General features: G+C 35.7%; 38 protein-coding genes and 2 pseudogenes (1 of these 40 only partly in view). 16 read left to right on the top strand and 24 right to left on the bottom strand.

Features of this window, described 5'->3' with window-relative positions; all coding sequences use genetic code 11:
* Window positions 1-324 precede the first annotated feature (324 nt).
* From HNP35_RS10645 to nirK, 12 genes and pseudogenes are all read right to left on the bottom strand, one after another.
* Window positions 325-2,742 (bottom strand): heavy metal translocating P-type ATPase, encoded by a 2,418-nt coding sequence (locus HNP35_RS10645; RefSeq protein WP_179006608.1) that lies wholly within the window; start codon window positions 2,740-2,742, stop codon window positions 325-327.
* 87 nt (window positions 2,743-2,829) lie between these two features.
* A pseudogene (locus HNP35_RS10640) lies at window positions 2,830-3,389 on the bottom strand (helix-turn-helix domain-containing protein).
* 51 nt (window positions 3,390-3,440) lie between these two features.
* Entirely contained in the window at window positions 3,441-3,695 is a 255-nt protein-coding gene (locus tag HNP35_RS10635) for a DUF6755 family protein (RefSeq protein ID WP_082577852.1), read from the bottom strand.
* A gap of 19 nt (window positions 3,696-3,714) precedes the next feature.
* Window positions 3,715-4,233, bottom strand: a complete 519-nt coding sequence (locus HNP35_RS10630; protein WP_160372953.1) for a Rieske (2Fe-2S) protein — start codon at window positions 4,231-4,233, stop codon at window positions 3,715-3,717.
* Window positions 4,234-4,238: 5 nt separating this feature from the next.
* On the bottom strand, window positions 4,239-4,808 hold the full coding sequence (locus HNP35_RS10625; RefSeq protein WP_056205550.1) for a 4Fe-4S dicluster domain-containing protein: 570 nt from the start codon (window positions 4,806-4,808) through the stop codon (window positions 4,239-4,241).
* 17 nt (window positions 4,809-4,825) lie between these two features.
* Window positions 4,826-7,042 carry a molybdopterin oxidoreductase family protein gene (locus HNP35_RS10620; protein WP_160372954.1) on the bottom strand — a complete coding sequence of 739 codons (2,217 nt, stop codon included), beginning with the start codon at window positions 7,040-7,042 and terminating at the stop codon, window positions 4,826-4,828.
* A 74-nt stretch (window positions 7,043-7,116) separates the two neighbouring features.
* Window positions 7,117-8,166: an MFS transporter gene (locus tag HNP35_RS10615; protein ID WP_110306882.1), complete on the bottom strand. Its 1,050-nt coding sequence runs from the start codon at window positions 8,164-8,166 to the stop codon at window positions 7,117-7,119.
* Window positions 8,167-8,425: 259 nt separating this feature from the next.
* A complete protein-coding gene (locus HNP35_RS10610; protein ID WP_110306883.1) occupies window positions 8,426-9,907 on the bottom strand; it encodes an MFS transporter in 1,482 nt (493 codons plus the stop codon).
* 242 nt (window positions 9,908-10,149) lie between these two features.
* On the bottom strand, window positions 10,150-11,427 hold the full coding sequence (locus HNP35_RS10605) for an alginate export family protein (protein WP_160372956.1): 1,278 nt from the start codon (window positions 11,425-11,427) through the stop codon (window positions 10,150-10,152).
* 23 nt (window positions 11,428-11,450) lie between these two features.
* Entirely contained in the window at window positions 11,451-12,038 is a 588-nt protein-coding gene (locus HNP35_RS10600) for an SCO family protein (protein WP_131423916.1), read from the bottom strand.
* Window positions 12,039-12,062: 24 nt separating this feature from the next.
* On the bottom strand, window positions 12,063-12,761 hold the full coding sequence (locus HNP35_RS10595) for a formylglycine-generating enzyme family protein (protein WP_230407880.1): 699 nt from the start codon (window positions 12,759-12,761) through the stop codon (window positions 12,063-12,065).
* Between the two features lie 94 nt (window positions 12,762-12,855).
* A complete protein-coding gene (nirK, locus tag HNP35_RS10590) occupies window positions 12,856-14,340 on the bottom strand; it encodes a copper-containing nitrite reductase (protein ID WP_179006606.1) in 1,485 nt (494 codons plus the stop codon).
* A 390-nt stretch (window positions 14,341-14,730) separates the two neighbouring features.
* Here nirK and ric (HNP35_RS10585) point away from each other — a divergent pair, with 390 nt between their 5' ends.
* The 9 genes and pseudogenes from ric (HNP35_RS10585) (at window position 14,731) to nadA (ending at window position 22,850) form a co-directional block, all read left to right on the top strand.
* Window positions 14,731-15,459, top strand: a complete 729-nt coding sequence (ric, locus tag HNP35_RS10585; protein ID WP_179006603.1) for an iron-sulfur cluster repair di-iron protein — start codon at window positions 14,731-14,733, stop codon at window positions 15,457-15,459.
* Between the two features lie 33 nt (window positions 15,460-15,492).
* A pseudogene (locus HNP35_RS10580) lies at window positions 15,493-17,814 on the top strand (ribonucleoside triphosphate reductase).
* Window positions 17,798-18,487, top strand: coding sequence for an anaerobic ribonucleoside-triphosphate reductase activating protein (locus tag HNP35_RS10570; protein WP_179006599.1), 690 nt, complete (start codon window positions 17,798-17,800; stop codon window positions 18,485-18,487). The pseudogene HNP35_RS10580 and the gene HNP35_RS10570 overlap by 17 nt, the downstream one beginning before the upstream one ends.
* Window positions 18,488-18,665: 178 nt before the next feature.
* Window positions 18,666-19,130, top strand: coding sequence for a hemerythrin domain-containing protein (locus HNP35_RS10565; protein WP_179006597.1), 465 nt, complete (start codon window positions 18,666-18,668; stop codon window positions 19,128-19,130).
* A gap of 11 nt (window positions 19,131-19,141) precedes the next feature.
* Entirely contained in the window at window positions 19,142-19,588 is a 447-nt protein-coding gene (locus tag HNP35_RS10560) for a hypothetical protein (RefSeq protein WP_179006595.1), read from the top strand.
* 48 nt (window positions 19,589-19,636) lie between these two features.
* Complete coding sequence (locus HNP35_RS10555) at window positions 19,637-20,848, top strand: hypothetical protein (RefSeq protein ID WP_184161193.1); 1,212 nt, start codon at window positions 19,637-19,639, stop codon at window positions 20,846-20,848.
* Window positions 20,845-21,294 (top strand): CopD family protein, encoded by a 450-nt coding sequence (locus HNP35_RS10550; protein ID WP_184161190.1) that lies wholly within the window; start codon window positions 20,845-20,847, stop codon window positions 21,292-21,294. Before HNP35_RS10555 ends, HNP35_RS10550 begins: the two co-directional genes overlap by 4 nt.
* Before the next feature lie 33 nt (window positions 21,295-21,327).
* Window positions 21,328-21,762 carry an RrF2 family transcriptional regulator gene (locus HNP35_RS10545; RefSeq protein WP_179006589.1) on the top strand — a complete coding sequence of 145 codons (435 nt, stop codon included), beginning with the start codon at window positions 21,328-21,330 and terminating at the stop codon, window positions 21,760-21,762.
* A gap of 158 nt (window positions 21,763-21,920) precedes the next feature.
* Window positions 21,921-22,850 (top strand): quinolinate synthase NadA, encoded by a 930-nt coding sequence (gene nadA / locus HNP35_RS10540; protein ID WP_184161187.1) that lies wholly within the window; start codon window positions 21,921-21,923, stop codon window positions 22,848-22,850.
* Between the two features lie 5 nt (window positions 22,851-22,855).
* Here nadA and HNP35_RS10535 read toward each other — a convergent pair whose 3' ends face one another.
* Both HNP35_RS10535 and hemN read right to left on the bottom strand, forming a co-directional pair.
* Complete coding sequence (locus tag HNP35_RS10535; protein WP_184161276.1) at window positions 22,856-23,536, bottom strand: Crp/Fnr family transcriptional regulator; 681 nt, start codon at window positions 23,534-23,536, stop codon at window positions 22,856-22,858.
* A gap of 246 nt (window positions 23,537-23,782) precedes the next feature.
* On the bottom strand, window positions 23,783-25,147 hold the full coding sequence (gene hemN / locus HNP35_RS10530; protein WP_184161184.1) for an oxygen-independent coproporphyrinogen III oxidase: 1,365 nt from the start codon (window positions 25,145-25,147) through the stop codon (window positions 23,783-23,785).
* A gap of 403 nt (window positions 25,148-25,550) precedes the next feature.
* Between hemN and HNP35_RS10525 the strand changes: the two genes are divergently transcribed.
* Window positions 25,551-26,147 carry a Crp/Fnr family transcriptional regulator gene (locus HNP35_RS10525; RefSeq protein ID WP_056205585.1) on the top strand — a complete coding sequence of 199 codons (597 nt, stop codon included), beginning with the start codon at window positions 25,551-25,553 and terminating at the stop codon, window positions 26,145-26,147.
* A 157-nt stretch (window positions 26,148-26,304) separates the two neighbouring features.
* Here HNP35_RS10525 and HNP35_RS10520 read toward each other — a convergent pair whose 3' ends face one another.
* From HNP35_RS10520 to HNP35_RS10490, 7 genes are read right to left on the bottom strand one after another with little or no spacing between them, the layout of a single operon-like run.
* Complete coding sequence (locus tag HNP35_RS10520; RefSeq protein WP_056205587.1) at window positions 26,305-26,688, bottom strand: group III truncated hemoglobin; 384 nt, start codon at window positions 26,686-26,688, stop codon at window positions 26,305-26,307.
* 23 nt (window positions 26,689-26,711) lie between these two features.
* On the bottom strand, window positions 26,712-27,479 hold the full coding sequence (locus HNP35_RS10515; protein WP_056205588.1) for an ABC transporter permease subunit: 768 nt from the start codon (window positions 27,477-27,479) through the stop codon (window positions 26,712-26,714).
* On the bottom strand, window positions 27,463-28,185 hold the full coding sequence (locus tag HNP35_RS10510; protein WP_056205589.1) for an ABC transporter ATP-binding protein: 723 nt from the start codon (window positions 28,183-28,185) through the stop codon (window positions 27,463-27,465). The genes HNP35_RS10515 and HNP35_RS10510 overlap by 17 nt, the downstream gene beginning before the upstream one ends.
* Entirely contained in the window at window positions 28,182-29,414 is a 1,233-nt protein-coding gene (locus HNP35_RS10505; protein ID WP_056205590.1) for a nitrous oxide reductase family maturation protein NosD, read from the bottom strand. Before HNP35_RS10505 ends, HNP35_RS10510 begins: the two co-directional genes overlap by 4 nt.
* Before the next feature lie 36 nt (window positions 29,415-29,450).
* Window positions 29,451-30,455, bottom strand: a complete 1,005-nt coding sequence (locus HNP35_RS10500; RefSeq protein WP_056205592.1) for a nitrous oxide reductase accessory protein NosL — start codon at window positions 30,453-30,455, stop codon at window positions 29,451-29,453.
* A 56-nt stretch (window positions 30,456-30,511) separates the two neighbouring features.
* The gene (gene nosZ, locus HNP35_RS10495) at window positions 30,512-32,485 is read right to left on the bottom strand and encodes a Sec-dependent nitrous-oxide reductase (RefSeq protein ID WP_131423942.1); all 1,974 of its coding nucleotides are present in this window, start codon (window positions 32,483-32,485) and stop codon (window positions 30,512-30,514) included.
* 35 nt (window positions 32,486-32,520) lie between these two features.
* The gene (locus HNP35_RS10490) at window positions 32,521-32,997 is read right to left on the bottom strand and encodes a c-type cytochrome (RefSeq protein ID WP_056205596.1); all 477 of its coding nucleotides are present in this window, start codon (window positions 32,995-32,997) and stop codon (window positions 32,521-32,523) included.
* A 577-nt stretch (window positions 32,998-33,574) separates the two neighbouring features.
* Here HNP35_RS10490 and HNP35_RS10485 point away from each other — a divergent pair.
* The 6 genes from HNP35_RS10485 to ric (HNP35_RS10460) all read left to right on the top strand — a co-directional run bounded on the left by HNP35_RS10485 (window position 33,575) and on the right by ric (HNP35_RS10460) (window position 42,177).
* Window positions 33,575-34,426: a FixH family protein gene (locus HNP35_RS10485; RefSeq protein ID WP_056205597.1), complete on the top strand. Its 852-nt coding sequence runs from the start codon at window positions 33,575-33,577 to the stop codon at window positions 34,424-34,426.
* Window positions 34,427-34,484: 58 nt separating this feature from the next.
* Window positions 34,485-36,482, top strand: a complete 1,998-nt coding sequence (locus tag HNP35_RS10480) for a TonB-dependent receptor (protein ID WP_246453443.1) — start codon at window positions 34,485-34,487, stop codon at window positions 36,480-36,482.
* A gap of 109 nt (window positions 36,483-36,591) precedes the next feature.
* A complete protein-coding gene (azu, locus tag HNP35_RS10475) occupies window positions 36,592-37,116 on the top strand; it encodes an azurin (protein WP_179006579.1) in 525 nt (174 codons plus the stop codon).
* Window positions 37,117-37,151: 35 nt separating this feature from the next.
* A complete protein-coding gene (locus HNP35_RS10470) occupies window positions 37,152-39,386 on the top strand; it encodes a nitric-oxide reductase large subunit (RefSeq protein ID WP_179006578.1) in 2,235 nt (744 codons plus the stop codon).
* A 533-nt stretch (window positions 39,387-39,919) separates the two neighbouring features.
* Window positions 39,920-41,431 (top strand): L-aspartate oxidase, encoded by a 1,512-nt coding sequence (gene nadB, locus HNP35_RS10465; protein ID WP_184161181.1) that lies wholly within the window; start codon window positions 39,920-39,922, stop codon window positions 41,429-41,431.
* A 29-nt stretch (window positions 41,432-41,460) separates the two neighbouring features.
* On the top strand, window positions 41,461-42,177 hold the full coding sequence (gene ric, locus HNP35_RS10460; RefSeq protein WP_056205606.1) for an iron-sulfur cluster repair di-iron protein: 717 nt from the start codon (window positions 41,461-41,463) through the stop codon (window positions 42,175-42,177).
* A 124-nt stretch (window positions 42,178-42,301) separates the two neighbouring features.
* Here the strand turns inward: ric (HNP35_RS10460) and HNP35_RS10455 are convergent, their stop codons facing one another.
* From HNP35_RS10455 to HNP35_RS10445, 3 genes are all read right to left on the bottom strand, one after another.
* Entirely contained in the window at window positions 42,302-42,469 is a 168-nt protein-coding gene (locus HNP35_RS10455) for a hypothetical protein (RefSeq protein WP_184161178.1), read from the bottom strand.
* Between the two features lie 366 nt (window positions 42,470-42,835).
* Window positions 42,836-43,171, bottom strand: coding sequence for a hypothetical protein (locus tag HNP35_RS10450; RefSeq protein WP_184161175.1), 336 nt, complete (start codon window positions 43,169-43,171; stop codon window positions 42,836-42,838).
* On the bottom strand, window positions 43,146-44,374 hold the 3' portion of the coding sequence (locus HNP35_RS10445) for an RHS repeat domain-containing protein (protein ID WP_246453441.1). Its footprint extends 145 nt past the window's final position; the window shows 1,229 of its 1,374 coding nt (coding positions 146-1,374); its start codon lies beyond the right edge, outside the window; the stop codon is at window positions 43,146-43,148. The genes HNP35_RS10450 and HNP35_RS10445 overlap by 26 nt, the downstream gene beginning before the upstream one ends.

The raw sequence follows: 44,374 nt of genomic DNA, 5'->3' as shown, positions 1-44,374 counted from the left end.
TTTGTAAAGCCAATGAAAGACAGACACTACATATAGTAAGTCAATTTCCTTAAATCATCCATAAAATTTATTGAAATTTGTCCCGTCGAGGTCACAACAAGCCAAATGGCGTCAATTGAAGACAATAGACGCCAATTTTTTTTATAATCTCACTTTATTTTTATTAGTTTAAAGATCCGGGCTACTCAGCAGCCAATTGATATTTGTTTAATTGAAGATTATTATTCTCCATTTTTTACTTTTTTAGAAAGTTATTTATAAATACAAATTTCGGTATGATGCCCCATGTATTGTTTTATTTATTGATTTGTGAGATTTACTGTTTTACTTTTTCCATTTTAAACGCAAGCTGTTACTTACCACACTTATACTGCTGAATGCCATTGCAGCGCCTGCAATCATAGGGTTAAGCAAAAAGCCGTTTATCGGATAGAGAATGCCCGCTGCAATGGGAATACCAATCAGATTATAGACAAATGCCCAAAACAGATTTTGTTTTATGGTAGCTACTGTCTGTTTGGATAATCTTATTGCCTGTGGAATTTTGGTAAGATCCGATGATATAATGGTCATCTTGGCTACATCCATTGCAATATCACTTCCTTTTCCCATTGCTATACTAACATCGGCAGTTGCAAGGGCGGTACTGTCATTGATTCCATCGCCCACCATTGCAACGATTTTTCCTTGTTGCTGGAGTTCTTTTATAAAAGCGGCTTTATGCTGGGGCAGCACCTCTGCCTTATAATGTCTGATACCTGTTTGCTCAGCAATGGCTTTCGCAGTGGCTTCATTATCTCCGGTAAGCATATAAAGGTCAATGCCCATAGCCTGCATTTCCTGGATAGCCTGTGCTGATTTTTCTTTTATATTGTCAGATATTGCAATTACAGCAAGAGCTTGTCTGCTGTTTAAAAACCAAATAACAGTTTTGGACTGGCTGCCCCATTGTTCGGCCTGGATTTGTAATTGGTCATCAATAATGATATTGTTTTCTGCCAATAACTTTTTATTGCCCACATAATAGGTGTCATTGTCATGGCCGGCTTTTGCACCTTTACCGGTTATACTTTCAAAACCGGACAATGCGGGTGTCGGTATGCCGTCAAAATGTTTCACTACGGCTTCTGCCAATGGGTGCTCCGATTGTTTTTCAATGCTCAATAAAACATTGCTGGCTGCATCATCATTGTTCAGCCATTTGAAACCCGTAACCTCTGGCCGCCCCTCAGTAATGGTTCCGGTTTTGTCTAAAACAATAGCGTCAACTTTCTTTGCCAGTTCAAGGCTTTCAGCATCTTTAATCAGGATGCCATTCTCAGCACCTTTACCAACACCTACCATAATAGCGGTTGGTGTTGCTAAACCCAAGGCACAGGGACAGGCGATAACCAATACCGTAACGGCTGCGAGCAATCCATGTACCACTCCGTTATCGCCATCCAAAACAAACCACAACATAAATGTCAGGATGGCAATTCCTATCACAACAGGAACAAATATACCGGCAATCTTATCTACCAATTTCTGTACAGGTGCTTTGCTTCCCTGCGCATCCTGTACGGTTTTGATAATTTGGGCAAGCATCGTTTCTTTTCCTACTTTAACGGCCTTAAATTGAAAGCTCCCTTTTTGGTTAATCGTTCCTGCAAATACTTTTTCACTTCCTTTTTTTAGTACTGGTATCGGCTCGCCGCTAAGCATACTCTCATCAACATAGGAACTCCCTGAGGTTACTATACCATCCACTGCAATTTTTTCGCCCGGCTTTACAAGAATAACGTCACCTGTAGCTACCTCTTCAATAGCAGTCTGTTTTTGGGTTCCGTCCGGTAGTATCACGATGACGGTTTTGGACTGTAGGCCCATCAGCTTTTTAATTGCTGAAGAGGTATTCCCTTTGGCTTTTTCTTCCAGTAATTTTCCCAGCAGAATGAATGCAATAATAACAGACGCCGCTTCAAAATAAACATGGGCGTGTAATCCGCGCCTGTGCCAAAATTCAGGCAGCAACATATTGAATACACTGAACAGATATGCAATGCCTGTACTGAGTGCCACCAGTGTATCCATATTGGCTGAACGGTGTATAGCTTGTTTCCATGCATTGATGAAAAAATCTTTGCCTAACCATAAGACAACAGGTGTAGAAAACAGCCACATTATAGGGTCTGCGTAGGGCATATTCATAAAGAACATCCCAATAACAACCACAGGAAAAGACAAGATAGTTGCCCAAATGGTTTTGATTTTTAGATTCTGGAATTTTTGAGCATGGATTACTTCTAAAGTTTCCTGTTGTTTGGTTTCATCCTCAATCAATAAATCGTAACCGATAGATTGTACCGCTTTTTGCAGTTTGGCCGCATCGGTCATATTGGGCAGGTATTCAACGGTAAGATTACCCGTTGCAAAATTTACAGCAGCGCTTACCACTCCTGGCTCGTATGTAACAATGCTCTCAGCACTGCCCGCGCAAGAGGCGCACGTCATGCCCAATACTGGAAACGTGTTTTTTACGGTCGAAACGCCATACCCCAAGTCCTTGATTGCTTTGATCGCTTCCGCTACCGCTTGTGTGTTGTCAACCGTGATAACAGCCCTGCGGTTGTTCAGCTCTACCTGGTGTGTTTCTATGCTTTTCAATCTTGCCAGTCCCTTTTCAACGATGAGTGCACAATGTTCGCTTTCTACATCTTCCAAGGGAAGATAAATGACTTGCTTCTTTTTATCTGTTGCCATTTTTTTTTGCTTTAATTAACAATACAAAATTGGGATAATATGGGTGGGAAGCGTTGTGGAATTATGAAATGGATTTGTAAGATTTACTTAGACCTTATCCGATGGTTTTCTTTTATCCTCCCGTCTTTGCTTGAAATAGCTCGGAGTAAGCCCGGTTACCTTTTTGAACTGGTTGCTTAGATAAGCAACACTGGAGTAATTAAGGTGAAATGCAATTTCACTGAGGGACAATTCGTCATAAACCAATAGTTCTTTTATCTTTTCTATTTTTTGGGCGATGAAGTACTTTTCAATGGTGGTGTCTTGCGCTTCGGAAAACAGGTTGGACAAATAATTGTAATCATGTTGAAGTTTGTCGCTTAATACATCGGAAAGATTGGTTTTTACACCATTTTTTTGATGATGTACTAAATCAATAATTATATTTTTATTCTTTCTACAGTTCTGTTTCTCTTATCGTCAATGATTTCAAATCCTAATGTAAGCAGCGTTTTTTCCAATTTAAATAATTCTTGAGTCGTAGGTTCGCTGCTAAGTGTAATCTCCCCCAGCTTTATGCTCTTTAGGTTTAAGCCTAACTTTCCCAATTCATTCTGCACCACCATAATACAGCGGTCACAAACCATATTTTTTATAATAAGCAACATCACTTTGCTTCACATCTAAAGAAAATATTAATTTGAAACTCTAAAATAAATTTATAACCGTTTATTCTTCAAATTTCCAATTGGTAAGTAATAAAGTAAACCGATTCCTATCAGAAATAATATCAATGAAGCTATAAATGCAGGAATAAGGATTTCTTTATTATTATCCAAAGCATTGTTCAAGGCGGCATATAATAACCAAATTTGAATAGTCACATTTAGTATTAATATAAAAATAATAGTAGAAAGTATCGCGTTTAATTTATTTGGATTGGCTTGATTCTGACTAGTTCTAAAAGTACTCATGGTTTTTTATTTTAGGGATTTATCCTGGTTTCTCTTCCAGATTCTCTGATGCTCTTACATAAATGGCATTCTCTTTAAAAAGCACTTCCAATTTAGGCAAAGCTCTGGGCGGGGGGCCAGCGATAACATCTCCGGTTTGAGCGTCAAAAGAACCTTCGTGACAAGGACAATGAATAACTCCCGTGCCAGGCTTATAAAAAACAGAGCAGGAAAGATGGGTGCATTTTTGTTCATACGCTTTGAATTCTCCCGTCTCCAGATGAATCAATATATAAGGGATTGTACTTCCTTCGATAACAAAAGCACGTGTACCCCCTACAGGCACCTCTTCTTTTTTACATACAAAGTGCTCTCCATCCAGCTCATCTTTTGGAAATAGGTGCGCTTTGGCTGCCACCAGACCACTCCCAACCATTAACCCGCCTGATACTAGTGTAAGGAATTTAGCAAAATCGCGACGGCTCACATTGGTTGCCTGTTGTTTTTCGATTGGAAAATCTTTTTTCCAGTTTTTATTTAAATTATCTTCTTTAGACATGAATTCTAATAAATTATTAATTGATTACTGCCTTTTGGCATCATAATATTAACTTTTGTATTCACTACCTCTTCTCCAAAAAGGAAAGTATTTACTGGCGAACTATTTGGACGCATTTCCTGTATTTCCTCTCTGGTGCCGTAAAACAAAGCCCCACTTGGACAAACCGTAGCACACATAGGTTTTTTGCCCACGCTTGTTCTGTCGTAGCACATCGTACATTTCATCATCAAATCGTAGGACTCTTCTTTTTTAGGCACGCCAAATGGACAGGCCATCACACAATTCGAACAACCAATACATCTTTCCGTATTGGCAGTATGAACAATTCCGAATTCGTCTTTTGAAATAGCATCAGCAGGACATACATTTGCACAAACAGGATCGTCACAATGCATACACACCTGTACAGTAGTTTGCACAGTTGATGCCCTATCGACATAATTTACGTGAATTAAAGATTCCTGACCATTGGTTTCGCATTCAGCACAAGCCATTTCGCAGGCTTTACAGCCAATGCAACGTTGCATATCTACAAAAAACTCTTCATTTTTATTAAAATTGGTATAATTCATTTTTTGTTTTTTAGTTGTTAAACACTAGCGTAAGCCATAGATTCGCTCGAAGGTGGTGCTATTTCACGCAAAGGTTCCAGATGACAGGCACAAACTTTGAATTCCGGAATTTTAGAAATAGGATCTAATGTTCCGGGAGTTAATTGGTTTGCTGATTTTTTTCCAGACCAGTGGTACGGTATAAAAACCGTGTCTTCGCGAATCGTTTCTACAATGTTTGCAGGAAAAATGCCTTCACCACGCCGGGTAGTAACTTTTATTAATTCCCTTTGTTTGATGCCGTATTGTTGGGCTAAATTTGGATGAATTTCCAATAAAGGCTCCGGATACTGATCAACCAATTTTCCAATTCTTCGTGTTTGTGTACCACTCAAATATTGAGAAACCACACGTCCTGTCGTCAAAATTATTGGATAATCGGCATCTGGCACCTCACCTGGAACTTTGTACGGTGCCGGATTAAAATGAGCCCTTTCATCTGAGGTTTTAAATTTTTTATCTTCCCATAAACGCGGTGTTCCCGGATGTCCTATTTCAGGACAAGGCCAAAAAACACCCATTTCGTCTTCAATTCTTTGGTAGGTAATTCCATAATAATCAGCAGTTCCTCCTTTTGAGGCTACCCGCAATTCGTTAAAAACGGCTTCGCTGCTATCATACGTAAATTTATCCTCCACCCCTAAGCGTTTGGCTAATTCCAAAATAATCGAAGTATCGGTTCTGGCATCTCCCGGAGGAGTAACTGCCTGACGGATTCGGATAACACGCCCTTCGGCTGAAGTGGTTGTACCTTCTTCTTCCTCCTGTAATGATCCTGCCAAAACAATATCGGCATGACGGGCCGTTTCGTTTAAGAAAAAGTCAATACAAACATAAAATTCTAACTTTTCTAAAGCCTCCCGAACATAATTGCTGTTAGGCAGGGAAACTAGCGGATTAAAACAAATCGATAATAGCCCTTTAATCTCCCCACGATGAATGGCTTCGATTATTTCATAAGCCGACAACCCTTTTCCGGGCATATCTTTCTCATTAATACCCCAAACTTCTGAAATATATTTACGATGTTCCGGATTTTCAATATCCCTATTTCCTGGCAGCTGATCGCATTTATGACCGTGCTCTCTACCGCCTTGCCCATTTCCCTGTCCGGTAATAGTGGCATAACCGCAATATGGCTTACCAATTCTTCCTGTTGCGAGTACCAAATTAATGCATCCCAACACATTATCTACGCCTTTAGAATGATGCTCAATACCACGGGCATGAAGTAAAAAGCTTGTTTTGGCTCTGCCCCATAATTCGGCTGCCTGTTGAATTTTTTCTTTTTTAATCCCTGTAACTTGCTCTGCCCATTCCAGGGTATAATCTTTTACGGAATCTATAGTCTGCTGAAAACCTGAGGTATGGTTGGCAATAAAATCGTGATCCAGCATGTCATGATCCACCAAATATTTCAGCATTGCACCATACAAAGCCGAATCTGTTCCCGGGCGGACATCCAAATGAAGATCGGCTGTTCTGGCTAATGGAATCATTCTTGGGTCAATAACTATCAATTTTGCACCACGGTCTCTGGCTTTCCAAATCCAGTGGGTTAATGTTGGGAAAGTTTCACTAACATTAGCACCAGCCACAATAATTACTTCCGCATATTCCAGATCCGAATAGTTATTAGAGCCCCGGTCCAGACCAAATGCTTTTTTATTTCCTGCTCCTGCACTTACCATACACAAGCGTCCATTATAATCTAAATTTTTTGTTTTTAGAGCGACACGGGCGAACTTACCCATCAAATAACTTTTTTCATTGGTTAGCGAAACACCCGAAAGGACTGAGAAGGCATCGTTTCCATATTGCGCCTGAATCCTTTTAATTTCAGAAACTGTTTTACCCATCGCATCATCCCAGGACGTTGGTACAAATCCTTGCCCTTCTACTCTTTTTAGCGGGGACAAGAGACGGTCCGGATGATTGTTCTGTAAATAGCGCTGGACCCCTTTAGGGCACAATCGCCCTTCGTTGAACGGAAATTCCATCCAGGGTTCAAAACCTACTACTTTGTTGTCTTTAACCGACAATTGAATACCACACTGCATTCCACAAAAACAACAATGTGTTTTTACCAATTCATCTGGCTCATCCCTGCCCTCATAACCATCTTTCGGTGTGTAGTTTTTATGAGGTCCAAATTGCGTGATAATGTTTTGTTCCGAAACAGGTAATTTTGCCATGTTTTATATTTTTTAACCGATGCGATAAAAAAATCACCAGTGTTGTTTTTAATTTTCAATTCAACTAAAAAAAATTAGCCAAATAAATTTCCGCCTTCCAGTCGTGCTTTTAAGTGGGCTTGTGCCAAACGGGATCTTTTACCTTCAGGGCTTAAATCTAAATGCGATGTTCCATCCGGTCTGTCAAAATTGAAACCTAATTCCTTAGTTACTGTTTTAAGATCTTTTATATGCAAATTGGTAGCGAATTCCTCTCCGGTGTGCTCACAAACTGCCATTCCCATTTTCATCCCCTGCTTTTTATATATATGTGCCCCAATTTGTGCCGGACGCTGAATGATATGAAAAAACTTTCCAAACGGAATCCAGATTAAAAACATAATTACCGTTACTGCATGCAGAACAGCTAGGAAATCAAATGCAAAACCTTTCATAAACTGATAGGAATAGGTTAGCCCCAATCCTGTAGCGGAAATAGCAATTAATAAAATTAGGGGTAATAAATCGCCTTCAAAAGTTTGAGTAGCAATTAAACCAGGATTGGTCAAACGTCTTCTTAAGTAGTATAACGAACCGAAAATAACCAAGTAAGAAGACCAGTTCAGGGCATGAAAAGTCAGGAAGGCCATAATGGAACCCAATTTAAATTCCATGACCTTGAAACCGAAAAAGTGCGCTTCATAGACCGATATTGAATCGGGGGCCATAGTAAAATGAATCCATCCAAAAGTCAGTGGAATCGTAATTAAAAAAGCGGATGTACAGCCAATAGCTATTAAAAAATGCGCCATCCATCGGTATTTTCCCCTGGGATAAATAAATTTTTGAAATGCAATATTTTCGATGGTTTCTTTTGAAGCAAACCAAAAGTGTGAAAACACTTTTCCCGTAAATAAGTAACTAACTCCTCTTTTGAAATAAATCCACGTTGGCGGCCTTTGCAGCCAAACAGAATAACGGTATACAATACCAAAAAAAGCAAATACTGTCCCAAATAAATACGTAATTAATGCCGCATCAAAATTTTGCAGTTTTCTGGATCCATAAAATACTAATATGATCATTAGCACGGACATGGAAGCGGCAATTAGTAAAGCCTTTATATTGTAGTTTCTATTTTTCATTTTAAATTATCATTACTTCAAGTCACTTTTAAACCCTAATTATTAAAGAATAACTGTTAATTTACAAATTACAATCCGAACCAAATACATGAAATAGCTTTCATTTTCTGACTATTTATAAAAACAGCTTTTAAAAATGTTGTACTACTAAAGAAGGTTAATTTACAAAAAAAAAGCAAGAGGCTAATCGATTGCAAGATCAATTGATTAATTTCGTTCTAATTTATAATAAAAATTAATAATATTTTATATTCATTGGCTATTCTGAAACATCTTTTCTATCCATATCCTGAGCAAATTCAGGTAGTTTTTCTTTAGTCACTTTTACAATTACACGGTGCATCCAAATCAAACAAATAATGGATAAGACAAAGATAAAGAGCCATGAACTGGTCCAAAAACCAGTAAAAGCAAGCAGGTATCCAAAAACTATCGGACCAATAAATCCTCCCAAACCACCAATCATTCCAACCATTCCTCCTATAACCCCTACCTGATTTGGAAAATATTCAGGAATGTGTTTGTAAACTGCTGCCGAACCAATTCCCCAACAAGTCCCAATTAAAATAACCAAGACAAGATAAACCCACATATTCGCTTCAAAATGAATTTGCGTGATTCCGTCTGCAATTAATTCTTTTTTCTGAACTTTTTGATTTTCTGCTACAACAACTTCCTGCCATGTTTTTTTAGATGGAAAAAACGGATTGTGCTCTGCATTAACATCTTTTGAAGTAACTAAATATTCTTTTTCTCCAATAACTATTTTAGATGGTGAAACTTGTGTAACCGTTCCTGCTTTTGCTGCCATCAAGCCGCTACCGGAAGTAGTAATATTCATTTTTGGAAACAAAAGTAAAAAACTCAACACTACCGAAGTACTCAATACCCAATACATCACTTTTCTTGCTCCAAATTTATCGGATAAAAATCCTCCAAAAGCACGAATAATACCAGCTGGTAAACTAAAACAAGTAGTAAACAGCCCTCCTAAAATTAAAGTTGTATGATAAACATTCATAAAATTAGGCAACAACCATTGGGAAAATGACACAAACGAACCAAACAGCAAAAAGTAATAGGTTCCAAAGCGCCAAACACGCACCTCTTTAAGCGGTTGTAAAAGTTCTTTAACTGTTTTTGCTTTTGCTTCTATTTTTTTAGTTTTCGAAAAAAGAATAAAAACAATACCCATCGTCAACAATACTACACCGTAAATAACAGGCAAATATTTCCACCCATTTACTGGATCTGACTCTGAAAAGTATTTTAGCATACTGGGTGCTATAAAGGGAGTAATAGAAGCTCCTGCAGTACCCATTCCGAAAATTCCTAAGGCACGTCCTTGCCATTCTTTAGGATACCATAGTGAAGTATAGGCCACACCAACAGCAAAACTTGTTCCTACCATTCCGAACATAAAACTCAATAGTGCGAACATCCAAAAATTGGCAGCAAAAGGAAGCAAAAACAATGGAATAGATGCCAAAATCAGCAAAGCAGAATACACCACTCGACCTCCATATTTATCTGTTAAAATACCCATTGGTAACCGCATGAGCGAGCCTGTAAGTATTGGAATTCCCAATAACCATCCGATTTGAACTACATTCCAATCAAATATTTCCTGGTCAACTAAAAAAGTGACTAAAACACCATTTAAAGTCCAACAAGCAAAACAGACTGCAAAAGCAAGTGTGTTTAAAAATAATATTCTGTGTGATTGTGATAAATTGCTCATACTTACTTTAATTAATTCTTAAACAAAGATAAAATAGTCCGTAATCCTAAAACATGATATAAATCATTTATTGTTTTCAAGTCAAAATAACCAGAAAATAAAGATGAAATTAATAAAAATAAGCTATAAAACCCAGTATTTCACAAAATGAAAAAAACAAATACTAATCCAATCAGCCCATTGGGGTTATGCAAAACTTTCTAGAATATAGCATTTTAGACAGCTTTCAAGTGAATTAAAAATTATTTTTTATGCGAAAAAATCTGAGGATTTACATTAATCATTACCCACGCCCAATTGTTAACGTGATCAACGTGGCCATCTTTCAATCTTTGCATGGTATCGGTAGCAAACATTTGGGAATAACCTCCCGTTACATTCACAAATTTATGCGCTGAATAGCCAAATGTAAAATCGATTTCCGTACCAAGATAGTTCTTCATTTCATTTCCATTAGCATCCAAAACGGTATTCGCAGTATTAAAAGCATGGGGAAATAACGCAAATTGCCATTTGTTGACATTGTATGCAAATTTCAAAAAAGCATCCTTTAAACCAACCGAATTTTTATGATTTCCCACATAGAAATAATCCATATATCCATTAAAGGCATGATTGGTTCCAAAAACAGGATGAAAGGATTTTATTGCTGAACTAGTATTTTCCTGGCTCTTTCCGGAAAGATATTCGTATCCAAAACCAGCTTTAAACTTATCGGTCAGGTCATAATTAAAATTAAGAGCTACGTCAAAAGCATTTACTGTATTAGTTGCATTTTTTCCTGTTTGCCCATAAAACCATAAGTCTACATCCCAGGATTTCCCTTTGGTTTTCCAATACGTTCCAAAAGTCTGCATGTAATCTACTTTCAATTCGGGTGTTGGTGTTGGAACTGGATCTGTTAATTTATTTTCATAACCTGTATTTAAAAACAAGAAACTCATATTTATTTTCAATAACTCAGTATGGTACCAAGCATATTGCATCGATTTGTAATTTAGCACGGTATAAGGTGTTGTAAGTTCGGTTTCAGCATTTGCATTATATGCAATCGCTACATCCAGATGATTTTTGTTACTTTTAAAAGTTGCTATCGCAGCATCGTGACTTTGCGCTTGTTGTGCCCAATCGACTTCACCAAAAATGCGTTGATTGTCATACGAAATCACCTGACGGCCTAAACGCGCACTCCATTTTTCACTAAAGTTATATTGCACCCAGGCTTCATATAACTGAATCCCGTTTACATCTGATTTGGTATTTGTGGGCACATCTCCCCAAACACGAACATTTTGCATAGTAAGTCTGGTAATAAATTGATCTTGCCTGAAGTTCAGATTCAAACGAGTTCTGGATGAAACAAATTGAGCTGCCGTTTCTCCATAAGGAATTGGGGCTTTATAACCATTTCTAAACTCATAACGAGGTCTGATCTGTAAATTTGCATCCAGTTCCTGAGCAAAAGCAATACAGCTGAACACTGGTAAAAGTGTTATAACAATAATTTTCAAGATTTTCATTTTGTAAGTTTTAAGAAAGAAGTTTACTCTATCTTTTCAGCTTCTTCAGTAATTTTTTTAATCGTTGCTTCAGAATTTACACCCAAACCTTCTTGCTGAAATGTTAATTCCCCTTCGGCATTAAAAACACTTATTATGTTAGAATGCGAAAAATCTAAAGGAGCAATTTTCTTGTAGTTGACTGCCAAAACCGCTGCAAACTCTCGGGTATTTTCTTCTGTGGATCTCAAAAATTCCCATTGTTCCCCATCCATTTTATTAGCAATAGCAAATTCTTTTAATCGTGCCGGAGTATCAACTTCCGGATCTATGCTTACCAATAGGAACTTTACATCGGGTTTGATGTTCTCAGACAAACGAGATTCTATATTTCGCATATCGGCCACTATTCTGGGACAAGCTGCCTTGCAGGAAGTATAAATCATTACCATAACGAGCACTTTGCCTTTTAAATCCTTCATTTCAAGATTTTGCCCATTTTGATTGGTCCATTTTGAAGGCAGATTGTATATGGATAAATCTGAAATCGGTTTATCTTCGGATTTTTTATTAGTATTACATCCCTGTAAAACTAAAAGGACTAATGTTAATCCCAGGAACAGTTTTTTCATTTTTTTATATAAATAGTTTAGAACCTATTTTAAATCTTTGGCACAGCGAAAACCTAAGTTTTTGGTGGTATAATTTGCTTTCAGGCTGCTTCTGAAAGCATAGCGCATAAAAGCCGCATAATCCATTAAATCGGTGGCATTTACGGATCCGCTGCCGCAAAAAAGATTTTTATCTGTAGCTTTATCTTTTCTGGACTCGCCAGAAAGAAAGATACTATTGAAATCGCCTGTCCATTCCCACACCAAACCGTGCATGTCATAAACGCCCCAGTAATTCCTGAAGGTTTGACCTACAGGGTTTAAATAGGTTTTTGGCTTCTCATACCACGACAAAATGTATTTATTGAATTCTTTTTTAGAACGTGCATCAATACGTTTTTCATCGGCCATGGCTACATATTCCCATTCGTCCATTGTTGGCAGTCTTTTGCCTTGACATTCGCAATATTTTTTGGCAGCAAACCAGGAAACATTGGTAACCGGGGCATTGTTTAAATTCTTTAAACCATAATCGAAATCACTTGTCCATTGTGCCAGATAACTTTTATCTGCAAAAATACCTTTGATTTTAGAACGACTATACTCTGGGTATTTTTTGATAAAAGCAAGAAATTGTATATTGGTAACTGGATACACATCAATAGTAAAAGAAGGTATGTTGACCGGTTTTTCAGAAGTAGCACCATAAAGGGGCACAAAACTACCGCCCTTTATGGATGCCATTTTTTCTTGTTGAGCAAAAAGAGAACTTACACAGAATATAAATAGGATTGATATTGTTTTAAATACTGCCATCTGTTACTTTTTTTGATTTATTCTAATGTTCCTGGGCTACTTTTGGAGCAGGTTTGGCTCTAACAGCTTTTACTTTTGCCGGAGTTATTACTGTTTTATTATTGCCCCAACTGTTGTATATGTATGTCAGAACATCAGCAGCTTGCTCGTCAGTTAGGTTCTGACTGGTCATCACGTTATTGAATTTCTTGCCATTAACGGTGATCTCTCCACTTAATCCGTGCAATACCGCGCCAATAGCTCTATCTGGATTCGCATTCAGGTAATCTGATTTTGCCAATGGAGGAAAAGCATTCGGAATACCTTGTCCTTCAGATTGGTGACAGGCATAACAGGTACGGTCAAATAAATCTTTACCGGCTTTAATTTGTTCAGGAACAGTTTTTGCAACAGTAGTTTTAGGAACTGCTTTGCCTTTTGGCATACCTTGAATTGTCCCACCTTCTGGTAAATAAATTCCATCTTGTATGGTTCCAGAATACAATTTTTTATTTTCCTCGCCTTCAACTTTCAGCATTCCAAGTGCTCCTTTATTAAAGGCCCTAAAAATCGAGTGGTCTACCAGTATAAAAGTTCCCGGAACATCTACTTTAAACTCCACAATGGCCGAACCACCTGCAGGTATTAAGGTAGTTTGTACGTTTTCGTTGATCATATCCCCTCCTTCAATATGCACTTTGTCGAAAATTTCTCCAATAACATGGAAAGATGAGACCAAATTAGGACCTCCATTTCCCATATAAATACGGACAGTTTCACCAACTTTGGCCGTTAAAGACTTATCTCCGGCGAGAGCTCCAACTTTCCCATTGAAGACCACATAATCAGCTTGTTCCTTAATGGCTTTATCCATATCAAAAGGTTGAGAACCTTGTTCCCCATAACTGCCCTTGGTGTAAAAATCACCTTGCATGATGTAATATTCTTTATCTACTGGTGGCAAGCCTCCTTCTGGTTCAACCAAAATCAACCCATACATTCCGTTAGCAATATGCATTCCAACTGGTGCTGTAGCACAATGATACACGTATAAACCGGGATTTAAGGTTTTGAAACTAAACACTTTTTCGTGACCTGGCGCAACCAACGATGAAGTAGCTCCTCCGCCGGGTCCGGTAACAGCATGTAAATCAATATTATGAGGCATTTTGTTATCCGGATGGTTTTTTAGGTGAAATTCTACTTCATCACCCACTCTTGTTCTGATAAAACTTCCGGGAACAGAGCCGCCAAAAGTCCAATAGATATATTTTACCCCATCTACCATTTCTCCTTCAATTTCTTTGATTTCCATGTTGACCACCAATTTTGTAGCTTCGCGGTCTCCTACTGCTTTCGGAACAAACGGAGGTGCCGTGAGTTCGGCTGTTTGCTGCCCTTTGACCTCAATATTTTCATAGTTTTTTGCTTCGTCGCTTCCTCTTTTGCAAGAAAAAAGTCCGATTAAAACAACTAAGATTATAAAAAACTCCCTTATTTGTGTGTTTAATTTAGCTTTGGTTTCCATATTATCTTGGTTTTGAAATTGTTTAAATTTATGATGTAAAAATAAAAGATAAAAACATCCTTTATTATGATATTTGTCATATTCACTGCTTTCTTTCATAAATCTTCAAAAGAAGGTGAATTTAAAACTGGATACTTGTCCTTAAAAAACAAAAGCGATTAAAATACTTTTAAAAAAAAAATTAAAAAATGCAGTCTTATGATTTAAATCATATACTGCATTTTATAATTATACGAATTTTACAATATCAAATAATACACTAAATAATAATAATAATAAGAGAATTGGATAACAAAAAAATGATGAAGTGTGTTTAATTAAAAGACAAAATACTCTTTTATTAAAATCATCATCGTTTAATCATTACAAATTTTAATTTAAATAAAAATTATGGAAACTTTAGAACAAATTACAATCGGAGAATACGTGGCAAAAGATTTTAGAACAGCAGCCTTATTCTCAAAATACGGAATAGATTTTTGCTGTAACGGAAACAGAAGCATTGAAGAAGCCTGCCAGAAAAAAGCAGTGACTGCAGATATTTTATTGCAGGAAATTGAAACAGTTCTATCATCAAAAAGCGATTCAGGAATTGATTACAATGCCTGGCCGATTGATTTATTGGCTGATTATATTGAAAAAACGCATCACAGATATGTATCAGAAAAAACACCAGTACTACTGCAGTTTTTAGATAAGCTCAGCAGAGTGCATGGTGCAAAACATCCTGAACTATTATTAATAAATGAGCTTTTTAAAGGCTGTGCAGGAGAATTAGCACAACATATGAAAAAAGAAGAGCTGATTTTGTTCCCATTTATAAAAAAATTGGTTCATGCTACCTTATCTGATGAATTAATTGAGCTGCCTCATTTTGAAACCATTCAAAATCCAATTGCTATGATGATGCACGAGCACGATGCCGAAGGTGTCCGTTTTAGAAAAATAGCAGAACTAAGTAACAATTATACGCCGCCAGCCGATGGCTGTAATACGTATAAAGTTACGTTTGCAATGCTAGAAGAATTTGAGCAGGATTTGCATAAACACATTCATTTGGAGAATAATATTTTATTTCCAAAAGCTGCCAAACTTGAAAAAGACTTTACAGCTCAATAATAAGTACCTTTCAATCACTAAGAACCAACAACTATGGAAAATTATGTCATCAAAAGAAGTGGAAATTATCAGCCATTCGAAAGCTATAAGATCAAAGATGCAATTGAAAAAACTTTTCAGAGCGTCTCTATAGTTGTTGACGAAAGTGTTTTTGAAAGTGTGGCTATACAACTCGAAAACAAAGAAGTATGGTTCGTTGAAGAAATTCAGGATGTAATCGAAAAAAAATTATTCGAAAAAAAACATTTTGATGCCATGCGCTCCTTTATGCTATACAGACACACCAGAAAGCTGCAACGTGAACATCTTGAAGGATTGAATGATGATACAACGTATGTTGACAGCACCCAAACGATTGAAGAATACATTCAACAAACAGATTGGCGAATCAACGCCAACGCAAACACCTCTTATTCGAACGCAGGATTGGTTAGCAACGTAGCAGGAAAAGTTATCGCTAATTATTGGCTGGATAAAGTGTACTCTAAAGAAGAAGGCTATGCACACCGCAATGGTGATATTCACATTCACGATTTGGATTGCCTAACGGGCTATTGTGCGGGTTGGAGTTTACGTGTGTTGCTCAATGAAGGTTTCAATGGAGTAAGAGGCCGGGTGGAAAGCAAACCACCTTCTCATTTTAGGGAAGCTTTGGGACAAATGGCCAATTTTCTGGGTATTTTGCAAAGCGAATGGGCGGGTGCACAAGCCTTTAGTTCTTTTGACACCTATTTGGCTCCTTATGTATTCAAAGACGATCTCCTTTATGATGACGTTTTAAAAGCGGTACGAAGTTTTGTATACAACCTGAATGTTCCCGCACGCTGGGGACAATCTCCGTTTACCAATATCACTTTAGACTGGGTTGTTCCTGAGGATTTAAAAGCACAAATTCCGACTAAAAATGATTGTCATATTTTTGAAAAGAACAATAGTACAGACCTATTGACAAGGGCTAAAAGCAGAGGAGTTTCTGAAGTTACTAATTTACGATACGAGCATTTTCAAAAAGAAATGAATCTAATCAATAAAGCGTATTATACCGTAATGACAGAAGGTGATGCCAATGGGCAGCCCTTTACCTTCCCTATTCCAACGGTTAATATTACCGAGGAATTTGAATGGGATGGAGAGAACACAAACCTGCTTTTTGAAAACACAGCGAAAATTGGTTCTTCTTATTTTCAAAATTTCATTGGAAGCCAATATGTTTTGGACGAAAATGGCAATCAAATAGAAAATGAAAATGCCTACAAGCCCAATGCCGTTCGCAGTATGTGCTGCCGTTTACAACTCGATTTGCGAGAACTATTAAAACGTGGAAACGGACTTTTTGGAAGCGCTGAAATGACAGGAAGTATTGGCGTGGTAACTATTAATATGGCTCGCTTAGGTTATTTATTCAAAGGAAACAAAGCAGCTTTATTTCAACAATTGGACAAGCTTTTATTGATTTCCAAATCAACTTTAGAGAAAAAAAGAACTTTTATTCAGGGAATGTACGATCGTGGATTGTATCCCTACACCAAACGGTATTTACAACATTTCAGAAATCACTTTTCAACTATTGGTGTAAACGGAATGAACGAAATGATTCAGAATTTTACCCATAATGAAGACGACATAACATCTGAAACTGGTATTGAACTCGCTTCTGAAATTCTGGAACACATCCGGGACAGAATGAAGCAATATCAGGAAGAAACTGGAAATCTTTATAATTTAGAAGCCACTCCGGCAGAAGGAACCACATACCGATTTGCCAAAGAGGATAAAAAACGTTTTGATGATATTATTCAGGCGGGAGCAGAAAAAAATATTTACTACACAAATAGTTCCCAAATCCCTGTCGATTTTACCCAGGATCCATTTGAAGCTTTGATGCTTCAGGACCAATTGCAATGCAAATACACAGGAGGAACCGTCTTGCATTTGTATATGAGCGAAAGAATAAGCTCACCTGAAGCTTGCAAAAATTTTGTAAAAAAAGTGATTACTAATTTTAAATTGCCTTACATCACAGTAACACCTGTATTTAGTGTTTGCCCTGTTCATGGCTATCTAAACGGAGAGCATGAATATTGCCCAAAATGCGATGAAATTATCATTGAAGAAAAAACAAAGCTTATAGAGATTTGAAAAAACCACACCGCAAATTTTACACAATTCATAACTAAAAAAACAGCAAATATGAAACTAACAACCAACGCGATTTTAGAACAAAATCAAGAAGTTCGCACCAAATGCCTGGTGTACACAAGAGTAATGGGCTACCACAGACCCGTAGAAAGTTTTAATATCGGAAAAAAAGGTGAACACAAACAGCGAACCCATTTCAATGAAGCAAAATGTTAGTGCCCCTATTTACAGTATTACACCGTTTACTTTATTAGATTATCCGCACCAATCAGCTTGCATTTTTTGGTTTGCAGGCTGTAATATGCGGTGTTTGTATTGCTATAATCCAGAAATTGTATACGGAAAAGGACGTATTACTTTTGATAAAGCACTTCAATTCCTCAAAAGCAGGGTTAATCTATTGGACGCCGTAGTTTTTAGCGGAGGCGAATGTCTGTTACATAAAAAGGCTGTTTCGTTTATTAAAGAAGTCAAAAAAATGGGTTTTTTGATCAAAATTGACACCAATGGCTCACAACCGGACATATTGGAAGAACTGATTCAAAAAGAACTCATTAATTATGTAGCACTTGATTTTAAAGCAATGCCTGCGAAATTTGCAAAGATAACCCAATCAAAACTTTTCATTCCCTTTGCAAAATCATTACTTTTATTGCTTCATCATACAGTACCTTTTGAAGTTCGTACAACAGTGCACTCTGATTTATTAAACAAAAGAGATATTCAGGAAATGGTGTTTTTTCTGGAAAATTTGGGATATTCAGGAAATTATTACATTCAGCATTTTATTAATGGATCCTCAACAATAGAAAAACTGGGGCATTCTTTTAAAGAATTGGAAAACCAAAATATTGGTACAGAGAAAATTAAAATTCATTTTAGAGGATAGTAAGTAAGTCGAAAGTTTAAAAGTCGTAAAGTCAAAAGAAGTAATATTACAAATAACACTTTTTAAATCAACCTGTTGTGTATTTTCGTTTAATTTAAAAACACGACATTATACTATGTTGGTTACTTAATCGAATATTTTTAAATGTTTTTTTAATCAATCAATCAATTTTAATCAAATGAAATCAACTACTCCCATCAAAAGAGCTCCGGAATTAAGACCTTTAAGCCACGACCACCATCATGGTCTGCTGCTTTGCTGGAAAATTAAAACTGGAATGGCGAAAAATATTGACCTGCAGCGCATCAAAAAATACGTCGATTGGTTTTATGAAATTTATTTAAAGACGCATTTTGAGCTGGAGGAAAAATACGTTTTCACGATCTTAGAAGCAGATAACGCGCTCATTGAGCAGGCTTTGAAAGAACACAGAACGTTAAACGAATTATTCGAAAGTACTTCGGATCTGGAAATAAATTTAAAAAGAATCGAAAAAGAGTTAGACTCTCATATCCGCTTTGAAGAGCGTGTTTTATTTGCTGAAATTCAAAAAGCAGCCACAGAGGAACAATTAAAAAAAATAGAAGAAATACATTCAAAGGAAGCTTTTATAGAAAATGAAGATGCTGATTTTTGGAGCTAAAATTTAACAAAATGAAAAAAATAAAACTAATATTATTTTTATTGGCCATTGTATTTATCGGATCATGCCAAAAAAACAAAGAAGATCAAACATCTAAAGAAGCAAATGAAATAAATTCAGTTTCGGAAAAAAATACCGAAACAGCCGCGGAAGTGAGCCTGAACAAAGGACAATTATGGGAAGCCAACCCAGAAACTACTGAAGGGATTACTACTTTACAAAAAATAATTCTGGAATCAGGCGAAGAAGAAAGCGCATTGATTTTGAAAGAGAAACTGAAATCTGAGTTTGCCATGATTTTTAAAAAATGTACAATGAAAGGTGAAGCCCACAATCAGTTACACAACTATTTGATTCCGTTAAAATTAAAAATCGATAATCTTGAGGATTCCAATAAAGCTGAAATTAAAAAAGAGATCCTGGCTCATTTAGAGCAATATAAGCTTTTTTTCATTTAAAGTATGAACACACTTTTAAGCATCAAGAATTAAATCCTTTATAAAATCATGAAGAAGAGTTGGTTACTCTGTACTTTTTCTAATTTTTTCATCGCTTCATTGATGGGACTGTTGCTTCGATGGATGTATGTTTCACCGATCACCGGAGTCAATTTTCAGTTTTTAATGCACGGCCATTCACACGTGGCGATGTTAGGCTGGGTCTATATGATGTTGTACTGTTTGATTTTTCATTTTTTTGTTCCAAAAGAAAAACAGCAAAAACCCATCTACAACCAATTATTTTGGACAACAGAACTGGCCGTAGTCGGAATGATGATTGATTTTCCTGCTCAAGGATATGCTTTTGTTTCTATTCTTTTTTCGACTTTGCATATTTTTTGCAGCTACTATTTTTGTTATTTAATTATAAAGGATGCCAATCCAACAACTCTGGCTGAAAGAAAGCTGCTTCGTGCGGCTTTGTTTTTCATGATTTTTTCTACTTTGGGTGTCTGGTGCCTGGGTCCTGCAGTTTCATTGTTAGGTAAAGCAAGCGCTCTTTATCAAATTGCGATTCAGTTTTTTCTTCATTTTCAATTTAATGGCTGGTTCCTGTTTGCCATTTTGGCTTTGTTTTTCAAACAGGCAAAACTTATTATTGAAGCTAAAAAATTCAGGATATTTTATAATTTATTTGTTGCTTCTACTTTTTTAACATTGGCTTTGCCGGTAAGTTGGTATTTGCCTAACCCGATTTTTTATTGGTTAAATGCTCTTGGAGTAATGCTTCAGCTATATGCTGCGGTACTTTTTATACAATTTATCCGCCCGCAGTTTCAGTCCTTTTTTGCTGTTTTACCAACGATCACAAAAATAGTTTATGGTTTTGCTTTGTTTTCATTGGCTTTAAAAGTCTTTATTCAACTGGTGGTTTTGTTTCCGGAATTGGCACATGTATCCCATCAGATTCGTAATTTTGTCATTGGATACATTCACTTGACCATGTTGGGAATTATTACAGGTTTCCTGTTTGGATTTGCATTACAAAATGATTTTTTAAATTCGAGAAACCGTATTCAAACATGGGGAATCGCAATTTTTTTATTCGGATTTTTTACAACTGAAATTCTTTTGTTTCTTCAGGGCATTTGGTTTTTCTTGGGTAAAGGTAGTTTACCGAATTATTATCAAAATCTATTCTTATCCAGTATTTTTATGCCAGCAGGCCTTATAATGCTATCTGTTAAAATTGTGAAACTAAAACCTAAAACTATATGAGCCACCATTTATTGTTAATCATCCATCTTTTGAGTGCCACCATTTGGGTTGGTGGTCATTTGTTGCTTGTCTTTGGTTTTTTGCCACAAGCATTAAAAGAAAAAAATCAGAATATAATTCTCGATTATGAAAGAAAGTATGAACCTGTTGGCATGACTGCTCTGGTTTTGCTGGTCATTACCGGAATTTTAATGGCCTATAAATATGGTGTTAGCATCGAATATGGGTTTCAGTTCGAGACACCTATAGAAAAAGTTGTTTCAACAAAATTAGCTCTGTTATTATTGACGGTTCTTTTTGCTTTGAGTGCGCAATTTAGAGTGTTGCCAAAGCTAGAAAAAGGTGCTGAGAAGTTGCCTGAAATGACCTTTCATATTCTATCAGTTACCATAATTGGGGTTTTGATGGTTGTTTTTGGATCTTTTGTGCGTTATGGCGGGCTTTGATTTATATGATTTATACATTACAAAAAAAAGATTATGTTCTCTAAAACATGTGAATATGGCATTCGTGCAGCTATTTTTATTGCTTTTCAATCCTATCAGGACAATCGCATCGGCTTGAAAGAAATTGCCAAAAAAATCGATTCTCCGGAGGCTTTTACAGCCAAAATTCTTCAAATCCTATCGAGAGACAATATTATTAAATCTATAAAAGGAGTGGGCGGAGGTTTTGAAATTTCCAAAGAGAATATGAAAGAAATTACATTAGCGCAAATAGTCAATTCTTTGGATGGCGATCGCATTTTGACCGGTTGCGCATTAGGATTAAGTAATTGTTCTGAAGACCATCCTTGTCCGATGCACGATAAATTTATATCTATTCGAAACGATTTGGTTTTCACGCTTGAAAATACCAATCTTGAAGAATTGGCTTTGGGTATTAAATCGGGAGAGACCTTCCTTAGGTATTAATTTTAGTGTCATAATAAAAGCTTTGTTTGATTGGATTTTCCGAAAAACGAACAAAACTTAATTTTCAAAAAACTTACCGATTTTAAAAACCCAACATAAGTATCAGCATCAAATCTTTTGTTTTAAAACAAAAGAGAATAATTAAAAATAATTTAATAATGAAAAACCTTAAAGAGCGAATACTGAAACTAAAAAAAGAGAAGAATGCAGTTATTCTGGCACATTACTATCAGGAATCCGATATTCAGGATGTTTCAGATTATGTGGGCGACAGCCTGGGATTGTCACAAGAAGCAATGCAGGTGCATGCTGATATAATTGTTTTTGCAGGAGTACATTTTATGGCTGAGACTGCAAAAATTTTAAATCCAGGTAAAAAAGTTATTCTTCCTGATTTGAATGCAGGCTGCTCGTTGGCTGACTCTTGTCCCGCCAATTTATTTCAACAATTTACCCAAGCCCATCCAGACCACATTGTTATTACATATGTGAATTGTTCTGCAGAGGTTAAAGCTTTAACTGACATTGTGGTAACTTCTTCTAATGCCGTTAAAATCGTCAATTCTATACCGAAAGACAAACCCATTATTTTTGCTCCCGATAAAAATTTGGGAAAATATGTAATGGAACAAAAAGGCAGGGAAATGTTGCTTTGGGACGGTGCATGTGTGGTTCATGAAGCATTTTCATTTGATAAATTAATTGAATTGTACAAACAAAATCCAGATGCGCAAATTATTGCCCATCCTGAATCTGAAACCCATATTTTAAAAACAGCCAGCTATATTGGTTCGACAGCAGGAATGATTGAATATGTTAAAACCAATCCGGGCACCAAATTTATTGTGGCTACAGAAGTGGGAATTCTTCATAAAATGAAACTGGAAGTTCCTGATAAAATATTGATACCGGCACCTTCAAACGAAGACAACACTTGTGCCTGCAGCCAATGTGGCTACATGAAAGTAAATACGTTACAAAAATTACATGACTGTTTGCTTAATGAAACGCCTGAAATTAAAGTTCCTGCTGATATAATGAAAAAAGCGTTTGTCCCTATTGAAAGAATGCTGGAATTATCCAAATGATGATGTTAGCTGGCTTCTCTTTTTAATCCCTTAATATCCTTTAAAAAAATCAGCTTTCCTTTTAATTCGATCAACCCTGATTTTTTAAACTCAGAAAGCAATCGGATGCAACTCTCGGTGGCTGTACCGATCATTCCGGCCAGTTCCTCTCTTGATAATTGCACTTTTAAGGATTGATCAGCATTTACACCAAAGGTGTCACTAAGATATAATAACTTTTCAGCCAGTCTTTCCTTAACAGTTTTCTGGACCATATCCACAGTATGATCATCAGCATGTTTCAAATCATCACAAACAGACTGCATTAAGTTCATTGAAAACTGATTGTTATTATTAAAAAATTGAATGATTTCAGATTTTGGAATGAAACAAACTTCCATATCAGCAATTGCTGTAGCCGACAAGTTTGCAGGTTCATTGCTGATCATTGAACGTTGCCCCAGAAGTTCACCTGACTTTACAAGTTTAACAATTTGGTCCCTTCCATTGGCACTTAATTTAGAAAGTTTTCCAATACCATCTTTTATACAGAAAACCCCATTAATTACTTCTCCTTCCTCTATTATAGCCTCCCCTTTTTTAATTACCTGAGTGCTTTTACTATTTGCCAATTGTATGATTTGCTCTTTGTTTAGTGCTTTCAATGCACTAAGCTGTCTTACAATACATTTATCGCATTTATTCATAGTAATTTTTTGCTGCAAAAGTAGAATAATTAGAGTTACTACACTACATTACTTGAAAAATTTGAATAATTTTCTTTTCCAGCAAAATTATTCTTGAAAGATTGATACAGTGGCTACTGGCATATCGATGTGATCTTAAATCCAGAAAGTAGTTAAAAGAATCAACCCTGCCAGGATATCATGTTTAATAATTAGCATACCTAGAAAATTTCAGAGTCAATTTGTGCAAGGAATTCTATTAATCGTTTAGACTGTCATTGAAAAAAGATTAGTTTCGGGAGATTTTCTTTTCAAATGCAAATCGAAAGCCATACAAATATTACGGACGAAAGGTCTCCCTGCATCTGTGATCTTGATTCTATTTTCTTCAATAGTTACCAGATTATCATTTACCATTTCCTTTAAATCGGACAAAACACTTGGTAATTCGTCAAAATAAAAAGCTTTATCATTCCACGAAGTTTCAAATTGACAGGTTAAATTGAGAATATGTTTTCGAATAATTAAATCCTCATTATCAAGAATATGTCCTTTGACAACAGGCAGTTTGTCGCACTCCAAAAGTTGATAATATTCTTCCAATCTCTTTGTATTTTGAGCAAAACTGTACCAACTATCACTGATAGCTGAAACTCCCAATCCAATCATTAACTGGGTTTTTGACGAGCTATATCCCATAAAATTGCGATGCAATTCCCCAGTATGACCAGCCTTATATAAACTATCCGAAGCTAAAGCAAAGTGATCCATCCCAATTTCGTGATATCCGTTTTGAGAAAGCAGGTTTTTTCCTGTCTCATATAATTTTCTTTTTTCTACATCTTTTGGAAGATCTGCCTCATTGAATCCACGTTGTCCATTTCCTTTGATCCAGGGCGTATGCGCATAGCTGTAAAAAGCCAATCGATCTGGTTTTAAAGAATTTGTTTTTTCGATGGTGTCCACAATGTTTTCAATTGTTTGAAAAGGCAATCCAAAAATAATATCGTGTCCTATTGAGGTATAACCAATTTCTTTTGCCCAAAAGGTGACTTTTGCCACATTGTGAAATGGCTGAATCCTGTGAATGGCTTTCTGGACTTTTTCCGCATAGTCCTGAACACCAAAACTTACTCTGCGAAACCCTAGATTATATAATTTTTTAAGCTGCTCATAAGTCGTATTGTTGGGATGTCCTTCAAAACTGAACTCATGATTTTCAGCTTTATCAGCTAACCTAAAAATACCGTTTATAAGATTTTCTAAATTTTCTGATGAGAAAAAAGTCGGAGTTCCACCTCCCAGATGAATTTCTTTTATGATTGGTCTTTCAGAAGACAGTCCACAGTAAATACTCCATTCTTTTAAAACAGCCATGATGTATTTTTCTTCTACTGAATGATTTTTAGTAATTCGTTTGTTGCATCCGCAAAAAGTGCACAAACTTTCACAAAAAGGCAAATGAATATATAGGCTAATCCCATTTTGTGAATTGCTCTCCAAGAATGATTTTTGAAAAGAAATCTTCCATGCCTCTATTGAAAAAAGTATTTCATTCCAGTACGGAACAGTTGGATAACTGGTATATCTGGGACCTGGAACATTATATTTTTGAATTAAAGACTTTGACATAATTTTAATTTTAGAAATTAGGAAGAAAATGAAATAGAACTTTTTTTAATTGAAATGAATCTTTTTAGCTATTACCATTCTAATGCATTACAAATATCCGAAGTATACTGCTTTTGTAATATGATAAATATCATAACACTTCAGATTACACAATGACTTCCAAAAGATTAGCTACCAGTTTAAATTAAAAATATCTTTTTATAAATCTTTAATTTAACACCTATTCTAGCTTCAACAAAACTTTCAAAACCTAATATTTATCATGTTTTTTTTATACCTGATTTCTTTTCTTTGCTTAAAACATATACCTCCGCTTTCATGAAAATCAATAATAACCGCAGGCGCTGTCTTCAAGCGATGAAATATTTCGCATCATTTATAAATACATATAACTTTAGAAAAAATGGATATTGATACAGATTTGCTATTCACTTGGGGCGCTGTTGCAAAAAAAACACCCAAAAACTGTATCATATTTTACGAAAATGATCCTCCCCTATACTTCTATCAGATTCTTGAAGGGACTGTAAAAATGACCTATACCAATGAAGACGGAAAAGACCTGACAGTAGGAATTTTTGAAAATGGAAGCAGTTTTGGCGAACCGCCCCTCTTTATTGATCAGCCTTATCCAGCCTCAGCAGTAGCACAGACCGATTGTGTGCTCTTAAAACTTTCAAAAGCCAACTTCTTTTTACTTCTTGAAGAAAATCCAAAAATCCAATCGAAAATATTAAAAGTCTTTGCCTGGAGAATTTACAATAAAATAGTATTTTCAAAAAATATAATTAATCATAAACCTGAGTACCGGGTACAGTATTTTCTCGATAATTTAAAAAAACAGCAGAATATTCCCCCAAATCAAAGACTGAAAATTCAGTATACCCGTCAGGAAATTGCAGATTTTACTGGTTTGCGCGTTGAGACGGTCATTCGGACAATTTCTATTATGAACAAGAAAAAAAAAATAGAAATTATAGATCATAAAATATTTTATTGAAATTTCTTAAATACTTTAATATATGATTCAGATCATATATCTTTTTTAAATATTTTTCTTTCTTTGTGGAGGTTAAATGAAAATTATTAATTCAGCTCTAATAGCATTTAATTTAAAAACGGGCGCTCTTCGAGCGCCCGTTTTTTACTTTATCACTTTATTTTACTACTTTATTCATCATCATTTTCGAAATACTCTGAGCCCTAATCTTTACTTCTGATGCTTTTGGTCCTTCAAATAAATCATCAACAGTTTTTTTCCACAACTTATTCCAATGTTTAAAATGAGTTTCAGTTAAGGGGCTTTTCTGATTTAAAATCCGATGCTTCATCATCGGGTTTCCTTCAAAATTTCCGGAATGAAAAAGGATATTATCCCAAAAATCATACATAATTGGAAGATGTTTTTCCCAATTAACATTCGCCACTTTGGTAAATAAATATCCGATAGTAGCATCTGTCTGAACCTTACCATAAAAAGCATCAACCAATATTTTGATATCCTGTCTGTTTTTAATATCTGTTTTTATCTTCTCCTTCATAATTGAGTATTAAATATTAATTGTTAAAGATCTTTTTTATTAAATTTTCTGACTGAAATAAAAAAAGGTATCGCAATCCATAAAATCAATAGAAAAAAAGAGATAATCAATCCAATAGTTGTCCCAAAAAAATCTTTAAAAATTGCGCCTGTGTAACCCATCATAGCTGACTGATCAAGATGTAAGAGAATCTGAATACGTGCAAGATCTATTGGGCTCAGGGCCGTTACCCCCACCATTGCCTCTTCAATAGGATACTCGGCAAACTGAAACAACAGAAATAAAACCAAAGCGTCAAATAGTATTGCAAAATACATCCAAAACATAATCGCTACACCAATTCCTTTTGCTTTATCACGAGTCAAAATACAGCTCAAAAAAGCTAAAGACACAAAAACAGCCGAGATTAAACATCCTGACAAAAGCATCATAACACCTGAAGCATCAGGCGCATTAATTACAAGGGGGATTCCCGCACCCAGCAAAAAAGCCAAAATCATTGCAATGGAAAGCCCGGCAAATAAACTGATCCATATTTTTTTTCGCCTTAATGGCTGGCTGAGTAACAGTTCAATAAATTCAGAACTGTTATAAATATATATCGTCGAAAAAAGTATCGAAACTAATGGAACTGTAAATAAAATTACATTCAAAATTGTCAACAGCCCTTTAGCAGAATTGTCTTCAAGGCCAAAAGATCCCCAGGAGAGCAAGGCCAAAACAAAAGTGTAACTCAGAACGATTTTATTTTTAAGAATATCCAACAATACAATTTTAATGATCCTGTTCATGACTCTTTTGCTTTAAAATTTTAGATATGGCTTTTGAAATTTTGATTTCACCCGTTGATTCAAGCAGTTCGTTTATATTTCTATGAAAATGCACTTTACCATCCTGCATAAAAATAATCTGGGTAATCATATCGTCAAGTTCGCTTAACAAATGAGAGGTAATCAAAATTAATTTTCCTTTTTCCTTTTCTTTAATAATTTTCTCCTTCAGGATTTCTGATGCCAGGGGATCCAATCCTGCAGTTGGCTCATCAAGTATAAGGACGTCAGGGTTAAAAAGAAAGGCTAATGTTGCACTTACTTTTTGGGTTGTTCCGCCGGAAAGCGTGCGCATTTGTTTATCATCCATCTTATCAAGTTTAAAAGCTTTAACTAAATCTTCATCCAGAATGTCTTTCGAATTCCTGATTTGCTTGATCATGGCAATAATTTGTCCAATAGTCATATGATCTGGATAGCGGCCTATCTGAGGCATATAGCCAATATTATTTCTATATTCAAACTTTCTAAGAATAGATTCTTTATTGAATAAAATATCACCGCTGTCCGGTAAAACCATTCCCAGGATGGATTTTATCAAGGTCGTTTTTCCGCAACCATTTGGACCAATAAGTGCAATGCACTCACCTGCGTTAAATTTCAGGTTTACATTTTGCAATACCTGAAGCTTGCCAAATTTTTTGTTTATATTTTGTAAAGTAATCATAACACAAGAGATTTCATTTCGGGGGTTTGGTCAACAAAATTATCCGGGGTAATACTTGGCAGAATCTTTTCTGACTTATCAAGAAGCGTAATCATAAAGCTCCTGAATAATAACATTGCAGAGGGATTGTTTTCTGTAAGCACTGCAAAAAGGCTCAAAGGGTGAAAAGGTACATCTCCAATTCCGTCCTTATTAAGGTCATAACCTTCATATTTATCCCAATAATTATTATTGAAATGGTTAAGAACTAAACTGCCATTGGTGCTTATATCAAATGTATTGGCGATAAAATTATTAAAGGAAATTTCGTTTTCCATACAGCTTGCCTGAATTTTCATTCCCCACCCGTTATCTCTAAAAATATTTTTTGAGAGGGCTACCCGGCTGGTTCCTTCCATATAAATTCCCGAAGTATTTCTGATGAATTTGTTTCCTATGATGTAACTATCAGAAATTTCTTTTAGCAATAAACCATACGCGGCATCTCCCCAGTTTTCTGCAAAATAATTATGGAACATTTTTACATTTTTGGTAAACATGACTGCCACTCCTGCCCCATTATTTTTAAACACATTGGAGATGTACGAATCATCATTAGAAAACATAAAATGAAGTCCGTATCGAATATTACTCTTTGAGATGTTCCTCCAAATAATAGAATTAGACACAAATTCAAAGTAAATCCCGTCCCGATGTCCTGAGACTTGGTTTCCGACAATTTGCAGGTTTTCACTTTTCCAGCAATGAATGCCATTCCCAATACGCTGCTCTTGTTTTTGATGGGCTTTTATTGTGTTATTTTTTATAATACAGCCAATTCCTTTTTGAACATAAATACCAAAAAAATTATTCTCCAGAATATTTTCTTTTATGGTAACCCCTGTTTTGTTATATATTTTAATACCGCAGGGATCATTCAGGGAGGCATACCCTGAATTTATGACTTTAAAACCTGCAATGGTTACACTATCAGCTTTGATAGAAACCACTTCATATTTTTTTTGGCCATCGAGGATAGGAAAGCCAATTCCCTGCAGTATTATTTTTTTATCTATCACTATGTTTCCTTCTCTATAAACACCTTTGTAAACCAACACCGTATCGCCGGGATTGGCCAGTTGTATAGCTTTTTTTATGGTTTTTATGGCTCTATTTTTTCCTACTTCAATCTTTTGAGAATGAAGACAGGTAAAAAAAAATGAGAAGCAAAGACAGAGAAGTATTTTCATGTTTAATTGATTGTAATTAGCATTTTCGTCCCAAAATTATTTTTCTAAAATTGACGCCCATTGTATCTCTGTTCCCTTTGATTCTGCTCCAAATGCTTGTGATTGGCTTTCAGTCGAGAATGCCGCAATGTTACCATGCATCGGACTTTTTATTGTGCCGCCTGAAATAAAAAAAGCTTTTTCTGCCTGAATTAGTTCATTTTCCTTTGTATAATCATGTACATAATAACTCTTAACCTTCATATCTGAATGTTCTTTACAATAGTTGACCATACAGGCAATATCATCAAACTTATATGCCCGGCCTTTTTGGGTAATAATTTCTGAGCCATATTTACCGTCACTTATTCCCATTTTACAATAATCACAATTGTCTGTATTTATTTTGATGGAAATTGGTCTATCTCCTGAACATGAAAAAAGAAAAGAAGCAATAATTAAAACGCTAAAAAATTTATTAAATCCTAAAGCTGATTTCCTCTCTTTAATTATAGCCAGAAAAAGCAAGACACCAACTGTAATGAGCATCCATCCACCTATATCAGGTATAGAATAAGCGCCAAAATTCAGCAACTGTTTATAGCCCAGTAATGGAGGCTGGTATGCCATACCTGGAACCCGTATGGCAGCATTCGGGTCTAAATTATGGCCATAGTCGTAATTCCACCGGTAAAAATCAATAGCAGCTAAAACTCCGAAAAGCACAAAAGAACAAAACAATATATACAAGGAATTTCGCTTAGCATAAAAAGAGCAGCTTAAAGCAATGATGCCAAACAATCCTAAAATGTAAGGCAGGATTTTAAACTCGATAAAATCTTCGGTATGAAGTGTTTTCATACCTATATAATGATTCAATCCGTTGATAATATCTACATCTCCTGCAATTTTTGTGGCATGAAGTTTTAAAACCAAACCTTCAGGATATTGTGGAGCTGTCAGTTCAATTTTCCACATGGGAACAAAAATGGACCCTATTAACAGAAAGCCACACACAAAAAGTACTGCTCTTGAAAAAATTGAAAGTATTTTATTTTTCATGATGATTCAAATAAAAAGGGAACAAAGAAAACTTTGTCCCCTTCACTGGTTATTAGTTATTCCTTTGGTAAATTCGTACCCAAACTATACGTAATTGGCACATTACTTCCTGCAGGTGAAACTCTAACATAACCCTGCATTTCCTGATGAAGTGCACTGCAGAAATCCGTGCAATAAAATGGAAAAATTCCTTTTTTCTGAGGAACCCATTTTAGTGTAATCGTTTCTCCGGGCATGATCAGCAACTCAGCAGTATTTGCCCCTTTAATAGCAAATCCGTGAGGAACGTCCCAATCCTGTTCCAAATTGGTAACGTGGAAATAAACTTCATCCCCTACTCGTATACCTTCAATATTATCGGGAGCAAAATGCGAACGTATACAAGTCATATAAACATGTACTTTTTTTCCCTCTCGGACCACTTTGGTTTCTTTTTCACCTCTGGCAACGTAAGGATGCAGATTATCTGCCATTTTGTAATATTTCAATTGACCGTTATTGCGTATTTTATCAGCTGGAATACCTTGCGCATAATGAGGTTCTCCAATGGTTGGATAATCCAATAAAAGCTTCATTTTATCCCCGCTAATGTCAAATAATTGTGCACTTTGCGCTAATTCCGGGCCAGTTGGTAAAAAGCGGTCTTTAGTGATTTTATTATAAACCACCATATATTTTCCAAATGGTTTCTCTGTATTGCCTCCCGGAATCATTAAATGCCCTGGAGAATAATAGGTGGCTTTTCTATCTAAAACTTTTAAATCTTTTATGCTCCATTTTACTACTTCAGAAGAAACAAACATTGTAGTATAGGCATTCCCTTTTCCGTCAAATTCGGTATGTAGTGGTCCTAAACCCGGTTTTTGAACTTCGCCATGAAGAGCGGCCTCATACTTAATCACAGGAATTCCTGCATAACTACCATCAAATTGTTTTTTGGCAATAGCATTTTTCAGTTTCGTAAAACTAAATACAGGAATAAGGGCTGCTAGTTTTCCACTTCCAACAATATATTCACCAGTTGGATCAATATCACACCCGTGTGGAGATTTAGGACAGGGAATCATATAACAGATATCTTTCAGTTCAGCAGCATCCAGAATCAATACTTCTTTCTTGATTTCAGATTTAGCCGTTTGGGTTTTCTCATCCCAGGTATTATGAACATAATTTGCCGGTACACGTTTTCCTTTTCCAGCTTTAATATACTCTTCAGCTTTTTTCCAATTGACGGCCATGATAAAATCCTTATCATTTTTAGAAGCGTTTACCTCAAGCAGGGTATTGGCCTGCTCAGTGTTGTAACAGGAGAAAAAGAACCAACCGTGAGATTCTTTTTTCCCCGGATGACTAAGATCAAAATTAACACCCGGAGTTACGATCTGAAAAGCAAGATCCAACTCTCCTTCTTTACCCACTTTTACAAAACTAAGGTGTCCTTTAAAGTTTTTCTTATATGTATTAATGGGTACATCTCCATCGTCATTATCTGCGGGAACGCTAAAACGGCTTGCCCCCACAATATACTCTGTGTTTTGCGTGATAAAAGGAGAAGAATGGTTTCCTCCACAATTTGGAAGCTCGATTATCTCAGCTGTTTTAAAAGTTTTCAGGTCAATACGTGCAATCCTTGGCGTATTATTGGCATTGGCAAAAAGCCAGCGCCCGTCAACTTCTCCATTGGTTTGAGATAAATCTAAATGATGCTGATCATCCCATGGCACATAACCATGCGAAGTATTCAACATGGCTTTTGTTTCTTCACTGTAACCATAGCCACTTTGTGGATCTTCTGAGAACACCGGCATAACCCTTAACAATCTACCGCTAGGAAGTCCATAAACACTTACCTGACCGCTGAAACCACCAGATACAAAATTGTAGAACTCATCATACTTACCTGGAGCAACGTAAACTTTTTGCGCAGCATCTCCATCGACAGTATCGCTGGAATCCTTGGGCTTGCAGGAAACAAAGAAGGCACAGCCTAACGCAACGGCAAAAACTGATTTTAATAATTTATTTTTCATAACATTCTCATTTGAATTTGAATTTTTTATTCTGGTTATTTCACGCCGTCGTTCTGGCGCATGTATTCAAGAATACTTCTGGCCTCATCATCGGTCAGACCTTGATTAGGCATACGAATCATACAGAGTTCTAATTGAGCCTGCAATTCAGGATCTTTATCAATCATAGGATCAGGATTGGTAATAAAATTCATAATCCATTGAGGAGTTCTGCGTCCTGTAACGCCTTTCCATCCAGGCCCTACCAATTTTTCATCTGTAGTTTTGTGACAGGATGTACATTTTACTTCGGCCACTTTTAATCCTTTTTCAGCCAGTGGCTGATCTAAGGAAGTACCAACTTCAACTGTAGAAAATTTTCCCAAGCCTCGTTTAGGATCGTATGATTCGGCGTCGGCTGTTTTTTCTGTAGCTGTAGGAGTTGAAAAATCCTGATCTGTATTCGATTTTTCTTTCCCACACGATACGAGCAAGAAAGAACCAAACATCGTTAATAAAAATAATCTGTTCATTACTAAGGTTTTTAATTTGTTAAACTTTAGAGCAAAATTCCAAAACTTGTATTACATAAAGTATGATCACAATCATAACATGAAAAAAAAGATCATGATACCTTCGTACTTTCAAAATACAGGTAATGAAATTTTGTATTTACATATTCCTTTTTGCAGTATTGTTCAGACCGCTATTTCCAATCTTGGATTACGCACTGAATTACAATTATATTTCTGCAGAATTATGCGAAAACAGGGATACTCCTAAACTAGAGTGTAATGGCAAATGCCATTTGAAGAAAGAGCTGGCAAAAGCCTTAAAAAATGAAACACCTTCCTCGAGTGAGAAAAAAGTTGAAATCACTGAAACTATTTTGCTATACTTTGAAAACATTCCCGTTTTTAATTTTCAAAACAACCAAAAAGTCATCTTAGAAATAAACTCACGATATAAAAATCTTTACGTTTATCTGAACACTTACTTTGTATTCCATCCCCCCATTTTCAAGTATTAATTTTTCGCTTATCTAATTTCTTCTCCTTCGGATTTGCATTCGACAGAAGCCTTACATCCATAATTTAAATTAATATTCAAATGAAAATTTTAAAACACATAGCCATTTTAGTGCTGTCCATTTCTCTGTTCTCATGCTCCTCAGATGATAATACCTCCACTCAGATTCCAATTGATGAAATCACCGGGCTGCAAAAAATTCAGGAAATATCCAATGACAATCATACTATAGAGCTTTATTCTCAAAGCGGTATTTTACTCCAGGGTTACAATCATATCACACTTAGAATTAAGGACAAAAAGACGAACAGCTATATTCAGGATGCCAAAATAAACTGGACACCTCTTATGCATATGGTTACAATGAAGCATTCTTGCCCAAAATCCGAAGTAATGAAAACTTCTGGCAAACAAACATTATATGAAGGTGACATTATCTTTCAAATGGCTCAAAATGATACTGAATACTGGGATCTTACAATTACATATACTGTAAATACCTTTTCTTACACAGCTGCTGATACTATTAAAGTTCTGGTATCTGCAAAAAAAACTGTAAGTACTTTTACAGGTACTGATGGCATTCGTTATTTGGTTGCCTATGTTGCTCCCCAAAATCCTAAAGTAGCCACGAACGCTATTAGCGTTGGTGTTTATAAAATGCAGGATATGATGACGTTTCCTGTCGTGAATAATTTCAAAATAAAAATGGATCCAAGAATGCCCAGCATGGGTAATCACGGTTCGCCTAATAATACCGATTTAACACAATCTACAACCGATGGCTTTTACAACGGAAAACTTTCTTTGACAATGACTGGCTATTGGAAAATTAATCTTCAACTTTTAAATGCTTCAGATAATGTACTTAAAGGAGAGCCTGTAACGACAGAAAATCCTGCAAGCAGTCTTTTCTTAGAAATCGAATTCTAAATATTGAATACTAACAAGAAAGAGATGGTTTTGACTGGCTCTTTCTTACAATTATCTTATGATGAAAAATATAACCGTAGTCCTTTTAGCTATCTTTTCGACAGCTTGCTGGGCACAGGAAAAAAAGAATGATAGTCTTGCAGCTGAAAATCTCCATGAAATTATAGTTATAGGAAGAAAAACACCTTTACATCTTAAACAGCCCAAATCGTTAACGTCTGTAGAAGATTATCTGATGGGTTCTTCAAAAATGAATATGATTAAAAGAGGTGCATATGCATGGGAACCTACGATTAACAATATGTCAACCGAGCGTACTGTAATTACCATTGATGGTATGCGGATTTTTGGTGCCTGTACCGATAAAATGGATCCCGTGACTTCTTATGTCGAGATTTCAAATTTATCTGAGGCAACAGTTGCCTCAGGTCAGCAGGCCAGCTGTCATGGCGCTACGATTGGAGGTTCGATAGATCTAAAACGAAATCAATATAAACACAGAAAAAACGGCTGGAATGGCAGTTTATCTTCTGGTTATGAAAGCAATAACCAGCAAAAGATTATTGGTGCCGCTTTAGGTTATACTGACAGTACCTTTTTTGCGTATGTTGATTTTATGCATCGTGATGCCGAAAACTACAAAGCGGGAAACGAAAAAGAAATTAATTTTTCTCAATTTACCAAGTACAATATTTCGGCAAATGCTGGCTATTTTATCGATAAGAAGAATGTACTCGAAACTTCGATTATTTATGATAAAGCTGTGAATGTTGGCTATCCGGCGCTTCCAATGGATGTTTTATTGGCAGAAGCTAAAATCATTTCATTGAGTTACAAGTACATTCCAGATTCTGCTGTTATTTCTGGTTGGGAAACAAAAGGATATTTTAATACCATGACCCATAAAATGGATGATACTAAAAGACCAGCAATTTCTATTCATATGGATATGCCGGGCTGGTCTGACACCTATGGTTTTTATTCTAAAATAAAAGGAAAACACGAAAATCATGAATTTCTAGCCGATTTGAATTCTTTTTATAATAAGGCTGTAGCCGAGATGACAATGTATCCTGTTGATCCAACTGAAAATCTGATGTTTATGTACACCTGGCCTGATGTTCGAACGCTATATAACGGATTATCATTAGAAGATATTATTACAATCTCACCCGAAACCATTCTTAGAATCAGCATTAATCTAGGTTTTCATTCTAATACAGTAGCCAATGATTTTGGACTACAAAGCCTTCGTATTTTTTATCCTGAAATGGATGCCACAAAAAACCGATCCTTAAAAAGCCTCTCCGGAAATTATACCAAAAATACTGGTAAGTTTGAATTTGGATTTGGTTTGGCTTATGCCGAAAGAGCACCTTCTGTTTCTGAAGGCTATGGCTTTTATCTGTATAACAGCAATGATTTTTACGATTATATAGGAAATCCAAATTTAAAAAATGAAAAAGCAGTAGAAGGAAACTTTTTTTTTGGTTATAAAAATGGCAGGCTAACGTCTAAAATTACGGCTTCGTATTTCTATATCTCAGATTATATCATCGGAAAAATTGACCCAGGCACGCTGCCTATGACGATTGGAGCATCGGGTATAAAAATCTACGACGATATTAATTATGCTATAATTTTTAATACTGATTTTAATCTTGAATACTCCTTTTTGCAAAACTGGAATTTAAAAACACAGATCGCCTACAGTCTGGGGAAAGATGATCAGGAAAACAACCTTCCATTTATAAGTCCGCTCCGATATAATGCCGGAATAGAGTTTAAAAAAGAAAAAATCAATGCGGGAATATTTGCCTCTGGAAATCTTGCACAAAATGACTTCGCAAAAGTATACGGGCAAACCAAAACACCCGATTACCTGATATTTAATATCAATGCAGGTTATAGCTTTAATTGGAATCAAAGCAAAATAAAAGCGCAAACAGGTATTGAAAATATTTTTGATAAATATTACGCTACTTTTTCAGACTGGAACAAAATACCACGAATGGGACGCAATGCTTTTATAAATCTTACTTATAGTTTTCACTAAGATTTGAAGCAAAATTAATCCGCCTTTATGATTAGAATCATAAACCAAAAAAAACGTTAGCCATACTTTTACAGTATTAAATTTCAATAACATTTAAAAACCAAAAACAATGAAAAAGTCTTTCAAGATTACCCTCGTAGCAGCCTTTGCAATTTTCAGTTTATTCTCATGCGGAAAAAAAGATTCAAAAGACATAGAAACAGTTGCAACACCCACAACTGAAGAAACTTACGAAGAAAATCCGATCGAAACCCCAGTCGCTACAAATGATCTTCAGATTGAGAGCAATGATCAAATGCAATATTCTGTAACTGAATTAAGAGCTCCCGCAGGAAAAATTACCCTTACACTAAAACATGTCGGCAAGATGGAAAAAATCGCAATGGGACATAATTTAGTAATTCTAAAACCTGGAACTGATATTTCTGATTTTGCACTTAAAGCTGTAGAGGCTAAAGACACAGATTACATACCAGCATCTGAAAAAGCAAAAGTAATTGCCCATACAAAAATAATTGGCGGCGGCGAAAGTGATGTTATCGAGTTTACAATAGACGAACCAGGAACTTACGATTTTATCTGTTCTTTCCCTGGACATGTATCGATGATGAAAGGAAAATTAATTGTAGAATAAAGCATTTTTTTAATAAAAAAACTAAAATCATTATAATGAGCAAGGAAAAAAAACTGTGGATAGGTTTTGCACTTGTGATGAGTATCTCTTTTTCTGTCTTAGGATATTACGGATACGAGATCTATCAGGAAGCACCTCCTATTCCAACCGAAATAGTCGGGCCAAACAACAACGTAATCTTTACCGCTGAGGAAATTAAGGATGGGCAGAATGTATGGCAAAGTATGGGTGGACAGGAAGTTGGTACTATTTGGGGACATGGTGCTTATGTAGCGCCAGACTGGACTGCAGACTGGCTGCATAGAGAAGCCGTGTTTATTTTGGATAAATTATCCGAGAAGGAATATGCAAAAACTTTTGCAGAACTGACAGAAGAGCAGCAGGCCACAATGAAAATCAGGCTACAAAATGATGTTCGCAAAAACACCTACGACAGTAGTACTGGCATCATAACCATTTCTCAAAACAGGATTGAAGCCATAGCCTATTTGAGTAAGTATTATGAAGGGTTGTTTATGGATGATCCCAAATTTGAGACACTACGCCATAATTATGCGATTCCAAAAATGTCTATAAAAGATCCGGAAAGAATGCATAAAATGAACGCTTTTTTCTTTTGGGCAACCTGGGCAACTGTAACAGAAAGACCAAATCAGAAAATTTCATACACACACAACTGGCCATCTGATGAATTAGTTGGAAATGTGGCTACCAAAGATCTTCTTGTATGGTCAGGAGTTAGTATCATACTGCTGTTATTTTGCATCGGTGTTCTAATTTTTTATCATGTGCGATCAGGCGAAGATGAGCATTTCGAAATACCAGTTCAGGATCCACTATTAAAACAAGGAATGACACCTTCGATGTTTCGAATAAAAAAATATCTTTGGGTCGTAAGTCTTTTAATTGTATTGCAAGTTGTAATGGGGGTCATTACTGCACACTACGGCGTAGAAGGAAACGGATTCTTTGGTATTCCTCTGGATCAGATTCTGCCTTACGCAGTAACAAGAACCTGGCATACTCAACTGGCTATATTCTGGATAGCAACCGCTTGGCTTGCAACTGGATTATACATTGCACCGGCTGTTGCAGGGAAAGACCCAAAATTTCAAACATTTGGTGTTGATTTTTTATTCTATGCTTTAATTCTAATTGTATTAGGCTCAATGGCCGGACAATGGTTTGGGGTAATGCAGAAACTTAATTTGGTAGAAAACTTCTGGTTTGGTCATCAAGGTTACGAATATGTAGATTTAGGTCGATTCTGGCAAATATTCCTTCTTGTAGGATTGTTTCTTTGGCTGGCATTAATGGTTCGTCCTTTACTTCCCGTACTGAAGAAAAAAACAGGCGAAAGAAATCTTATCATAATGTTCCTAATCTCATGTACCGCTATTGCTACTTTCTATGCAGCTGGCCTAATGTGGGGAAGACAGACCAATCTGGCAATTGCTGAATATTGGAGATGGTGGGTTGTGCATCTATGGGTAGAAGGCTTTTTTGAAGTGTTTGCTACTGTAGTAATTGCTTTCTTATTTGTTCGTTTAGGTCTGTTAAAAACAAAAACAGCAACGCTGAATGTTATTTTCTCTACTATCATTTTTATGTCTGGAGGAATTTTAGGAACATTTCATCATCTTTATTTCTCAGGAACGCCAACTGCTGTGATGGCTCTTGGGGCAACCTTTAGCGCTTTGGAGATTGTGCCTCTGGTTTTAATTGGGTATGAAGCCTACCATAACTACAAACTTTCAAAATCAACACAATGGATCAAGGATTATAAATGGCCTATCTATTTTATGATTGCTGTTGCTTTCTGGAATTTCTTAGGAGCCGGAGTATTTGGTTTTATCATTAATCCGCCTATTGCTTTATATTACGTTCAGGGCTTAAACACAACGCCTTTGCATGGACATACTGCCTTATTTGGAGTCTATGGAATGCTCGGAATTGGTTTGATGCTATTTGTGCTCCGCAGTTTGTACAGACATGAGATATGGAATGAAAAAGCAATGAAATTCATATTCTGGTCTACCAATATTGGATTGCTGGCTATGGCTTTATTGAGTCTTCTTCCTGTTGGAATTTGGCAAGCTATAGAAAGTATCGAGCACGGAATGTGGTATGCACGTTCGGCCGAACTAATGCAGCAGCCAGCGATGGTAACCTTGAAATGGCTTAGGGCTATCGGCGATACTATTTTCGGATTTGGAGTATTGGCATTGTGCTGGTTTGTCTTTGACCTTACCCTTAGAAAAAAAAGTTAGTAAACTAAAATAGAAACATCTGGGAGAATATACTCCCAGATGTTCTTTCAATCAAAGCCTTGAGCAACTTGTTTTGTACTTAAAATAAAAAATGATCTTTGGCGAACATTTAAGGAGTGATGTTCAAAAAAAACTCGGTATTATTAGTGCTTTAGATGTTTGAAAATTCAAAAAATACCGAACCTCTAAAAATGTTGCACATCAAGAATATGAATTCATATTTTAAAGGTAGCTTGATATTGGTTGACATAAGTCATTATTTAATTTATTAAAACGGGCCCCTACTACCGTTTTCATTGTGGCTACAGAAGTCGGAATCGTGTGCGAGTCTTTAAAAGCAGTATTTTATAAAAAGCTGATTCCGACTCCTTCCACACAAGACTAATTGGTAAACAAATCTTTATTAAGATAAATACACCTAAAACAGCTTATCTACATCACAAAACAAATGTTGCGGATTAAAATAAATGTAATAAGAGAAGCGTGAAACGCACAAACCCATAAAAATCTTAAACTTTCTTAAACCTAAAAATATGCCTAAGACTGACATTCTAATAGTAGGTTCTGGTATTTCAGGACTATTTTTTGCCATTAAAACGGCAAGAAAACGCCCCGATTTATCTATTTGTATCATGACAAAAGAAAAGGCTAACAACACCAATACGCAACTTGCGCAAGGAGGAATAGCTGTAGTCACCAATCAATTGAAAGATAGTTTTGAACAGCATATAAAAGATACGCTGAAATCTGGCGCTGGACTTTGTGATGAAGAAATTGTTAAAATGGTTATTCAACAAGCTCCCGAAAGATTAGAAGAACTAATAGAACTTGGTGCCATATTTGATAAAAATAAGGAAGGCCAATGGGATTTAGGACTAGAAGGTGGCCATTCACAACATCGAATTCTACATCATAAAGACAGTTCAGGATTAGAAATTGAAAAAAAGCTCCTTTCAATTATCACTCAAACAGCAAATATTGAACTTTTAGAAAATCATCAGGTCATAGAATTAAATACTGAAACAAAGCGCAATGAAGTGAATTGCACCGGTGCTTTTTTTTATGATAAGAACAATAACGCAATAAAATATATACGTACCAGAGCTATTGTGCTTAGCACAGGTGGCTGCGGACAACTCTTTGAAAACACAACCAATCCTGCAATTGCTACTGATGACGGAATTGCAATGGCGGCTCGTGCAGGAGTCGAAATCAAAGATATGCAATACATGCAATTTCACCCTACAGCATTAGCTTCCGGGAATAAAAATCCGCTATTCTTAATTTCAGAAGCTGTAAGAGGTTTTGGAGCCTATATTATAAACGACGAACACAAAAGATTTCTTTTTAAATACGATTTAAGAGGTGAACTAGCTACCCGAGATATTGTTTCCCGTGCTATTAGTATCGAAATGCTCGAAACTCAAAAAAAACATGTATATCTGGATTGTAGACATTTAGATCAAGATGATTTTTTTAAACATTTTCCTTCTATTTCCGCCCATTGCAATGCAATAGGTTTATATCCGGAAAAAGATCTGGTTCCAATTGTTCCTGCGGCTCATTACCAATGTGGTGGTATTAAAGTAGACCGCAACGGTGTTACGACAATCAAAAATTTATATGCCATTGGTGAATGTGCCCGGACAGGATTACATGGGAAAAATAGATTGGCATCTAATTCACTTCTTGAAGCTTTGGTTTTTGCTCATCAGGCATCCAACAACATTGATAAAACTATTGCCGCATTTATTTTTTCTTCCAAAATCCTTCTTCCCAAATTTTCAACCGTAAATATTAAAAATAACTACGAACCGTACCAAATTTTAAAAAAAGAACTACAGAAACTTATAACTTCATTTTATGCCAGCGATGAACACGACACGCATTTAGCAATGCTAAAAATAAAAATGCTAAAAAATGAAGCAGAAAATCTTATAGATAAAAATGAAATTACAATTCCATTTATTGATTTCTCAAATATGCTAACGACGGCCTTAATTATTATTAAACAATGCCAACCTGAAAAAGAACATTCATACTAATTAATAACCTTAAGTCTTTATAACTTCCTATGAAAACAACAAACAAAACCACAATTGGCGAAATCGCAGCTGATGATTTTAGGACGGCAGCAATTTTTTCAAAATATAGCATTGATTTTTGTTATAAAGGTCATCGTACCTTAAAAGAAGCCTGCAAAAAACGAGGCATTGAGGAGTCTCTTTTAATTGAGGAGCTTGATCGTGCAACAAATAATTCGGCCAACCAATCTTTTAATTATAAATCATGGTCATCGGATCTGTTGGCAGACTATATAGAAAAAACACATCATCGATATGTGGCTGAAAAAACACCCGTGTTGCTTAAATTATTAAATGAATTATGTACTCTTCATGGTGAAACATATCCTGACCTCTTTGAAATTAATACTTTATTTACTGAATCTGCCTTAGATCTCTCTGCTAATATGAGAAAAAAAGAACAGATCCTTTTTCCTTTTATAAAAAAAATAAATGAGGCGCATGCGAAAGGATTATTTTTAGAGATAGCACACTTTGGAACTCTTGAAAATCAAATACTTTTAATTAAAGAAGAACATGATACAGTAGGACAACGCTTTAAAAAAATTGCTGCATTAACCAAAAATTATACCGCTCCAGCAGATACCTGCAATACTTATAAAGTAACTTTTGCAATGCTTAAAGAATTTGAACGTGACCTGCACAAGCATATTCATCTTGAGAATAATATTTTATTTCCAAAATCCGTAGCACTTGAAAAAGCTTAGATAAAGTTCTTTAAATTATTAGTTTTATCACACAATCGTTGCACATACTATTCTGAAAAATAATATTCCTTCTAAATCAATTACTAAATCTTAAGGTTAGAATTCGCAGCTCTCCTATTAAAGATTAGATACGAATTCCATCAATCCCCAACGGGACATCCAAACCAAATTCATAAAGCCAATGAAAGACAGCCTCTACTTCCAGTAAGCCAATCTCTTCAAATCCTCCATAAAATGGTGCGTGATTTGTCCTTTTGGGGTCACTCAGCCAAATGGCGCCAATTGAAGACAATTGGCGCCATTTTTTATTTATACTATTAAACACAATGGCTTTGAGTAATTTTTGTTTTTATTTTCTTTCTTTAAAATAATAGCAAAATTGCATTATTGTATATATTTAAATAAAAAAGATGCAAATAGTTAATTTATCATTCGATAACTAAACAGGATTCGAACACCAAAAATGAAAAAAAATATGTTTTTATAATATCTTTTTTTTGCTAATTAGCGTTTAATTCTGGAAAATGAAGTCTCATTTAAAAATGGTTTAATATCACATAATTATTGAAATTTACCATTCTCATTTTTTCAAATATAATTGCTTCTGCTCTGCAGCAAAAAATTGATCTATTCCGGCTGATATATTACTCAATATAATTTACTTTAAAGTTTCAAAAAAATTATCCGAATAAGATACACTGGGCTCTTTCGTAAAAGTTGTATCTACTTCAACATAAATCCAAATTGTTTTCATTTTCACTACTCTATTCCATCCATATAAGATATGATTTTTCCTTGGATACGTCCCTCTAGAATCCTTAATTAACTTTACTGGCCCATTAAACTCGTTAGAATCAAGTTTTAAATCATTTACCTGATAATTAAATTGTGCATAAGCTTCAGACAAAACCTTTTCTTCATTTGGCACGCAAGAAGCAAAAAACAAAATACTAATAAAAATAAAAAATTTACTTCGAAATTTTTCCATACCCATAAAAATATATTTTAAATTCTTGATTATGTAAATTTAGCGGGAATCTATCCGCTAACATCCTACCTCCAACTGTAGCAAAATTTCTGAAAGCTCTTTTTGCATTTTCTTTCACCCTACCCCAAGCTTTTGGATTTTTACTTCTTTGACCATGTCTATCAAAGTCGTATGTATCATGGTAACCTTTTATTACACTAACTCTTGTCCCTCCTTCATACTTAAGAGTTATATTCCCATAAACTAAACCGTTAGAAGATTTAAATAATGATTGAAATGTTTTAACATCTCCAACTGCTTTAAAATCGCTTACCGAAATAAAATCTAAATCTATTTTTGACAAGTCTGCATACAAAGATTCTCCTCTACCATTCCTATACCAAAAATTGGCTTCTGCTAAAGTTATAATACCATCAGCATCTGGTCTTTCATTTTCCTGATCTTCCATGTTTTGTTTGTCTCCATCATTAGATCTGGATTTGATATAACTTAAAAAACTTTCCCTATATTCTTTACTATTTGCTGTTAGTTCTTCCAAATATTTTGCCAATGATACATCTTTTTCCTTTCCTTCTCTTTCATTAATGCTTTTTGACACATCAAAAGCTTCCATTCCGTCAGGATCATTAAATCGTAAAGGATTATTAAAGCCATAATTATAAGGAGTATATCTACGCATTTTTTCGGCCAAAGGGTCGATGTTCATCCAACGACCAATTGCAGGGTCATAATTTCTAGCTCCATAGTCATACAAATTCAGCTGATTCCCTCCAATACTCTCCTCTTGTAGTTCTTTCCCATTATACTTATACTTATTAGATGTTGGCAAATAATCATTATATCCCTTATGCTTTAATCCAAAAGGATAATAATTATTCTCTTCAACAATTTCAAGAACGTTTTGTGCATTTAGGGAGCAGCTTAAACGAATATTACCTAAATGATCTTTGTACTGGTAAACATACGAAAGAGCATTATTTTCACTTTTCACATATCCTTCAGCAGTTGGAAAAAATTCTAAAACATTATCTTTGTATTGGTAGCCTCCTAAATAATTGGTTACTGTCGTTACAGTACCTTCCGTTACAATTTTCTCTACTTTCTGTCCTGTCGCCGTGTAAATGTACTCAATAGTGCCAGCGCTTCCAAATATAATTTTCTTTGGCAGGTTTAAATGATTATAACTGATTTCCGTGATGTTTTTGTTTT

The sequence above is a fragment of the Flavobacterium notoginsengisoli genome (assembly GCF_014207905.1).
Classification (GTDB): Bacteria; Bacteroidota; Bacteroidia; order Flavobacteriales; family Flavobacteriaceae; genus Flavobacterium; species Flavobacterium notoginsengisoli_A.
This window is presented reverse-complemented; position numbering and strand designations above follow the sequence as displayed.

Coding starts and splice junctions, on each gene's coding strand:
- HNP35_RS10645 (WP_179006608.1), bottom strand. CDS start 2,742: ATGGCAACAGATAAAAAGAAGCAAGTCATTTATCTTCCCTTGGAAGAT.
- HNP35_RS10635 (WP_082577852.1), bottom strand. CDS start 3,695: ATGAGTACTTTTAGAACTAGTCAGAATCAAGCCAATCCAAATAAATTA.
- HNP35_RS10630 (WP_160372953.1), bottom strand. CDS start 4,233: ATGTCTAAAGAAGATAATTTAAATAAAAACTGGAAAAAAGATTTTCCA.
- HNP35_RS10625 (WP_056205550.1), bottom strand. CDS start 4,808: ATGAATTATACCAATTTTAATAAAAATGAAGAGTTTTTTGTAGATATG.
- HNP35_RS10620 (WP_160372954.1), bottom strand. CDS start 7,042: ATGGCAAAATTACCTGTTTCGGAACAAAACATTATCACGCAATTTGGA.
- HNP35_RS10615 (WP_110306882.1), bottom strand. CDS start 8,166: ATGAAAAATAGAAACTACAATATAAAGGCTTTACTAATTGCCGCTTCC.
- HNP35_RS10610 (WP_110306883.1), bottom strand. CDS start 9,907: ATGAGCAATTTATCACAATCACACAGAATATTATTTTTAAACACACTT.
- HNP35_RS10605 (WP_160372956.1), bottom strand. CDS start 11,427: ATGAAAATCTTGAAAATTATTGTTATAACACTTTTACCAGTGTTCAGC.
- HNP35_RS10600 (WP_131423916.1), bottom strand. CDS start 12,038: ATGAAAAAACTGTTCCTGGGATTAACATTAGTCCTTTTAGTTTTACAG.
- HNP35_RS10595 (WP_230407880.1), bottom strand. CDS start 12,761: ATGGCATCCATAAAGGGCGGTAGTTTTGTGCCCCTTTATGGTGCTACT.
- nirK (WP_179006606.1), bottom strand. CDS start 14,340: ATGGAAACCAAAGCTAAATTAAACACACAAATAAGGGAGTTTTTTATA.
- ric (WP_179006603.1), top strand. CDS start 14,731: ATGGAAACTTTAGAACAAATTACAATCGGAGAATACGTGGCAAAAGAT.
- HNP35_RS10570 (WP_179006599.1), top strand. CDS start 17,798: ATGAAGCAAAATGTTAGTGCCCCTATTTACAGTATTACACCGTTTACT.
- HNP35_RS10565 (WP_179006597.1), top strand. CDS start 18,666: ATGAAATCAACTACTCCCATCAAAAGAGCTCCGGAATTAAGACCTTTA.
- HNP35_RS10560 (WP_179006595.1), top strand. CDS start 19,142: ATGAAAAAAATAAAACTAATATTATTTTTATTGGCCATTGTATTTATC.
- HNP35_RS10555 (WP_184161193.1), top strand. CDS start 19,637: ATGAAGAAGAGTTGGTTACTCTGTACTTTTTCTAATTTTTTCATCGCT.
- HNP35_RS10550 (WP_184161190.1), top strand. CDS start 20,845: ATGAGCCACCATTTATTGTTAATCATCCATCTTTTGAGTGCCACCATT.
- HNP35_RS10545 (WP_179006589.1), top strand. CDS start 21,328: ATGTTCTCTAAAACATGTGAATATGGCATTCGTGCAGCTATTTTTATT.
- nadA (WP_184161187.1), top strand. CDS start 21,921: ATGAAAAACCTTAAAGAGCGAATACTGAAACTAAAAAAAGAGAAGAAT.
- HNP35_RS10535 (WP_184161276.1), bottom strand. CDS start 23,536: ATGAATAAATGCGATAAATGTATTGTAAGACAGCTTAGTGCATTGAAA.
- hemN (WP_184161184.1), bottom strand. CDS start 25,147: ATGTCAAAGTCTTTAATTCAAAAATATAATGTTCCAGGTCCCAGATAT.
- HNP35_RS10525 (WP_056205585.1), top strand. CDS start 25,551: ATGGATATTGATACAGATTTGCTATTCACTTGGGGCGCTGTTGCAAAA.
- HNP35_RS10520 (WP_056205587.1), bottom strand. CDS start 26,688: ATGAAGGAGAAGATAAAAACAGATATTAAAAACAGACAGGATATCAAA.
- HNP35_RS10515 (WP_056205588.1), bottom strand. CDS start 27,479: ATGAACAGGATCATTAAAATTGTATTGTTGGATATTCTTAAAAATAAA.
- HNP35_RS10510 (WP_056205589.1), bottom strand. CDS start 28,185: ATGATTACTTTACAAAATATAAACAAAAAATTTGGCAAGCTTCAGGTA.
- HNP35_RS10505 (WP_056205590.1), bottom strand. CDS start 29,414: ATGAAAATACTTCTCTGTCTTTGCTTCTCATTTTTTTTTACCTGTCTT.
- HNP35_RS10500 (WP_056205592.1), bottom strand. CDS start 30,455: ATGAAAAATAAAATACTTTCAATTTTTTCAAGAGCAGTACTTTTTGTG.
- nosZ (WP_131423942.1), bottom strand. CDS start 32,485: ATGAAAAATAAATTATTAAAATCAGTTTTTGCCGTTGCGTTAGGCTGT.
- HNP35_RS10490 (WP_056205596.1), bottom strand. CDS start 32,997: ATGAACAGATTATTTTTATTAACGATGTTTGGTTCTTTCTTGCTCGTA.
- HNP35_RS10485 (WP_056205597.1), top strand. CDS start 33,575: ATGAAAATTTTAAAACACATAGCCATTTTAGTGCTGTCCATTTCTCTG.
- HNP35_RS10480 (WP_246453443.1), top strand. CDS start 34,485: ATGATGAAAAATATAACCGTAGTCCTTTTAGCTATCTTTTCGACAGCT.
- azu (WP_179006579.1), top strand. CDS start 36,592: ATGAAAAAGTCTTTCAAGATTACCCTCGTAGCAGCCTTTGCAATTTTC.
- HNP35_RS10470 (WP_179006578.1), top strand. CDS start 37,152: ATGAGCAAGGAAAAAAAACTGTGGATAGGTTTTGCACTTGTGATGAGT.
- nadB (WP_184161181.1), top strand. CDS start 39,920: ATGCCTAAGACTGACATTCTAATAGTAGGTTCTGGTATTTCAGGACTA.
- ric (WP_056205606.1), top strand. CDS start 41,461: ATGAAAACAACAAACAAAACCACAATTGGCGAAATCGCAGCTGATGAT.
- HNP35_RS10450 (WP_184161175.1), bottom strand. CDS start 43,171: ATGGGTATGGAAAAATTTCGAAGTAAATTTTTTATTTTTATTAGTATT.